The 57432-nt window shown below is 72.1% G+C and carries 47 protein-coding genes and 1 pseudogene (1 of these 48 only partly in view); 26 read left to right on the top strand and 22 right to left on the bottom strand.

The genetic code is table 11. The annotated features are described in order from the left end of the window. Positions 1 to 633: 633 nt before the first annotated feature. Complete coding sequence (locus AB0E94_RS38775; RefSeq protein ID WP_360336857.1) at positions 634 to 2262, bottom strand: PLP-dependent aminotransferase family protein; 1629 nt, start codon at positions 2260 to 2262, stop codon at positions 634 to 636. Here AB0E94_RS38775 and AB0E94_RS38780 point away from each other — a divergent pair. From AB0E94_RS38780 to AB0E94_RS38810, 7 genes are all read left to right on the top strand, one after another. Then, entirely contained in the window at positions 2261 to 3337 is a 1077-nt protein-coding gene (locus tag AB0E94_RS38780; protein WP_360336859.1) for a DMT family transporter, read from the top strand. The two genes, AB0E94_RS38775 and AB0E94_RS38780, sit on opposite strands and share 2 nt — an antisense overlap. Before the next feature lie 30 nt (positions 3338 to 3367). Next, positions 3368 to 3541 (top strand): hypothetical protein, encoded by a 174-nt coding sequence (locus AB0E94_RS38785; protein WP_360336861.1) that lies wholly within the window; start codon positions 3368 to 3370, stop codon positions 3539 to 3541. A gap of 76 nt (positions 3542 to 3617) precedes the next feature. Beyond that, positions 3618 to 5321 carry a TM0106 family RecB-like putative nuclease gene (locus AB0E94_RS38790; protein ID WP_360336863.1) on the top strand — a complete coding sequence of 568 codons (1704 nt, stop codon included), beginning with the start codon at positions 3618 to 3620 and terminating at the stop codon, positions 5319 to 5321. Between the two features lie 174 nt (positions 5322 to 5495). After that, the gene (locus AB0E94_RS38795; protein ID WP_360336865.1) at positions 5496 to 6668 is read left to right on the top strand and encodes an MFS transporter; all 1173 of its coding nucleotides are present in this window, start codon (positions 5496 to 5498) and stop codon (positions 6666 to 6668) included. A gap of 160 nt (positions 6669 to 6828) precedes the next feature. Beyond that, a complete protein-coding gene (locus AB0E94_RS38800) occupies positions 6829 to 7482 on the top strand; it encodes a VTT domain-containing protein (protein ID WP_360336867.1) in 654 nt (217 codons plus the stop codon). Between the two features lie 35 nt (positions 7483 to 7517). After that, positions 7518 to 8558 carry an aldo/keto reductase gene (locus tag AB0E94_RS38805; RefSeq protein ID WP_360336869.1) on the top strand — a complete coding sequence of 347 codons (1041 nt, stop codon included), beginning with the start codon at positions 7518 to 7520 and terminating at the stop codon, positions 8556 to 8558. Between the two features lie 41 nt (positions 8559 to 8599). Next, entirely contained in the window at positions 8600 to 10201 is a 1602-nt protein-coding gene (locus tag AB0E94_RS38810; protein WP_360336871.1) for a methyl-accepting chemotaxis protein, read from the top strand. Here the strand turns inward: AB0E94_RS38810 and AB0E94_RS38815 are convergent. Then, a complete protein-coding gene (locus AB0E94_RS38815) occupies positions 10191 to 12410 on the bottom strand; it encodes a bifunctional diguanylate cyclase/phosphodiesterase (RefSeq protein ID WP_360336873.1) in 2220 nt (739 codons plus the stop codon). The genes AB0E94_RS38810 and AB0E94_RS38815 overlap by 11 nt on opposite strands. 175 nt (positions 12411 to 12585) lie before the next feature. Here AB0E94_RS38815 and AB0E94_RS38820 point away from each other — a divergent pair, with 175 nt between their 5' ends. Genes AB0E94_RS38820 through AB0E94_RS38840 form a run of 5 tightly spaced genes read left to right on the top strand, consistent with a single transcriptional unit; the run spans position 12586 to position 17662 of the window. Then, positions 12586 to 14220 (top strand): ABC transporter substrate-binding protein, encoded by a 1635-nt coding sequence (locus AB0E94_RS38820; protein WP_360336875.1) that lies wholly within the window; start codon positions 12586 to 12588, stop codon positions 14218 to 14220. Next, positions 14217 to 15161: an ABC transporter permease gene (locus AB0E94_RS38825; RefSeq protein ID WP_360336877.1), complete on the top strand. Its 945-nt coding sequence runs from the start codon at positions 14217 to 14219 to the stop codon at positions 15159 to 15161. The genes AB0E94_RS38820 and AB0E94_RS38825 overlap by 4 nt, the downstream gene beginning before the upstream one ends. Beyond that, on the top strand, positions 15158 to 15985 hold the full coding sequence (locus AB0E94_RS38830) for an ABC transporter permease (RefSeq protein WP_360336879.1): 828 nt from the start codon (positions 15158 to 15160) through the stop codon (positions 15983 to 15985). Before AB0E94_RS38825 ends, AB0E94_RS38830 begins: the two co-directional genes overlap by 4 nt. 31 nt (positions 15986 to 16016) lie before the next feature. Then, positions 16017 to 16949: an ABC transporter ATP-binding protein gene (locus tag AB0E94_RS38835; RefSeq protein ID WP_360336881.1), complete on the top strand. Its 933-nt coding sequence runs from the start codon at positions 16017 to 16019 to the stop codon at positions 16947 to 16949. Then, entirely contained in the window at positions 16949 to 17662 is a 714-nt protein-coding gene (locus AB0E94_RS38840) for an ATP-binding cassette domain-containing protein (RefSeq protein WP_360336883.1), read from the top strand. The genes AB0E94_RS38835 and AB0E94_RS38840 overlap by 1 nt, the downstream gene beginning before the upstream one ends. Here the strand turns inward: AB0E94_RS38840 and AB0E94_RS38845 are convergent. Further along, positions 17649 to 18236 (bottom strand): TetR family transcriptional regulator, encoded by a 588-nt coding sequence (locus tag AB0E94_RS38845; RefSeq protein WP_360336885.1) that lies wholly within the window; start codon positions 18234 to 18236, stop codon positions 17649 to 17651. The two genes, AB0E94_RS38840 and AB0E94_RS38845, sit on opposite strands and share 14 nt — an antisense overlap. Positions 18237 to 18316: 80 nt before the next feature. Between AB0E94_RS38845 and AB0E94_RS38850 the strand changes: the two genes are divergently transcribed. From AB0E94_RS38850 to AB0E94_RS38860, 3 genes are read left to right on the top strand one after another with little or no spacing between them, the layout of a single operon-like run. Then, positions 18317 to 18769 carry a DUF3237 domain-containing protein gene (locus AB0E94_RS38850; RefSeq protein ID WP_360336887.1) on the top strand — a complete coding sequence of 151 codons (453 nt, stop codon included), beginning with the start codon at positions 18317 to 18319 and terminating at the stop codon, positions 18767 to 18769. After that, positions 18769 to 20433, top strand: a complete 1665-nt coding sequence (locus tag AB0E94_RS38855) for a CocE/NonD family hydrolase (protein WP_360336890.1) — start codon at positions 18769 to 18771, stop codon at positions 20431 to 20433. The genes AB0E94_RS38850 and AB0E94_RS38855 overlap by 1 nt, the downstream gene beginning before the upstream one ends. A gap of 9 nt (positions 20434 to 20442) precedes the next feature. Continuing rightward, positions 20443 to 21849, top strand: coding sequence for an amidase family protein (locus AB0E94_RS38860; RefSeq protein WP_360336892.1), 1407 nt, complete (start codon positions 20443 to 20445; stop codon positions 21847 to 21849). Between the two features lie 262 nt (positions 21850 to 22111). On the opposite strand, the gene AB0E94_RS38865 is transcribed toward AB0E94_RS38860, so the two are convergent. Then, positions 22112 to 22522 carry a MarR family transcriptional regulator gene (locus AB0E94_RS38865; RefSeq protein WP_360336894.1) on the bottom strand — a complete coding sequence of 137 codons (411 nt, stop codon included), beginning with the start codon at positions 22520 to 22522 and terminating at the stop codon, positions 22112 to 22114. Between the two features lie 107 nt (positions 22523 to 22629). Here AB0E94_RS38865 and AB0E94_RS38870 point away from each other — a divergent pair, with 107 nt between their 5' ends. Genes AB0E94_RS38870 through AB0E94_RS38885 form a run of 4 tightly spaced genes read left to right on the top strand, consistent with a single transcriptional unit; the run spans position 22630 to position 26337 of the window. Then, positions 22630 to 23511 (top strand): SDR family NAD(P)-dependent oxidoreductase, encoded by an 882-nt coding sequence (locus AB0E94_RS38870; protein WP_360336896.1) that lies wholly within the window; start codon positions 22630 to 22632, stop codon positions 23509 to 23511. Further along, positions 23508 to 24398: an amidohydrolase family protein gene (locus AB0E94_RS38875; protein ID WP_360336898.1), complete on the top strand. Its 891-nt coding sequence runs from the start codon at positions 23508 to 23510 to the stop codon at positions 24396 to 24398. Before AB0E94_RS38870 ends, AB0E94_RS38875 begins: the two co-directional genes overlap by 4 nt. Further along, positions 24395 to 24853: a MaoC family dehydratase gene (locus tag AB0E94_RS38880; RefSeq protein WP_360336900.1), complete on the top strand. Its 459-nt coding sequence runs from the start codon at positions 24395 to 24397 to the stop codon at positions 24851 to 24853. Before AB0E94_RS38875 ends, AB0E94_RS38880 begins: the two co-directional genes overlap by 4 nt. Further along, on the top strand, positions 24853 to 26337 hold the full coding sequence (locus AB0E94_RS38885) for a long-chain fatty acid--CoA ligase (protein WP_360336902.1): 1485 nt from the start codon (positions 24853 to 24855) through the stop codon (positions 26335 to 26337). The genes AB0E94_RS38880 and AB0E94_RS38885 overlap by 1 nt, the downstream gene beginning before the upstream one ends. Here the strand turns inward: AB0E94_RS38885 and AB0E94_RS38890 are convergent. Beyond that, on the bottom strand, positions 26315 to 27067 hold the full coding sequence (locus AB0E94_RS38890; RefSeq protein WP_360336904.1) for an NAD-dependent deacylase: 753 nt from the start codon (positions 27065 to 27067) through the stop codon (positions 26315 to 26317). The genes AB0E94_RS38885 and AB0E94_RS38890 overlap by 23 nt on opposite strands. Positions 27068 to 27147: 80 nt before the next feature. Here AB0E94_RS38890 and AB0E94_RS38895 point away from each other — a divergent pair, with 80 nt between their 5' ends. Beyond that, on the top strand, positions 27148 to 27363 hold the full coding sequence (locus AB0E94_RS38895; RefSeq protein WP_360336906.1) for a hypothetical protein: 216 nt from the start codon (positions 27148 to 27150) through the stop codon (positions 27361 to 27363). Between the two features lie 672 nt (positions 27364 to 28035). On the opposite strand, the gene AB0E94_RS38900 is transcribed toward AB0E94_RS38895, so the two are convergent. Further along, entirely contained in the window at positions 28036 to 28809 is a 774-nt protein-coding gene (locus AB0E94_RS38900) for an alpha/beta fold hydrolase (RefSeq protein ID WP_360336908.1), read from the bottom strand. 88 nt (positions 28810 to 28897) lie between these two features. Here AB0E94_RS38900 and AB0E94_RS38905 point away from each other — a divergent pair, with 88 nt between their 5' ends. Further along, entirely contained in the window at positions 28898 to 30550 is a 1653-nt protein-coding gene (locus AB0E94_RS38905; RefSeq protein ID WP_360336910.1) for a GMC family oxidoreductase, read from the top strand. Beyond that, positions 30547 to 31977 (top strand): NAD(P)/FAD-dependent oxidoreductase, encoded by a 1431-nt coding sequence (locus tag AB0E94_RS38910; protein ID WP_360336912.1) that lies wholly within the window; start codon positions 30547 to 30549, stop codon positions 31975 to 31977. The genes AB0E94_RS38905 and AB0E94_RS38910 overlap by 4 nt, the downstream gene beginning before the upstream one ends. Here AB0E94_RS38910 and AB0E94_RS38915 read toward each other — a convergent pair. The 15 genes from AB0E94_RS38915 to AB0E94_RS38985 form a co-directional block, all read right to left on the bottom strand. Then, positions 31966 to 32574, bottom strand: coding sequence for a DUF6346 domain-containing protein (locus AB0E94_RS38915; RefSeq protein ID WP_360336914.1), 609 nt, complete (start codon positions 32572 to 32574; stop codon positions 31966 to 31968). The genes AB0E94_RS38910 and AB0E94_RS38915 overlap by 12 nt on opposite strands. Before the next feature lie 11 nt (positions 32575 to 32585). Next, positions 32586 to 33575 carry a hypothetical protein gene (locus AB0E94_RS38920; RefSeq protein ID WP_360336916.1) on the bottom strand — a complete coding sequence of 330 codons (990 nt, stop codon included), beginning with the start codon at positions 33573 to 33575 and terminating at the stop codon, positions 32586 to 32588. Continuing rightward, entirely contained in the window at positions 33572 to 33892 is a 321-nt protein-coding gene (locus tag AB0E94_RS38925; RefSeq protein ID WP_360336918.1) for a hypothetical protein, read from the bottom strand. The genes AB0E94_RS38920 and AB0E94_RS38925 overlap by 4 nt, the downstream gene beginning before the upstream one ends. Beyond that, on the bottom strand, positions 33892 to 34281 hold the full coding sequence (locus AB0E94_RS38930) for a YbaB/EbfC family nucleoid-associated protein (protein ID WP_360336920.1): 390 nt from the start codon (positions 34279 to 34281) through the stop codon (positions 33892 to 33894). The genes AB0E94_RS38925 and AB0E94_RS38930 overlap by 1 nt, the downstream gene beginning before the upstream one ends. 186 nt (positions 34282 to 34467) lie before the next feature. After that, entirely contained in the window at positions 34468 to 36153 is a 1686-nt protein-coding gene (locus AB0E94_RS38935) for a bifunctional diguanylate cyclase/phosphodiesterase (protein ID WP_360336922.1), read from the bottom strand. After that, a complete protein-coding gene (locus tag AB0E94_RS38940) occupies positions 36150 to 37574 on the bottom strand; it encodes a PAS domain-containing protein (RefSeq protein WP_360336924.1) in 1425 nt (474 codons plus the stop codon). The genes AB0E94_RS38935 and AB0E94_RS38940 overlap by 4 nt, the downstream gene beginning before the upstream one ends. 88 nt (positions 37575 to 37662) lie before the next feature. Continuing rightward, on the bottom strand, positions 37663 to 38877 hold the full coding sequence (locus AB0E94_RS38945) for a globin domain-containing protein (RefSeq protein ID WP_360336926.1): 1215 nt from the start codon (positions 38875 to 38877) through the stop codon (positions 37663 to 37665). A 79-nt stretch (positions 38878 to 38956) separates the two neighbouring features. Then, positions 38957 to 39394 carry an Rrf2 family transcriptional regulator gene (locus tag AB0E94_RS38950; RefSeq protein WP_360336928.1) on the bottom strand — a complete coding sequence of 146 codons (438 nt, stop codon included), beginning with the start codon at positions 39392 to 39394 and terminating at the stop codon, positions 38957 to 38959. 110 nt (positions 39395 to 39504) lie between these two features. After that, positions 39505 to 40899 carry a glycoside hydrolase family 43 protein gene (locus AB0E94_RS38955; RefSeq protein WP_360336930.1) on the bottom strand — a complete coding sequence of 465 codons (1395 nt, stop codon included), beginning with the start codon at positions 40897 to 40899 and terminating at the stop codon, positions 39505 to 39507. An 11-nt stretch (positions 40900 to 40910) separates the two neighbouring features. After that, on the bottom strand, positions 40911 to 43394 hold the full coding sequence (locus tag AB0E94_RS38960; protein WP_360336932.1) for an alpha-L-arabinofuranosidase C-terminal domain-containing protein: 2484 nt from the start codon (positions 43392 to 43394) through the stop codon (positions 40911 to 40913). 149 nt (positions 43395 to 43543) lie between these two features. Next, entirely contained in the window at positions 43544 to 46294 is a 2751-nt protein-coding gene (locus AB0E94_RS38965) for a BTAD domain-containing putative transcriptional regulator (protein WP_360336934.1), read from the bottom strand. Beyond that, a complete protein-coding gene (locus tag AB0E94_RS38970) occupies positions 46291 to 48090 on the bottom strand; it encodes a BTAD domain-containing putative transcriptional regulator (protein WP_360336936.1) in 1800 nt (599 codons plus the stop codon). Before AB0E94_RS38970 ends, AB0E94_RS38965 begins: the two co-directional genes overlap by 4 nt. 394 nt (positions 48091 to 48484) lie before the next feature. Then, positions 48485 to 49225, bottom strand: a complete 741-nt coding sequence (locus AB0E94_RS38975) for an AfsR/SARP family transcriptional regulator (protein WP_360336938.1) — start codon at positions 49223 to 49225, stop codon at positions 48485 to 48487. After that, positions 49222 to 49881, bottom strand: a complete 660-nt coding sequence (locus tag AB0E94_RS38980; RefSeq protein ID WP_360336940.1) for a hemerythrin domain-containing protein — start codon at positions 49879 to 49881, stop codon at positions 49222 to 49224. The genes AB0E94_RS38975 and AB0E94_RS38980 overlap by 4 nt, the downstream gene beginning before the upstream one ends. Before the next feature lie 152 nt (positions 49882 to 50033). Further along, positions 50034 to 51422: a cytochrome P450 gene (locus AB0E94_RS38985; RefSeq protein ID WP_360336942.1), complete on the bottom strand. Its 1389-nt coding sequence runs from the start codon at positions 51420 to 51422 to the stop codon at positions 50034 to 50036. A gap of 166 nt (positions 51423 to 51588) precedes the next feature. Between AB0E94_RS38985 and AB0E94_RS38990 the strand changes: the two genes are divergently transcribed. The 3 genes from AB0E94_RS38990 to AB0E94_RS39000 all read left to right on the top strand — a co-directional run bounded on the left by AB0E94_RS38990 (position 51589) and on the right by AB0E94_RS39000 (position 56537). Beyond that, on the top strand, positions 51589 to 53700 hold the full coding sequence (locus AB0E94_RS38990) for a PhoX family phosphatase (protein WP_360336944.1): 2112 nt from the start codon (positions 51589 to 51591) through the stop codon (positions 53698 to 53700). A 220-nt stretch (positions 53701 to 53920) separates the two neighbouring features. Beyond that, the gene (locus AB0E94_RS38995) at positions 53921 to 55462 is read left to right on the top strand and encodes a glycosyltransferase family 39 protein (protein WP_360336946.1); all 1542 of its coding nucleotides are present in this window, start codon (positions 53921 to 53923) and stop codon (positions 55460 to 55462) included. A 133-nt stretch (positions 55463 to 55595) separates the two neighbouring features. Further along, the gene (locus AB0E94_RS39000) at positions 55596 to 56537 is read left to right on the top strand and encodes a phosphoglycerate dehydrogenase (RefSeq protein ID WP_360336948.1); all 942 of its coding nucleotides are present in this window, start codon (positions 55596 to 55598) and stop codon (positions 56535 to 56537) included. A 48-nt stretch (positions 56538 to 56585) separates the two neighbouring features. Here AB0E94_RS39000 and AB0E94_RS39005 read toward each other — a convergent pair. Further along, positions 56586 to 56690: pseudogene (locus AB0E94_RS39005) on the bottom strand (XRE family transcriptional regulator); the annotation flags it as partial. 52 nt (positions 56691 to 56742) lie between these two features. Between AB0E94_RS39005 and AB0E94_RS39010 the strand changes: the two are divergent. After that, positions 56743 to 57432: the start of a bifunctional NAD(P)/FAD-dependent oxidoreductase/class I SAM-dependent methyltransferase gene (locus AB0E94_RS39010; protein WP_360336950.1), read on the top strand. It continues 888 nt past the right edge of the window; 690 of the gene's 1578 nt are visible here — the first part of the coding sequence; it begins with the start codon at positions 56743 to 56745; the stop codon falls past the right edge of the window.

Below are 57432 nucleotides of genomic sequence, written 5' to 3' on the forward strand. Positions count from 1 at the left end.
ACCCACGCCCTCATCGCCCTCGCCAAACTCCACCTCGGCGGCTACAACATCGACCTACCAGGCCGCACCTAACCCACACATCCACCCGGAGAGCCATTTTTCCGCGTCCCGGCGGGAAGAAAGTTGCAAGGTCTCTCCGGCGTAGTGGACCTTGCACGACAAAACATGCCCAGACGTGAAGAAACATGCAAGATCGCTACCAACGTGGAGAACCGTGCAAGATCGCTGCCAACGTGGACTCGACTTTCGCACTTTTAGAGCCGAGTCCTCGCTGGTAGGGCCCGCCCTAGCGATGGATCTTGCGTTTGTCCAGGTCAGCGCGGAGTCGAAATATTTCCGGCGTTGAAGTCCGCGACCGGCGCCACCTGCGGAGACTCCGGGGGCGGGGTCAGGCAGCGGCTTCACAAAAAGTGCGAAAGTCGAGCGTGGAGAACCGTGCAAGATCCCGAAAGGCCGCGAAGGGAAAGCCTGGAGTTCACGAACCACCTGCACTCCAAACGCCAACATTTCCTGCCTGATCTGGTGCGCCCTCGCAGCCGCCGCTCGACGTCGGGCCCACTGTTCGGGGGTTGGTCGCGGTCACTCCGCTGTGCGAAGTGGCCCTAATCGGGAGGAAGTGGGTCTACTTCCCAGTCAGGAGACGGCGGTGGCCAGGCGGCGGATGGCCTCGTCCATGGCGGATGGGGGTGCGGCGGCGTAGGTCAGGCGCAGGTGTGGGGCCGGGGGTTCGGCGGCGTGCCAAGGGCGGCCTGGGAAGACCGTCACGCCGGCGGTGGCTGCGGCCTTGGCCACGGCTACGTCGTCGGAGCCCGGGGGTAGCGGGGACCACAGGTGCAGGCCGCCGGTGGGGATGGCCGGCGGGAGCAGGGCGGGCAGGTGGCGGGACAGGGCGGTCAGCAGGGCCTCGCGGCGGGTGCGCAGTTCGGTGCGCAGGCGGCGGCGGTGGCGGGACCAGGCCGGGCTCGTCACGAACTCGATCGTTGCCTGCTGCAAAGGGCCCGCTACGTAGAAGTCGTCGAGCAGGCGGGCGGCTCGGAGGCGGGCGCCGGCCGGGCCCCGGGCGCCCAGGGCGGCCACTCGAAGGCCGGGGGCCGCCGACTTCGTCAAGGAACGCAGGTAGACGACGTGACCGTCGGGATCGGTGGCGGCCAGCGGGGGCGGGGGATCGCCGTCGATCGTCAGGTCCCGGGCGTAGTCGTCCTCGATCAGGAACGCGCCCGCTTCGCTCACCGCGGCCAGGACGGCGGGGCGCCTCGTGGGGGTCAGGGTGGCGCCTGTCGGGTTCGCGTGCAGTGGCTGGCAGTAGAAGAGCCGTGCGCCGGTTCGGGTGAACGCCGCCGCCAGTTGGTCGGGCAGCACGCCGTCCCGGTCGGCGGGGACCGGGACCACACGCAGGCCGGCGGCGTGGGCCGCGGCCAGGGCGCCGAGATACGTGGGCGACTCGACGAGCAGGGTGTCGCCGGGTTCGGTGAAAGCGCGCAATGCGGACGACAGCGCTGCCTGGCCACCGGAGCACATCACCATGTCCGAGGCTCGGAGCCCGCCGTCGAACGGCAGCCCGAGCCGGCCCCCGGCGGCGGAAGCAGAGGCGGCGGAAGCAGAGGCGGTGGAGGCGGTGGAGGTGGAGGCGGTGTAGGTGGAAGCGGCGGAAGAGGGGACGGCGGAAGCAGAGGCGGTGGAGGCGGCGGAAACAGAGGCGGCGGAAACAGAGGCGGCGGAAGAGGGGGCGGCGGAAGAGGCGGAGCCGGGGGCGGGCGCGGCGGGGGCGCGGGTGGGTGGGCTGCTTGTCTCGCGGGCGAACCACGCTCGCAGGTCTTCGCGGCCCTCGACTGGGCCGCGCTGCCAAGCCGCCGGCTGGCGGGCCGCCCGGGCCAGTGCCGCGCCCAGGGCGGCGGCCGGCTGGAGATCCGCGTCGAGGTAACCGCCGGTCAAGGGAATCGAGCCGGAAGGCGGTAACGCGAGTAACGCCTGCATCTCCTCCTCGCCGAACCGGCGTGGCCCGAGCGCGACCGTCTGCCACGACAGATCAGGCGGCGACAGCGGTGCCTCCGGACGGGAGGCTACGAAGGTACCCCGCCCAGATCTGGTCTCTACCAGGCCTTCCGCGACCAGTTGCCGGATCGCGGCGGCCACCGTGACCGGTGACGCCTGATGCCGATCGGTCAGTTCCCGCACCGAGGGCAGGCGGGTTCCGGCTGCCGCCGCGACGGCTAGGCCGCGCAACTCTTGGACCACCCGGTCGGCTGCGTTACTGTTGAACATGAGAGACAAGAGTAGCGCTACTGCGGCCGGAGCGATAACACTCGGCGCGCTGGGTGTCCTCGCCTTCAGCATGTCGCTGCCCGCCACCCGGGTTGCCGTGCAGCAGCTCGATCCGTGGTTCGTCGCGTTCGGTCGGGCGGTCGGGGCCGCCGTTCTCGCGGCGGCCTATCTGCGGTTCAGCAGGGCGCCCCGGCCCACCCGGGTGCAGTGGCGCCGGCTGACGATTGTGGCGCTCGGGGTGGTGGCCGGGTTCCCGCTGTTCACCTCGCTCGCGCTGACCAGCCAGACCTCGGCGCACGGGGCGGTCGTCATCGCGCTGCTGCCGGCCACCACCGCGGTGCTCGCCGTGCTGCGGGCCGGGGAACGGCCGCCGCCGCTCTTCTGGATCGCCAGTGGCAGTGGGCTGGTCGCGGTGCTGACGTTCCTGGTGGTCAGCGGGACTGTGCGTGGCGGTGTGACGGTCACCGACCTCTATCTGCTCACGGCTGTCGGCCTGTGTGGACTGGGCTACGCCGAGGGTGGCGTCCTGGCTCGGGAACTGGGCGGTGCCCGTACCATCTGCTGGGCTTTGATCGTGGCCCTGCCGGTGACCGTGCCGCTGACGCTGGCCGCCGCCGTCGCCGAACGGCCGCAGGCCGGACCGGGCGGGTGGGCGGCGTTCGGATATCTCACCGTCGTGTCGATGTTTTTGGGGTTCTTCGCCTGGTATGCCGGGCTCGCCCGCGGCGGGATCGCCCGGGTCGGGCAGATCCAGCTCGTCCAGCCGGTGCTCACGCTGCTCTGGTCGGCGCTGCTCCTGGGCGAGAACGTCGGCCTGGCGTCGGTCGGTGCGGCCCTGATCGTGCTCGTGTTCGTGGTGCTGACACAGCGCTCGCGCGCCAACCCACGCGAAGCGCTGCCGCAGGGGCCGGGAACTCCCCCGCGCCAAGCGCCGCCGCGGCAGCCGCGCGTCACCCCACGCGAGGCGCCGCCGCGGCAGTCGCGCGTCAACCAGCGCGAAGTGCCGGCCCGGCGGTCGGGTGCCGGCGCGCCGGAGGAGTCGTCCGTTGACACCGTCAGGGCTGAGAGTCGTTAGGTCACCGGTCAACCTGTAGGGTCTGGGCTCGTGACTGGGCCGTCCTCGAGCAGGTTGATCTTCGCCGCCGAGGTGGCGCGCCCGGCCGGCGTCACCCGCGCGGCGTTCCGGGCCCTCGGCGAGATCGAGGCACTGTTTTGCGAACGGCAGATGCTCGTCGCCCACGCCCGCGACGGGCTCACCTCCGGCACCCCGCGCCCCTGACTTGCGGCCGATCCTGCTCAGTGGCTACGCCGCCAAGTCCTGCGCGCGGGCCGTCCACAACGCCTACGATCCGACCGTGCCCCGCATCGAGGCGCCGGTCACACCGGAGATGCAGGCGCTGTTCGACACCGGCGTCGACTTCGAGACCGAGGTCCTGGACGCCTGGGCGGCGCTGAGGCTGCCCGGATACGTCGACCTGCGCGACCTCGACGGTGACAAGCATGTCCACATCGGCGCGACGATCGGCGCCATGCGGGCCGGGGCGGCGATCATCGTCGGCGGCCGCCTGCCCGACGACCACGACGGCGCCCGAACCGGCAAACCAGACATTTTGCTACGGGATAGCGACCGGGGCAGCATTCGGGGCGGCGACCGAGACAGCGGCCGGGGCGGCGACCGGGACGGCGATCGAGACAGCGGCCGGGGCGGCGACCGGGACGGCGATCGAGACAGCGACCGGGGCGGCGACCGGGACAGTGGCCGAGGGGGCAACCCGGGCGGCGTCCACGGATACCACCCGGCCGACATCAAGGCCCACCACGTCCTCGACCGGAAACGCGACAACGCCCCGGCCAGCGCCCTCAAGGCTCCGGCCTGGCGCGACGCGGCGCCGCTGCCCGACGGCGGCGCCCGGCACCGCGAGGAGGACCTGCTCCAGCTGGCCCACTACTGGCGGATGCTCGAAGCCTGTGGCCATGCCGCGGCGAACCCCCGCGGCGCGATCTGCGGCACGGACCGGCCCGGCGATCCGATTCTGATCTGGTACGACCTGAGCACCCCCGCCTTCCGCACCTTCTCCCGGACGAGCGGGGTGGCCACCCGCAGCGCCCTGGAACGGTACGACCACGAGCACGGGTTCCGCCGCCGGATCGCGGGGGTGGCCCGGCAGCGGCGCGGCGCCCCCGACGACCCGGAGCCCCTGGTCGAGCCGATCGGCCAGGAGGAGTGCACGGGCTGCCGCTGGGCGCCGGTCTGTGTGGACACGCTGCCCGCCGGGGACCTCAGTGCCGAACTACGGGGCGCCCTCGGCGTACGTGAATATCTCGCCCTCCGCGCCGCCGGCGTCCACACCGTCGACGACCTCGCCGCCGAGGATCCGGCCGTGCTGCTGGCCGGGCTCTACGACGGCGAGGTCGGGCACCTGCGGACCCGCGCGTTCCGGCTGCGCAAAGCCGTCACCGCGGCTCGGCTGGCCCGGGACGGACTGATCGTGCGCCGCCGTGACGGCCACGACGTGCCGCACGCCGACGTCGAGGTCGACGTCGACGTCGAATGGGGCGCCGACGACGTCGTCTACCTGTGGGGGCTGCTGGTCACCGAGGAGGGCGTCTCCACGTACACCCCATTTGTTGATTTTGCCGGGACCGACGAGGAACGTCTGGCGCGCGCCTGCCTGGACCACCTGGCCTCCGTCGCGGCCGGCGCCGCCGCCCGCGGGCGCAGCCTGCTCGTCTTCCACTACGCGTCGCCGGAGCCGCGGCACGCCCGCCGTTTCCCGCCGCTGCCCGGCGGCCCCGCCCATCCGGACGCCTGGATCGACATGTTGCCGCTGGTCCGGGCCGCCGTCGAATCCCGCGCCGGGCACGGTCTCAAGACCATCGCCCGGCACGGCGCCGGGCACATCTGGCGCGACGCCGACCCCGGCGGGCTGCAATCCCAGACCTGGCATGCGGCGGCCCGCGAGGGCGATCCGGTCGCCGCCCGGCGGCTGCTCGACTACAACGAGGATGACGTACGGGCGACGCGCGCCGTCCGCGAATGGCTTAGGGTGCGGGAGTGAACCCGGTCCAGGCCATCGCCGCCGCCTACGCGCAGTGGATGACGCCTGACCTGCCGCTCTACGGCAACGACCACGACCGGGCCGACTTCGCCCCCTGACATCCGGCGCACCACCCGCCGCGGCTCGCCTCCCGGCCGCCGCTGTTCGTCCGTTCGGAAGCCGGAGTTGTTCGTCATGTCCTCTCTCAGTGCCGTGCTGCGCGCGAAACACGTGCGTGCCCTGCTCGTCTCCAGCCAGACCGGCCGCCTGCCGATGGCCGCCGCCCCGCTCGCCCTGCTCCTCTACGCCCGCGAAGTGCACGGACTCACCCTCGCCGGGCTGGTCGTCGCCGCGTACACCGCGGGCATGGCGGTCAGCGCACCCCTGCTCGCCCGGATCGTCGACCGCTGGCGGCAGCCACCCGTGCTGTGGGGATCGGCGCTGCTGTCCGGCGCCGGATTCGCGGCTGTCGCCGCCAGCGGCCACCGCATCCCGGTCATGGTCGCCGGGGCGGTCCTCGCCGGATTCGGAACCCCACCACTGGAAGCCTGCCTGCGCGCCCTCTGGCCGGCCCTCGTCCCGGCCGACCGGGTGGCCGCCGCCTACTCGCTGGACCTCGCCGTTCAGGAGGTCATCTACGTGACCGGGCCCCTGGTCACGCTGGCCGCCGCCGGTCTCGCCGGACCCGCTGCCGGCCTCCTCGTGATGGCCGTGCTCCAGCTCGCCGGCGTCGCCGGATTCGCGTTCACCCCGGTCGTGCGGACGTGGCGCGGGGAGGCCGGAACCCGGCACTGGGCCGGGCCGCTGCGGGTACCCAGGTTCGTCGTCATCGTCGCCGGAGTGATCTGCGCCGGCGCCGCCGTCGGCAGCCTGCCCGTCGTCGTCACCGGTTACGCCGAGGCCGCCGGGAACCGTTCCCTCAGCGGCTGGCTCCTCGCCGCCCAGGCCGTCGGCGCGCTCACCGGCGGGCTGCTCTACACCCGCGCCAAACCCGGCGGGCCCGGTCGCCTGCCTCTCGCCGCATGCGCGTTCGCCGTCGGCTACCTGCCGTTGCTGCTGGTCCCCGGCCCGGCGCCGATGGCGGTGCTGCTCGCGGTCAGCGGCCTGGCCCTGCCCCCGCTGCTCACCGCGGTCTTCCTCACCGCCGACCGGCTCACCCCACCCGGAACCGCCGTCGAGGCCTTCGCCTGGATCATCACCGCCTTCACCGTCGGCAGTGCGGCGGGTGCGGCCGTCACCGGCCCGCTGGTCTCCGAGAGCATCCGGTACGCCTTCACGTTCGCCCCGCTGGCCGGCGCAGTCGCGGTGATCGCGATGACCGCCGCCTCTCTGCCCCGATCCCGCCCGGCCCCCGTCCACCACGGGTAACCCCGCCCCCACCGGGCTCCGCGTCGTGTGGTGATGTGTGGTCCGGATCGGACCGCAGGCCGGCGCGCGGTTTGAACATGAGGGCTACTTGTGGCGTCTTCGTGGACGTCACGCCTGCGCCGTCCGGGGGTGCGACCGTCGGCGGGCGGGGGAGGTGCCGATGCCGCACGTCGATCTTCCGGTCCTGGGCGGCTGGGTGCTGGTGGCCGTGTTCACGTTCGTGGTGCTCGATGCGCTGCTGCCGTTCATGCCGGGTGAGACCGCTGTCGTGGCCAGTGGTGTCGCGGTCGCCGAGCACGGCCGTGGGCCGCTGACGGTTCTGGCGGTGCTGGCCGCCGCTACTGCTGGAGTGCTCGGGGGCGACCTTCTCGCGTACCGCATCGGGGGTCGAAGTGGACCTGCGGTGACCCGCCGCCTGCGGCGAGGGGACCGCGGCGCCGCGCTGTACGGCCAGGTGGTCTCGGTGATGCGGCGGCACGGTCCGTTTCTGCTGGTCTTCGGCCGATATCTGCCGGGGGTGCGGTCGGTGACCGCCTACACGGCCGGGATGGTCACGTTCCCGGTGCCGAGGTTCGTGACGTTCACGCTGATCGGCGGGCTGTTGTGGACCGGGCAGGCGCTGCTGCTCGGATATCTGGGCGGGGTCGCGTTCGCGGGGCGGCCGCTGGCGGGCCTCTGCGCGGGCTGGCTCGGCGCGGCGCTGCTCAGCGGGGCCGCCGTGCTGGCGCGGCGCCTGATGTCCCGGCCCCGGAAGAGAACGTCCCAGACCCGGAAGAGAACGCCCCGGAAGAGAGTCGCGGCCGGCCGGGTTTGACCTGGAGCGCGCTCCAGGAAATAGCGTCGATGGACATGAGCACGATGGACATGAGCACGGGGCGTATCGGAACCATCGAACTGGGACGGACCGGCGAGCAGGTCAGCAGCCTCGCGCTGGGGGCGATGCAGATGGGCAGCGCCACCGCCGAGCCGGAGGCGGTCCGGATTCTGGACCGCTACCGGGAGCTGGGCGGCTCGTTCGTCGACACCGCGGACTGTTACGAGTGGTGGTCGCGGCCGGGCAGCCGGGGCGGCGAGAGCGAGGAACTGCTCGGCCGCTGGATGCGGGAGCGCGGCAACCGGGACGAGATCTTCCTGGCCACGAAGGGCACGGCGCTGCCGGAGTATGCGCCGGAGCTGTGGGCGGCCGACGGCACTCCGGACTGGGAGCTGGCCCGCCGGACGTTCGCGGGGGCGGGCGCGGACACGCTGCGGCACGCGCTGGACGGCAGCCTGCGGCGTCTCGGTGTCGACCACATCGACCTCTACTACGTGCACGTCGACGACCGGGCCACCCCGCTGGAGGAGACCCTGGAGGCGCTGGCCGGGCTGGTGTCGGCCGGCAAGGTCCGCCATCTGGGCTGGTCGAACGTGCGAACCTGGCGGCTGGAACGGATCCGGCAGCTGTGCGACAGGCACGGCTGGCCGGCCCCGGTCGCGGTGCAGCAGCAGCATTCGTACCTGCGCCGGCGGGCCGGGCTGAGCAACGCGTCGATCGTCGACGACGAGCAGATGGACTACCTGACCGAGCACCGGGATCTGACGCTCGTCGCCTACTCGCCGATCGTGAAGGGCGTCTACGACGATCCGGCACGGCGGGCCGAGCACTGGATGATGGGCTCGTACGCCGGACCGGACGCCGACGCCCGCCTGGACGCGGTGACCGGGCTGGCCGCCGAGCTGGGCGTCACCCCGAACCAGCTGGTCCTGGCGTGGCTGCTGCACCAGTCGGAGCCACCGGTGCTGCCGCTGATCGGGCCGCGTACCCCGGAGCAGTTCGAGAATCTGGCGCCCGCGCTCTCGGTCAAGCTCGACGCCGCCCAGTTGGCGCATCTGGATTCGGCGGGAGCATGAAATTACCGGTTTAAACCTCGAAACCGGTATTAGCTAGACGCATGGCGCGCAAGGGTGGCTGGGCCGACCTGCCGGTCCTGATGAAGGTGTTGTGCACGGTGCTGGTCGCGGCGTTGGCCGCGGCCATCGCCGGCACGGTCGGTGTGGTGAAGCTGGGCGAGGTCGACGACGCAGGCGGCGGCATCTTCGAGCGCAACCTGATCCCGACGGTACGGCTGGCCGACGTCGACGGGCTCGCCAACGAGGTCCGCGCGTCCATCCTGCGTCATGTGATCGCGACCGACGCCGCCGAGATGAGCGCCCGGGAGCAGGAGATCACCCAGTTCCGCGACGAATTGGCGGCGGCCTGGGCGGAGTACCTGAAGACCCCGGAGGCGGACGGCGAGGCCGCGGTGCGGGAGCAGTTCGAGTCCGCGCTCGCCGCGATGTACGCCGCCGCCGACGAGAAGGTGCTGCCCCTGAGCCGGCAGTTGAAGACCGAGCAGGCGTCGAAGGCCGAGAAGGACTCCTTCGACCCGGCCTTCGACGAGGTCAGCGAGGCGCTCAGCGGCCTGGGGGAGATCCAGCAGCGGGAGGGGGTGGCCGGCGCCGCCGAGGCACAGGACGCGTACCTGTCGGCGCGGACCCAGCTGATCGTCATCCTGGTCGTCGGCATACTGCTGGCGCTGGGGGTGGGCGTCTTCGTGGCCCGGTCGGTGAGCGGCGGGCTGGCCCGGGTGGTCGCGGCGCTGCGCCGGGTGGAGCAGGGCGACCTGACGGCGACCGCCGACGTGCGGGGCGGGGACGAGGTGGGCCAGCTGGCCTCGGCACTGAACGCGACGACGGCCCGGCTGCGCTCGGTGATCGGCGGCGACATGTCACGGACCGCGGTGAGCCTGGCGGCGGCGGCCGAGGAGCTGGCCGCGGTGGCCGCGCAGTTGCAGTCCGGCGCGGGTGACGCGGCGACCAAGGCGACCACCGCGTCCCGCGCCTCGGAGGAGGTCAACGCCGGGGTGCAGTCGATCGCCGCCGGCGCGGACGAGATGAGCGCCTCGATCACCGAGATCGCCTCGAACGCCGGGCAGGCCGCGCAGGTGGCCACGAAGGCGATGTCGGTCGCCGAGCGGACCAACGCGCAGGTCGCCGAGCTGGGTGAGGCGAGCGCCGAGATCGGCGAGGTGGTCAAGCTGATCACCAGCATTGCCGAGCAGACCAACCTGCTGGCCCTGAACGCGACGATCGAGGCGGCCCGCGCCGGTGAGCTCGGCAAGGGCTTCGCGGTGGTGGCCGGCGAGGTGAAGGAGCTGGCCCAGCAGACCGCGAAGGCGACCGAGGAGATCACCGCCCGGATCGCCGCGATCCAGTCGTCGAGCACCGCGGCGGCCTCGGCGATCGCGGAGATCACCGAGGTGATCGGGCTGATCGGGGACTACACGACGACCATCGCGTCGGCGGTCGAGGAGCAGACCGCGACGACCGCCGAGATGAGCCGGTCGGTGGCCGAGGCGGCCGGGAACAGCGGCGACGTGGCGGCCACCATCGGCGGGGTGGCCGACGTGGCGGCGGCCACCGCGGACGGGGCCCGGACCACTCAGCAGGCGGCGGACGAGCTGACCCGGCTGGCGTCCGACCTGACCGCGATCGTCGGCGGTTTCAGGCACTGATCCCGGCGACTTCGGCCGGCGCGGTCAGGATCTCCAGGATCCCGGTGGCGTCGACCGGGTGGGACAGCAGGTAGCCCTGGGCGTACTCGCAGCCGAGCTCGGCGAGGACGGCCAGGTCGGCGTCGTCGTCGACACCCTCGGCCAGCGACGACATGCCGAGCGCGTGGGCCATTCCGATCATGGCGTCGGCCAGCGCGCGCCGGGCCGGGTCGGCGGCGATCCCGTTGACGAACGTGTGGTCGATCTTGACGGTGTCCCAGGCGTGGTCGGCGACGCGGGCCATCGACGAGTAGCCGGTGCCGAAGTCGTCGACGGCGATCTGCACGCCGGCCCGGCGCAGCGGGCCGAGCGCGGCCTCGACGATCTCCGGCGTGGCCAGGCCCAGCTCGGTGAGTTCCAGGGTGAGCGCGGTCGCCGGGGTGCCGGACCGGTCGAGGGCGGCCAGGACCGTCTCGGCGGTGCCGGCCTCGAGCTGGCGCGGCGACAGGTTGACCGCGATCGGCACCCAGCGGCCGGTCCGGTTGTACCAGGTCCGCTGCTCGTGCAGGGACTCCTCGAGGACGACCGCGAACAGCTGGCCGACGGTGCCGGTGGCCTCGGCGACCCCGACGAACGCGGCCGGCGGCAGGACGCCCTCGGCCGGGTGCTGCCAGCGGGCCAGCGCCTCGACCGAGCTCAGGCTGCCGTCGTCGACCCGGAACACCGGCTGGTAGACGCAGAACAGCTCACCCGGGTGGGTGAGCGCGCGGCGGAAGTCGGCGTCCCGGCGCAGCCGCTGGGTCGCGTCGGTCCGGCTCTGCACGTCGAACCGGACCATCCGGCCCCGCCCGGCCGCCTTGGCCTGATACATCGCGGTGTCGGCGTCCTGCAGCAGGCTCTCCGGGTCGGCGTTGAGCTGGTCGGTGGTGCGCAGCCCGATGGAGAGGGAGGCGAAGAACTCGCTGCCGTCGGTGAGGCGCATCGGCCGGGCCAGTTCGGCGGCGACCCGGTCGGCGACCGCGGCGGCCTCGTCCTCGCCGACCGACGGCATCAGGATGACGAACTCGTCGCCGCCGAGCCGGCAGGCCACGTCACCGGGGCGGACCGCGCCGTGCAGCCGGTTGGCGATCGCGACGAGCAGCTGGTCGCCGGCGTCGTGGCCGAGGCTGTCGTTGACGTTCTTGAAGTGGTCGAGGTCGCAGAAGAGCAGCCCGACCCGGGCCGTGCCGTCCGGCGGCAGCGAGGCCAGGGCGAGCGCCAGCCGGTCCATCAGCAGGGCCCGGTTGGCCAGGCCGGTGAGCGCGTCGTGGCCGACCCGGCGGGCCAGGTCGTGGATCGGCGCGATCAGCCGCAGCGCGACCAGGGCGACCGACATCCAGGTGCCGACCACGAGCGCGGTGTCCGAGCCGGGTTCCCAGAACACGTGCAGGCTGGGCAGCATCAGGGCGGCGCCGAAGAGGGTGAGCGCCCGGGTCACGGTCAGGGTGCTGACGGTCGAGCGGCGCGGTTTGGTGTAGACCATCGACGGGTGCAGGCCGGCCGTGGCGATCAGGATCGGCATGGCCATCCAGCCCAGGTCGATCAGTTTGCCCTCGACGTACGTGCCGGTCAGCACCTGATGGGTGTAGAGGGCGTCCGAGACGAACCAGGCGATCAGCCCGCCGACCAGCCAGCGGACCCCCGGGGCGCGCAGTTCGACGCCGAGGGCCAGGGCGAGCGCGCAGTAGAGCACGACCAGCGTGCTGGCCGGGGCGGAGACGGCGACGAACCGGGCCAGCGCGGTGCCGCCCTCGGTGACCAGCGGGTTCACCACGAGCAGCCAGGCGATGCTGGTGAACGGGGCGAGGATGACCGCCGAGTCGAGGAACGCGGTCCGGCCGGAGCGGGCCGCCAGCATCGCCGCGCCGGCCGCGATGGCCAGGTGGGCGACCAGGTAGGCGGCGTCGGCGACGGACGGGAACGGCGGGTTCGTGCCGTCCAGCGAGTACAGGGCGAAGATCAGGTCGCCGATGCCGGAGAGCGCCAGCCCGAGCACGATGACCTGCCAGCCGCCCCGCCGTTGCGGCGCGTTGCGCTGGAGCCCGATCCAGGTGGCGATCGGCGCGGTGCAGTTGACCAGCACGTACACCCAGCGTGAGGCGGCGTTGAACGGCGTCAGCACGTACGCCGTCGCTGCTGTCGAGGCGAGCACCAGGTAGATCCACCACAGGTGGCGGAGGAACCCGCTCATACGCATGCCGGACCAATCGGCCGTCGGGGGGCCGAGACGAGGAGAACCGGGGTTCTTCGTCAGCACGATACCCCGCCGACGAGCGCAATTAATAGTTGATTTCCAGGATTGACAATCTACTGCTCGGCGCGGAAACCTGAGGCGGACACCACACCGCCCGTTCAGGGGGAACCCCGTGAAGCTCATATCTGGAACGGCCCCGGCGCTGCTGCTCGGCCTCGCCCTGACCGCCTGCTCGGGTGGCCAGGGCGCTGCGCCGGCCGCCGCGCCGGCGATCACGCTCGTCGAGACCACGCCGGCCGCCACCGGCGACGTGGCGAAGGTGACCTGGGCGCTGCCGGCCGGCGAGCCCGCCTCACTCGACCCGGCCCGCACCGGCGACTACTCGGCCAACACCGTCGGCACCAACCTCTGCGAGAGCCTGCTGCGCCTGGAGCCCGACTGGTCCACCAGCCCCGGCCTGGCCAGCGGCATCGTCCAGAAGGACCCGCTGACCGTGGTGATCACCGTGCGCGACGGCGTCACCTTCTGGGACGGCAGCCCGCTCACCGCCGGCGACGTCGTCTACAGCCTCAGCCGCAACATGGACCCGAAACTCGCCTCCTACGCCGCGCACGTCTACGCCAACGTCGCCGCCATCGAGGCCACCGGCGACCTCGAGGTCACCGTCCGGTTCAAGACCCCCGACATGCAGTTCGTCCCGGACATGGCCGGCGTCCCCGGCGCCATCGTGCAGAAGGCCTTCACCTCAAAAGCCGGACCCGCATTCGGTACGGCCACCGGCGGCCTGATGTGCACCGGCCCGTTCGAGCTCGCCGGCTGGCAGAGCGGCCAGAAGATCACGCTGGAACGCAACGACACCTACTGGGACGCCACCCGGAAGGCGAAGGCCGGGGCGTTCGACTTCGTCTTCCTGACCGACAGCAGCACCCTGACCAGCGCGCTGCTCTCCGGTGAGGTCGACGGCGTCTACGGCGCGCCGGTCGGCAGCATCGCCGCGCTCCAGCGCTCCGGCACGGGCTCGCTGTACTTCGGCCCGAGCACCGAGACGGTCAGCCTCGGCGCGGTCGCCGCCGACGGCCCGGCCGCCGACCCGAGGATCCGGCAGGCCCTCGACCTGGCGATCGACAAGACCGCGTTCGTGACCAGCGTGCTCAAGGGCGCCGGGGCGCCACTGAAGACCTTCACCCCGCCGCTGTCCTGGCAGGGCAGCCCGGCCAAGAACGTCTACGACGCCGGATACGCCGCCCTCCCGGACACCTCGAAAGCCGACCTGGAGGCCGCGAAGAAGCTGGTCACCGAGGCCGCCCCGAGCCGTACCGGCCTGGTCATCGCCATCCCGGCCGGCGAACAGTCGCTGTTGCAGACCGCCACCATCGCGCAGGCCGCCGCCCAGCAGATCGGCCTGACCATGACCGTGCGGCAGTTGCAGCCGGCCGAGTTCGCCGGGCTCTTCTACGACCCCGGGCTGCGGCAGGGCATCGACTTCATCGCCACCACCGGATACCTCGAAGTACCAGGCGCCCTCTACTACGCCCCCGGTTTCGTGCTCAAGGGCGCCCCGTTCAACTGGACCGGCTACGACGACCCGGGCGTCACCGCGAACATCGCCGGCGCCGTCGCCGAGACCGACCCGGCGAAGTCGGCGGAGAAGTTCGTCGCCGCGCAGGCGGTCTTCGGCCCGGCCAAGCTCCAGATCACGCTGGCCGGGACCCACAACAGGCTGTTCCTGAACAAGCGCATCACCGGAGCGCCGGCCTCCTTCTCCTACATCAGCTCCGCGTGGGCCGCGCTGGTCGGCGCCCCGTGACCGGGTTCGTCGTCCGCAAGCTGGCCGGGATGCTGGCGACCGTCGCGGTGGCCAGTGTGGTGATCTTCGGGGCGTTGTACCTGGCCCCCGGGGACCCGGCGAGCCTGCTGGCCGGGGGCAACCAGCCCAGCCCGGCCGCGCTGGCCGAGATCCGCGCCCGTTACCACCTCGACGAGCCGTTCCTGGAGCAGTACCGGCACTGGCTGTCCGGGCTGCTCAGTGGCGACCCGGGCACCTCGATGGTGCTGAAGGAGCCGGTCACGGCACTGATCGGGGCGCGTCTCGGCACCACGGTGCTGCTGGTCGCGTACGCCGCACTCCTGATCTTGATCTTCGGGGTGGCCTCCGGGGTGTTCGCGGCGGTCGGCGGCAAGCGGGTCGACCAGGCGCTCACGGTGACCACCACGGTGCTGATGGCGGCGCCCGCGTTCGTCGCCGCCATCCTGCTGATCTGGCTGTTCGCGACCACGCTGTCCTGGTTCCCGGTCTACGGGTCGGGCACCGGGTTCACCGGCCGGGTGTACCACCTGACGCTCCCGGCGCTGGCCCTGACCGGCGGATATCTCGCCTACGTCAGCCGGATCACCCGGGCCGGGGTCCGCGCCGAGCTCGCCTCCGACCACGTCGCCGCCGCCCGGGTCCGCGGGCTGCCGCGCTGGACCGTGCTGCGCCGGCACGTGCTGCGCAACGCGGCCCCGCCGATCGTCGCGGTGTCCGGTGTGACGGTGGCCGGCCTGTTCGCCGCGACCGCGGTGGCCGAGCAGGCGTTCGGGGTGGCCGGGCTGGGTTCGCTGCTGGTGCAGAGCGCCGCCCGCCAGGACCTGGTCGTCGTGCAGGCGCTGTCGCTGCTGCTGGTCACCGTGTTCGTGGTGGTGAACATGCTGGTCGACATCGTCAACGCGGCCCTTGACCCGCGGCTGGCCCGGGAGGGCGCGGTATGACCGCCCTGTCGATACCCGTGGTCCGCCGGGCCGTTCCGTTCGCCGCCGTCGTCTGCGCGCTCGTCGTGCTCACGGCGATCCTCGCGCCGTGGATCGCGCCCTACGACCCGAACGCGCTCGATCCGCTCAACGCGTACGCGCCGTTCTCCCCGGCGCATCCGCTCGGCACCGACGACCTCGGCCGTGACCTGCTGTCCCGGCTGATCCACGGCTCGCGGACCAGCCTGGCCGGCCCGCTGATCGTGGTCCTGGCCGCCGGCACGATCGGCGCGACCGTCGCGATCGCCGCGGCCTGGTTCGGCGGCTGGTTCGACGCGCTGCTGTCCCGGGCGCTGGACGTGCTGTTCGCCTTCCCCGGCCTGGTCCTCGCGATCACCGTGGCCGCCCTGTTCGGCAGCGGTTTCATCACCCCGGTGGTGGCGCTGTCGCTGGCGTTCGTGCCGGTCATCGCCCGGGTGATGCGGGCCGCGGCGCTGCGCGAACGCAACCTGCCCTACATCGAGGCGCTGCGCGTGCAGGGCTTCGGCGCCTGGCGCATCTGCCTGCGCCACCTGGTGCCGAACCTCGCCCCGCTGCTGATGGTGCAGGCCGCGATCGGCTTCGGCTACGCCATGATCGACCTGGCGTCGATCTCGTTCCTCGGCCTGGGCCTGCAACCCCCGGCCGCCGACTGGGGCCTGATGATCGCGAACGGCCAGCCGTCCATCCTCGCGGGCTTCCCGCAGCAGTCCATCGCGGCCGCGGTCGCGGTGGTGATCACCGTGGTCGCCTTCACCGCCGTGGCGGAACGGCTGGCCACACGTTTCGGAGGCGATGTCCGGTGAGACCGGCTGCCTTTCCCGGAGGTGACGTCCGTTGACACTGCTCCAGCTCGACCGGATAACCGTCGCCATCAACGGCCAGCCGGTCCTCAGACAGGTTTCGCTCGAGGTCGCCGCTGGTGAGGCGGTCGGCCTGGTCGGCGAGTCCGGCTCGGGCAAGTCGATGACCGTCAAGTCGGTGGTGCGGCTGCTGCCACCGGGCGCCACGGCCGGCGGGACGGTCCGCTTCGACGGCGCCGACGTCGGCGCGCTGAGCCCGGCCGCGCTGCGGCGGATGCGGTCCCGGGACGTCGCCATGGTCTTCCAGGACCCCCGCGCCGCGGTCAACCCGGTGCGCACGGTCGGCGACTTTCTCACCGAAGTGCTGCGTGACCAGGGCGTCAGCCGGGCGATCGCGACGGAGAAGGCCGTCCGGTCACTGTCCGAGGTCGGCGTCGGCGATGCGACGCGACGGCTCAATCAGCGGCCGTACGAGCTGAGCGGCGGCCTGCTTCAGCGGGTGGTGATCGCGGCCGCCCTGCTGACCGGGCCGCGCCTGATCCTGGCCGACGAACCGACCACCGCCCTCGACGTGACCACCCAGGAGGAGGTGGTGGCGATCCTCGACGAGCAGCGCCGCCTCCGTGCGGCCGCGCTCATGTTCATCACCCACGACCTGGAACTGGCCGCGGCCGTCTGTGACCGGATCGCCGTCATGTACGCCGGTGAGATCGTCGAGATCCTGCCCGCCGCCCGGCTGCACGACGATGCCCGGCACCCGTACACGCGGGCGCTGCTGGCGTCCCGGCCCGGCGCGGTGGCGCCGGGGGAGCGGCTGGTGACCGTACCCGGCATCCCGCAGTCGGCGCTGACCGCCCCGGCCGGCTGTGTCTTCGCCGACCGCTGCCCGCACGCCGAGGCCCGCTGCCACGACGAGCGGCCGGTCTTCACCGGCTCGGCCGCCTGCCACCTGCTGGAGGTGCTGTGATGCTCGAAGTGCGTGACCTGCGCAAAGAGTTCAAGGGTGTGACCGCGGTCGACGGGGTCAGCTTCACGGTGCCGGCCGGTGGCTCGCTGGCCGTGGTCGGCGAGTCCGGCTCCGGCAAGACCACCTGCGCGCGGATCGTCACCGGGCTGGAGAAGGCCACCTCCGGCACGGTCACCCGGCACGGCTCGGTCCAGATGGTGTTCCAGGACCCGTACCAGAGCCTCGATCGTCGCCAGACGGTCCGCAGCTGCCTCGCCGAGGTCCTGGCCCACCATCGCCGCGACCGCTCCCGGATCGGTGAGCTGCTCGACCTGGTCGGCCTCGACCGGCGGCTCGGTGACGCGCTGCCCCGGCACCTGTCCGGCGGGCAGCGGCAGCGGGTGGCGATCGCCCGCGCGCTGGCCGCCGAACCGCGGCTGCTCGTGCTCGACGAGGCGGTCGCCGCGCTGGACGTGTCGATCCAGGCGCAGATCCTGAACCTGCTGGTCGACGCGCGGGCCGCGACCGGGGTGGCCTACCTGTTCATCACCCATGACCTGTCGGTGGTGCGGCACGTCTGCGAGGACGTGGTGGTGATGTCGCGGGGGCGGGTCGTCGAGTCCGGGCCGGTCGAGCGGGTGCTGAGCCGGCCGGAGCACGAGTACACCCGCCGGCTGGTGGCCTCGGTGCCCCGGCCCGGCTGGGTCCCGAGGCGGGCGGTCAGTCGTGACTGAGTCGTTCCAGCAGCTGCTCGGCCGCGGTCCGGATCAGGCCGCCGGACGCCACCGGCAACTGGAGCTCGGCCATCGTCGAGTTGCCCAGAGCCAGGCACCACAGGCCGTACGCCACCGAGCGCCGTGCGCCGGGCGAGGCCTTCGGGTACTCCGCGGCCAGCGCCTGCTCGACCGCCTGCACCGCCTGGAGGTAGCGCTCCTGGAGGGTGGCGCGGATGCTGTCGTCGGTGATCCCGGCCGTGATCAGCTCGCGGATCACCGTGTCGTCGTCGCCGATCGGCAGGAACCCGCTGCTGAACAGGTAGTCCATCGCGATCGGCAGCTTCTCCCGGCCCGGCGCGGCGGCGATCTTACCGGTGAACTCGGCCTCGTATCCGGTGTAGAGCCAGTTCGCGAAGGCGCGCAGCAGGTCGTCACGGTTGCCGACGTAGTGCCGGACGTGGCTGCGGCTCAGCCCCGACTCCTCGGAGACCCGCTCCAGAGTCGTCCCGGCCAGACCGTGTTTCTGCAGGCAGCGAGCCGTCGCCTGCATGATCTGCTCGGTCCGCTCGGTGGCCATGCTCGGACGTCCCACGTCGCCTCCCCCGTCCCGGTCAGTGTGCCCGCCGTACAGCCTAATTGATTGTCATTATGGAAAAGAAAATGAGGTCGTTGATGTTGGAGCTGCCTGATCCCCGTCTGGTGTTCGCCTTCGAGGCGCGGGTCGACGTCGCCGGGACCCTGCCCATCGGGGACGGCCGGGACTTCACCCCGATCACCGGGGGCACGGTCCACGGCCCCCGCCTGTCCGGGACGGTGCTCGCCGGCGGCGGCGACTGGTCCGTCACCCGTGACGGGGTCGTCGAACTCGACGCGCGCTACCTGCTCCGCGCCGGCGACGGAGCGGTCATCGACATCCACAACCGCGGCTTCTGGCGGGCCACGCCGGAGGTCGACGCCCGGGTCGAGGCGGGGGAGGACCTGCCCGAGACCGAGTACTACTACCGGACCAGCCCGGTCTTCCGCACCGGCGCGCCGGCCCACCGCTGGCTCGCCGAATCCGTCTTCGTGGGGCTGGCCCGGGGCGAGCGCGGCCAGGTCTGCATCCGCTTCTTCGAGGTGCTCTAATGACGATCTCCGTGCAGCGGACCGGGCCGGGGCCGCTCTCCCCGGACGCCACCCAGTACATGGTGCGGATGCGTGACGGCGTCCACCTCGCCACCGACGTCTACCTGCCACCGTCCGGCGAGCCCGGCCCGACCGTGCTGACCCGGCTGCCGTACGACAAGTGCGGCGAGTACACGTTCATGCCGCGGATCGCCGCGTACTTCACCGCCCGCGGCTACCGGATGGTCGTCCAGGACGTGCGCGGGAAGTTCCGCTCCGAGGGTGAGACGCTGCTCTTCGTCAACGAGGCCTACGACGGGTACGACACCCTGGACTGGGTGATCAACCAGCCGTGGTCGGACGGGACCGTCGGGATGTGGGGCGACTCGTACTACGGCTACACCCAGTGGGCGGCCGCGTCGACCGGGCACCCGGCGCTCAAGGCGATGGTGCCCCGGGTCACCGGCACCCGCCTCGGTGAGCTGCCGGTTCCCGTTCCGGGGCAGCGCACCCACGACGTGGAGATGTCGGTGCACCGGTTCTATCCGCTGTCGATGTTCCACGACCGGGACATCCTGGACTGGGCTCTCGACTGGACCCGGCGGCCGCTCGCCGCGCAGGTCGAGGAGTTCTTCACCGCGGTCGGCAGCCGGTCCGCGTCGTACGACCTGTGGTTCCCGCACCCGGTCCGCCTGCGCCGGTTCCCGGCCGGCAGCCCGTTCGACGCGCCCGCCGTGCCGGTGCTGATGACCATCGGGTGGTGGGACAACTGCGCCCCCTGGCAGTGGTCCGACCACCGGGAGCTCCAGCGGCGGCCGGCCTGGGCCCGCAACGAGTACCTGCTGCTCGAAGCCATCGACCACGAGAACACCAGCCACTTCGAACCCGGGGCGCCGGCGTCGGTGGACCGGATGGCGGCGCGCTATCTGGACCCGGCGATCGAGTTCTTCGACGTGTTCCTGCGCGGGATCGACGCCGACATCCCCCGGGTGCGGTGGCAGCTGGCCAACACCGGTGACCCGGCACTTCGCTCCTCACCCGGGTGGCCGCCGGTTTCGGCGTACCCCCGGAGGTGGCAGTTGGCCGACGCCGGGAACACGGCGAGCGGACCGGCCGGTGGAACCCTCGAACCGATGCCCGCTCTCCCGCCGGACACTGTTCCGGCTGCCGGGGGTGTCTCGGTCTGGACCCACGACGCCGCCGACCCGGTGCCCTCGCCGGTGACCGACCCCTTCGCCTTCCTGCGCGAATTCCCGGACGAGCGGCATCTCGCCGAACGGGCCGACGTGCTCGCCTTCACCGCGGCGCCGGTGGCCGAGCCGCTCGACCTGGCCGGGCCGATCCGCCTCGACGCGGTGATCGGCTCGGACGGACCCGAGATGGACCTGTTCGTGCGGCTCACCGACGTGGCCCCGGACGGCGCCGCCCGGCTGATCGCCCGCGGCCAGCAGACCGTCCTGGAACCCGGCGACGCCTTCGCCGTGACGATCGATCTCGGTCACACCGGCTACCGCCTGCCCGCCGGTCACGCCCTGCGGCTCACCCTGGCCAGCTCGGACGCGCCCGAGTTCGTGCCCGCTCCGGGCACCGGCGAGCACCGCTGGACGGCCGCCGAGACCACCCCCAACCAGCAGCGCCTGCACCTCGCCGGCACCCGCCTGACCTGCACCGTCCTGCCTCGCTAAGGAACCGACATGGATATCACCGCCCGCACCGCCACCGAGATCGCCGCCGGCGTGCGCGACGGCCGCCTCACCGCGACCGCCGTCGTGGAGGCCTGCCTGGCCCGCATCGAGGAGGTGAACCCGCAGGTCAACGCGGTCACCGTGGTTCTCGCCGACCGGGCCCGGGAGGCGGCGGCCGGCCTCGACGCCCGGATCGCCGGCGGGCAGGAGCCCGGCCCGCTGGCCGGGGTGCCGATCACCGTGAAGGAGAACATCGACCTGACCTGGTCGGCGACCACCTCCGGGCTGCCGTTCGCGGCGGGCAACGTCCCGGCGGCCAACGCGACCTTCGTCGACCGGCTGCTGGCGGCCGGGGCGATCCCGGTCGGGCGCGGGAACATGCCGGACATCGGCCTGCGCTGGGACACCGACAACGACCTGTTCGGGCGCACGCTCAACCCGTGGGATCCGGCCCGGGTGCCGGGCGGCTCCAGCGGTGGTGACGCGGTCGCGGTCGCCACCGGGATGGCCGCCGCCGGGCTGGGCAACGACTACGGCGGCTCGCTGCGGCTGCCCGCCCACGCGGCCGGGATCACCGCGCTGCGGCCCTCCGCCGGGCGGGTCACCGGGCCGGGGCGCGGGGCCGAGCCGCTGCCGCTGTCCATTCAGCACATGGCGGTGAACGGCCCGCTGGCCCGCTCGGTCGCCGACCTCGACCTGATCTTCGGGCTGATGCACGGCGCCGACGACTTCGACCCGCTGTCGGTCACCGTCGAGCACCCGTCCGGGTACGACGGCCCGCGCCGCGTCGCGGTCACGGTCGACCCGGCCGGGTGGGGTGAGGTCGACGCCGAGGTGATCGCCGCGATCCGGTCGGCCGCCGGGGTGCTGGCCGCCGCCGGCTGGGAGGTCGAGGAGGTGGAGCCGCCCGCCGTGGACCGGTGCGCCACCCTGTGGCGGCAGCTGTCGTCGACCGAGAACGCGCCGATGCTGCTCACCCCCGGCGTCTTCCCGGGGCCGCTGTCCGAGGGCACGGTCCGCTACTTCCGGGACAACATCGCCGAGGTGCAGCTGCTCGACACGTCGGCCGCCTACCAGGGGGCGTGGGCGGAACGGTTCGTGCATGCGGCGGCGTGGCGGGCGTTCCACGCGCGGTACCCGGTGGTGCTCGGGCCGGTCACCACCCGCCCGATGCCGGAGATCGGTTACGACCTGAGCGGCCCGGCGGCGGCCACCGCCCTGTGGCGGGCCCACCGCCTGCTGGTCACCGCCAACTTCCTGGGGCTGCCCGCGGTGGCCGTGCCGGCCGGGCTGTCCGGCCGGCGGCCGCTCGGCGTGCAGGTGATCGCCCGCCGGCACGGCGAGCACATCGCGCTGGCCGCGGCCCGCGACATCGAGGCGGCCTTCCCGGCGATCACCCCGATCCGCCCGGCCTGACCGCGAGCCGTCGCTCACAGGGCTTTCGAGCCCCTGAATACCGCGGTGAACGACGGCTGGCGGTCTTTCGGGCTGCGAGCGGACCGTCAGCCGTCGTTCACGCGGCTTTCGGGCCTCTGATGACCGCGGTGAGCGACGGCTGGCGGTTTCGGTGACCGTCGCACCAGCCCGGCGTCGCGCTTCGGCCGGGAGGATCGCCTGCGTCGTGGGGGACGGACGGGGCGGGTACGTGCGGTGGTAGCGGGTGTGGCGCGTACCAGATTCAGGCCATTGACTGCCAGGCGGTGATCAGGGACTGGCGGAAGCCGGCCGCTTGGTCGCCGGTCAGTTTGGTGATCATCCGGGTTTCCAGGTCACGGACCGGGGCGTCGACCGCCGCGAGCAGTGCCCGCCCCTCGCCGGTGAGGTGGATGAGCAGCTCGCGGCGGTTGGCCGGGTTGCGTTCGCGGCGGATCAGGCCGCGTGACTCCAGGGCCCGCACCAGGTCGGCGGTGGACTGGGCGGTGACGAACGAGTCGCGGGCGAGCTGGGCCGCGGACAGGCCGTCGTGGCGTTCCAGGACGGTGAGCGCGGTGTACTGGAGTGGGGTGATGCCATGCCCGCGGACCACCTCGTCGAGACGGGCGCGCACCGCGAGTTCGAGCTGTTTGACCAGGTAGAGCAGTGATGGCATGGGCGGCAGATTACACCATTGACAGGAAACCTGATCGTCCTCCAGGATCAGATCAACAGGATTCCTGTTGATTGAGGAACCGAAAAATCCGTGAGAGGTTGATGAGCATGGATCTGACCGGCAGGGTGGCCATCGTGACCGGCAGCGGTCGCGGGCTCGGTCTGGCCTACGCCGAGGCGCTCGCCGCGGCCGGCGCGTCAGTCGTCGTCAACGACGTCGACCAGTCCGTGGTCGACGAGGCGACCGCCCGGATCGGCGGCAACACGGTGGGCGTCGCCGCGGCGGTCGGCGACACCGAGAGCGCCGAGAAGCTGGTGAACGCGGCGGTGGAGGCGTTCGGCCGGCTGGATGTGCTGATCACCAACGCCGGCATCCTCCGCGACCGGGTGCTCTGGAAGATGACCGACGACGACTTCGACGCGGTCGTCAAGGTGCACCTGCGCGGCACGTTCACCTGCGCCCGCGCCGCCGCGATCCGGATGCGCGAGCAGGCCACCGGCGGCCGGATCATCCTGATCGGCTCCCCGGCCGGGCAGCGCGGCAACTTCGGGCAGACCAACTACGCCGCCGCCAAGGCCGGCATCGCCGCGATGGCCCGCACCTGGGCGCTCGAGCTGGCCCGCAACGAGATCACCGTGAACGCCGTGATCCCGATCGCCGCCACCGAGATGACCAAGACGATCCCGGCGTTCGGGCCGGTCATCGAGGAGGCCGAGCGCACCGGCACGCCCTACCCGGCCTGGCTGCGCCACGACGAGGGCCTCGGCACCGTGGAGGACGTCACCGGGCTGATCACGTTCCTCGCCTCGGACGCCTCGAAGGGCATCACCGGGCAGGCGATCGGCGTCGGCGGTGACAAGCTGGCGCTGTGGTCGCACCCGGCGGAGAAGTCGGTCGCCTACACCGAGGGCGGCTGGAGCGCCGACGCGATCGAAGCAGCCTGGGACTTCGAGCAGGAGACCTACGGCATCCCGGCGCCGAAGAAATGAACGGCGCCGAAGAAATGAACGTCGGCGAACTGGTCGCCATCGACGTGCACACGCACGCCGAGGTCAGCCGCGACGGCCACAGCTCACTCAGCCCCGAGTTGCTCGGCGCGTCCGCCGACTACTTCCAGGCGCACGGCCACCGCCAGCCGTCCATCGACGAGATGGCCGCGTACTACCGGGAGCGGAAGATGGCCGCGGTCGTCTTCACCGTCGACGCCGAGCACGCCACCGGCCACCCACGGATCGCCAACGAGGAGATCGCCGAGGACTGCGCCAAGCACCCGGACACGCTGATCCCGTTCGCCAGCATCGACCCGCACAAAGGCCGGGCCGGGGTACGGGAGGCCCGCCGCCTGGTCGAGCGGTACGGCGTACGGGGCTTCAAGTTCCACCCCAGCATCCAGGGATTCGCCCCCGACGACCGGCTCGCCTACCCGCTCTACGAGGCGATCGAGGAGCTCGGCGCGGTCGCCCTGTTCCACACCGGCCAGACCGGCATAGGCGCCCGGGTCCGCGGCGGCGGCGGGATCCGCCTCAAATACTCGAACCCGATGCTGATCGACGACGTGGCGGTCGACTTCCCGGACCTGCGGATCATCCTGGCCCACCCGTCGTTCCCGTGGCAGGACGAGGCGCTGGCCGTCGCCACCCACAAGGAACACGTGCACATCGACCTGTCCGGCTGGTCACCGAAGTACTTCCCGCCGCAACTGGTCCGGTACGCGAACAGCCTGCTCCAGGACAAGGTGCTGTTCGGCTCGGACTATCCGGTGATCACCCCGGACCGCTGGCTCGCCGACTTCGAGAGACTCGACGTCAAGGACACCGTCCGCCCCAAGATCCTCAAAGAGAACGCCCTCCGCCTACTTTTCCGGGAGACCAGATGACCACCACCGTGAACGGCCTCGACGGACTCAAGAGCCTCGCCGGCAAGGACCTCGGCCACAGCGACTGGCTGGAGATCACCCAGGAGCGGGTGAACACGTTCGCCGACGCGACAGGTGACCACCAGTGGATCCACGTCGACGTCGAGCGGGCCAGGACCGGGCCGTTCGGCGCCCCGATCGCGCACGGCTACCTCACGCTGTCGCTGGTCATCCCGCTCTTCACCCAGCTGCTGCAGGTCGAGGGCATCTCGATGGGCGTCAACTACGGCCTGGAGAAGGTGCGGTTCCCCAGCCCGGTGAAGGTCGGCGCGCGGATCCGGCTGGCCGCGTCGGTGGTCAGCGTCGAGGACGTGGCCGGCCCCGGCGTGCAGAGCACGTTCGACTTCACCGTCGAGGTCGAGGGCTCGGCCAAGCCCGCGTGCGTGGCCCGCCCGGTCTACCGCCACTACGCCTGATGCGTAACGCCGGCCTCGGATCATGGCCGGCGCGCCGGGCGGCGATGTCACCGGGCGCGACCGCTCTGATCTTCGGAGAGCGGCGTACGACGTACGCCGAACTGTTTGAACGCATCTCGCGCCTGGCCGCGGCCTTGCGTGCCGCCGGGGTCGGCCCGGGTGACCGGGTCGCCTACCTCGGCCCCAACCATCCGTCGTTCGTCGAGACGATGTTCGCGACCTGGATGCTCGGCGCGATCTTCGTGCCGCTGAACTTCCGGCTCACCCCGCCGGAGATCGACTACCAGCTGCGGCACAGCGGCGCGGCGGCGCTGATCTCGGCGACCCCGGTCGATTTCGAGGTCGGCATCCGGATCACCGTGGATGATCTCGACGGGTTCGCAGCCGCGGGCGGAGACGTCGAAGAGCCCGAGACATCGCTGGACGACGTCGCCTGCATCCTCTACACCTCGGGGACCACCGGGCACCCGAAGGGCGCGATGCTCACCCACGGCAACATCATCTGGAACTGCTACAACCTGCTGGTCTGCGTGGACGTCGCCAGCGACGAGATCACCCTGGTCAGCGCGCCGCTCTTCCACGTGGCCGCGCTCAACCAGTGCCTGCTGCCGACGTTCCTCAAGGGCGGCACCTCGGTGATCATGCCGGGCTGGGACGTCGACGGCTGCTTCGACGCCATCGCCGAACACCGGATCACCTGGATGTTCGGCGTCTCCCAGATGTTCGCCGGCCTCAGCCAGTCACCGCGCTGGCACAACGCCGACCTGACCTCGGTGCGCAGTCTGATGACCGGCGGCGCGCCCGTGCCGGACGGGCTGATCCGTGCCTACCAGGAGCGCGGGCTGGCGTTCTGCCAGGGTTACGGCATGACCGAGACCGCGCCCGGCGCGACGTTTCTGGAGGCCCGGGAGAGCCGGGCACATATCGGTTCGGCGGGGCTTCCGGTCTTCTTCGCTGAGGTTCGGGTGACCCGCCCCGATCTCACGCCTGTCGATCCCGGCGAACCGGGGGAGGTGCTGGTCCGCGGCCCGAACGTGACTCCGGGGTACTGGAACGACCCGGCGGCCACCGCGGCGGCGCTGACCGACGGCTGGTTCCACTCGGGTGACCTGGCCGTCGTCGACGAGGCCGGCCACCACCGGATCGTCGACCGCACCAAGGACATGTACATCTCCGGTGGCGAGAACGTGTACCCGGCCGAGGTGGAGGCGGCCATCTTCGAGCACCCGGCGGTCGCCGAAGCGGCGGTGGTCGGCGTGCCGGACGAAAAATGGGGCGAGGTCGGCCGGGCCTTCGTGGTGCCGATGCCCGGCGCGTCGCTGACCCCGGCCGACGTCCCGGCGTTCCTGTCCGGGCGGCTCGCCAGGTACAAGATCCCGGTCTACGTCGACGTGGTCGACGACCTGCCGCGCACCGGCTCCAACAAGGTTCGCAAGGGCCCGCTGCGCGACGTCCCGCTGCCTACTCCGGCCAGGCCGTGCTGACCAGTTCGGGCAGCACGGTCGCCGCGGTGCCGTACAGGTTGATCGTGGCGACCGTGTCCAGCGGCGTCGGCTGCGGGTTGACCTGGATCACCGTGCCGCCGAACATCGACGCCACCTTCGGGATCTCGGCCGCCGGGTAGACCACTCCCGAGGTGCCGACGGTCAGCAGCACGTCGCACTCGGTCGCCGCCTGAACCGCCTCCTCCAGGGCCTCCTCGGGCAGCGCCTCGCCGAACCAGACGACACCGGGCCGGATCGCCCCGCCGCACCCGCAGCGCGGCGGGGCCAGCCGGCGTCCCTCCTCCGGCTCGTCGCCCGGACCCGGCTCGGCGGGCCGCGAGCAGGCCGCGCAACGTGGCGTGAACAGGCTGCCGTGCAGGTGGATCGGCGCCCGCGAACCAGCGCGTTCATGCAGGTCGTCGACGTTCTGCGTGACGACGACGGTCTTCGGGGCGCGGACCTCGATGGCGGCGACCGCCTCGTGCCCCGGGTTCGGCCGGACCCGCTGGATCAGGCTGCGGCGCCACTCGTACCAGCCCCACACCAGATCCGGGTCGTCCTCGAACGCCCGCGGGGTGGCCAGTGCCTGCGCGTCGTACCGCTCCCAGAGACCGGTCAACGCGTCCCGGAAGGTGGGCACGCCGCTCTCCGCCGAGATCCCGGCGCCGGTGAACACCACCACCCGCCGCGCCCCGGCCAGTGCCTTCGCCGCCTCGCGCACGTCAACCATCGTCGCCCCCCAGCCGTATCCACCAGCACGAAAGAGTGTCCCAGAGTCCAATCCGCCGCTGGTTCGTTGATCGGTCGAGTATGGAGGTGCTGTTGCCGTCGTCCAACCGGGATAACGCCCGACGCCGCCTGCGCCACGCCGGCGACCGCCTGCTGACCGTGGTCGGCGACTGGACCGCGCCCGGAGAACGGCCGGCCCTCTCCGACACCAGCATGAGCACCCTGGTCCGAACGGTCACCCTGGCCGCAGCCGCCGTCTTCCTGATAGCCATGCTGATCATCTGGCTGATCCGCTGATCCGCTGATCCGCTGATCCGCTGATCCGCTGGTCCGCTGGTCCGCTGACCCGCTGACCCGCCCGCGCCCCAGCCTCGCCCGCGCGGTCGGCGGCGCTCGGCCCGGCCTGGTCGCCAGCGCGCGGCCGCCAGACGCGGTCGCCGATGTCCGGCCGGCCTGGTCACCGGCGCGCGACGACCAGCGCACACAATGCGGCAATGTGCGATTCCATCCTCGCCGGGACGACGACGGGCGCACACGGACGGCACAACGTGTGCGCCTGTCCCCGTCGGAGCGAAGCAGGCGCACACGATCGGCGAACGTGTGCGCTGACCATCGCTGCGCCCAGGCGAACGTGTGCGCAGACCATCGCTGCGACCGGCGGACCCGCCCTCGGCGGTCCGCTCCCGGCATCACCCCTGGGCGGCCCCGGTCCGTGGTCATGAGACCTCGCGATGATCTTGCGGAGTTCGGTGGGGATGACGCTGACCAGGACGAACGCAAGATTCACTTCGGCCTCGGCTGCGGCCCTGACCTGCAATGTCGCTGCCCAAAATGGCGAAAGTCGAGGGGTGAACATTCGTGCAAGATCCGCGAGCGACGAGCGACGAGCGACGAGCGACGAGCGCCGGGTGCCGGGTGCCGGGCGCCGGGTGCTGGGCGCCGAGTGCCGGGTGCTGGGCGTTGGCAGGGCTAGGTCAGCAGGGCCGTGCAGGCTGCAGGGTCGTCGGCGAACGGTAGGTGGCCGCAACCCGGAAGGGTGACGTGGCGGGCGTTCGGGAGCAGGGTCCGGGCGCGGCGTGACTGGGGGAACGGGAGCACGGCGTCACGTGTGCCCCAGGCGATCGTGATCGGGGTGGTCGTCTGCTCGTACTGCCAAGGGGGTAGATCGCCGAAGGCGTCGCGGGCCGCGGCGAAGCCGGGCGCGGCAGCCAGGGCGCGTGCTGCGGACACCGCGCCGGCCGGGTCGAGGCGGCGCGGGCGGGCGTAGAAGAGCGAGCAGAACGCGGCCCGCCCGGCCGGTGACGCCATGATCGCGGGCAGGCGGGCGTCGAGGCGCCCGGCGGCGGCGCGGGCTGCGGTGACGACGGCCTGGCACCAGCGGCGGCCGGCGCCGGACCAGAAACCGATCGGGGCGAACGCGGTGACGGCGGTGGCCCGGCCCCGGCGGCCGAGTTCCAGGGCGATGCCGCCGCCCAGTGAGCTGCCGGCCACCTCGAAGCCGGCGATGCCGAGCCGGTCCAGGAAGGACTCGACCTGGTCGGCGAGGTGGGCGACCGAGCCCGCGTGCGGGGCCGGCGGCCAGAGCGGGGATTCGCCGAAGCCGGGCAGGTCGAGGGCGATCACGTCGTGTCGTGCGGCGGCCCCGGCGAGGATCGGCGTCCACACCTGACGGTGACTGCCCAGCCCGTGGATCAGCACCAGTGGTGTGCCGGATCCGCGTCGGTCGTACGCCAGCTCGGTCATCGATCTTTTATGAGCCTGATTCGCGGTTCGCGCAAGACCCGGAAACGCGTTGTTGACATGTTGCCAATAAGGGTGTGATGGTACGGCGATGTCGTACGACTACGACGTCCTCGTCATCGGCTCCGGGTTCGGTGGCAGCGTGACCGCGCTGCGCCTGACCGAGAAGGGCTACCGCGTCGGCGTCCTCGAAGCCGGCCGCCGGTTCACCGACGACCAGTTCGCCCGGACGTCCTGGCGCCTGCGCGACTACATCTGGGCGCCCGCCCTCGGCTGCTACGGCATCCTGCGGCTCACCCTCCTGAAAGACGTCATGATCATGTCCGGGGTGGGGGTCGGCGGCGGCTCGCTCGGCTACGCGTGCACCCTCTACGAGCCGCCCGACGCGTTCTTCGCCGACCCGCAGTGGGCGCACGTCACCGATTGGAAGACCGAGCTCGGCCCCTACTACGACCAGGCCAAACGCATGCTCGGGGTGACCGTCAACCCGGTCCTGACCGCTTCCGACGACGCGCTGCGGGCGGTCGCCGACGAGATGGGGGTGGGGCACACGTTCCGGCCCACCCCGGTCGGGGTGCTGTTCGGCGACGAACCCGGCACCGCCGTGCCCGACCCGTTCTTCGGTGGGGCCGGCCCGGACCGGCGCACCTGCACGATGTGCGGCTCGTGCATGACCGGCTGCCGCACCAACGCCAAGAACACCCTGGTCAAGAACTATCTGTACCTGGCCGAGAAGGCCGGCGCCGAGGTGCACGAACGGACCACGGTCAAGGTCGTGCGGCCGCTGCCGGACGGCGGCTACCAGGTCGACACCAGCCGCCGGCGGTTCACCGCGGAGCAGGTCGTCTTCGCCGGCGGGGCGCTCGGCACCCAGCGGCTGCTGCACCGGATGCGCGACCGGGGGCACCTGCCGCACGTCTCGCCACGGCTGGGCGAGCTCAGCCGTACCAACTCGGAATCCATCCTCGGCGCGCGCACGCGCCGCAGCGACCGTGACTACACGCACGGCGTCGCGATCACCTCGTCGATCCACCCCGACCCGGTCACCCACGTCGAACCTGTCCGGTACGGCCCCGGCAGCAACCTGCTCGCCCTGCTCGCCACCGTGCTCGTCGACGAGGGCCGTCCCCGCCTGTGGCAGGCGATCAAGAAGCTCGCCCGGGCGGGCCGTGACCTGCGGCTCTACGCGTCCCCGCGGAACTGGTCGAAGGAGACCATCGTGCTGCTGGCCATGCAGCCGCTGGACAACTCGATCACCGTGCACACCAGGCGCGGCCTGTTCGGGCGGCGGCTGACCAGCCGGCCCGGCATCGGCGAACCCAACCCGGTCTGGGTGCCGGCCGCCCACGACGTCGCCCGGCGGGTCGCGGCCCAGGTCGACGGGGTGGCCACCGGCGCGTTCACCGAGCTGATCGGCCGGCCGGTCACCGGGCACTTCATCGGCGGCTGCGCGATCGGCGCCACCGCGGAGACCGGGGTCGTCGACCCGTACCACAGGCTCTTCGGCCATCCCGGCCTGCACGTCATCGACGGCTCGACGGTCGCCGCGAATCTCGGCGTCAATCCTTCGTTGACAATCACCGCGTTGGCTGAGCGGGCCGTGGCGCTCTGGCCCAACGCCGGTGACGCCGATCCCCGGCCGCTCGCCGGCTACACCCCCGTCGCGCCGGTCGCGCCCCGGAACCCGATCGTCCCGGCGACCGCGCCCGCGGCCCTGCGACTCACCATCGGAAGGCGGCCATGACCAGGATCGCGATCATCGGCGCCGGCTTCGGCGGGGTGGCCGCCGCCGTCGAGTTGCTCGCGGCCGGGTTCGGCGACATCGTGATCCTGGAGAAAGCGGACCGGGCCGGCGGGGTGTGGCGCGACAACACGTACCCCGGCTGCGCCTGCGACGTGCCGGCGCCGCTGTACTCGTTCTCGTTCGCGCTCAACCCGGACTGGTCCCGGCGCTACCCGCCGCACGACGAGATCCTCGCCTACCTCCAGCGGGTCGCCGACGAGAAAGGCGTCACGCCGCTGATCCGGTTCGGCGCCGAGGTCGCCTCCGCCGGCTGGGACGGCGCCCGCTGGCGGATCACCCTGGCCGGCGGCGACACCGTCGACGCCGACGTGCTGGTCCCGGCCGTCGGCCAGCTGTCCCGCCCGGCGATCCCGGCCCTGCCCGGCGCCGGCACGTTCGAAGGCGTCGCCGTCCACACCGCCCACTGGTCGCCCGATCTCTGCGTCGACGGCCGCCGGGTCGCCGTCGTCGGCACCGGCGCCAGCGCCATCCAGCTGGTCCCGGCGATCGCCGGGAAGGCCGCCCACATCACCGTCTTCCAGCGCACCGCACCCTGGACCGTGCCCAAACCCGACCGCCGCTACGGCCGGATCCGCCGCGCCCTGTCCCGCCGCGTGCCCGCCGTCATGCGACTGTCCCGGGGCGCGACGTGGCTGCTCACCCTCGTTCCGGGCGCCGCGCTGCACGGCAACCGGGTGGTCAACGCCGGAGTCCGCGGCTACGCCTGGATCCAGCGCCGCTGGCAGGTCCGCGACCCTTCGCTGCTGGCCAAGGTCACCCCCGACGAGCCGATCGGCTGCAAACGGCTCCTCTTCACCAACGCCTGGCTGCCCACCCTGGCCCGCCCCGACGTCGACCTGGTCACCGAGAAGATCGTCACGATCACCCCGGCCGGCGTACGCACCGCCGACGGCGCCGACCACCCGTGCGACGTCCTCGTCTACGGCACGGGTTTCGCCGCCACCGAGTTCCTCGTCCCGATCCGCGTCATCGGCCGCGACGGCCGCCTGCTGTCCGACGAGTGGAACGGGGGCGCGCACGCCTACCTGGGCCTGGCGGTGCCCGGTTTCCCCAACATGTTCCTGGTCTACGGCCCGAACACCAACACCGGCAACACCTCGGTGATCTACTTCCACGAGGCCCAGGCCCGATGGATCGCGCAGGCGGTGCGGTCGGTCGCCGCAGGCGACGCTTTGGAGGTACGGCCAGAGGTCGCCACCACCTACGACACCGAGATCCAGTCCCGCCTGTCGACGAGCGTCTGGACGGCGTGCCAGTCCTGGTACCGAACCACCACCGGCCGGATCGTGACGAACTGGCCGGGCAAGGCCAAGGAATACAGCCGCCGAACCAGATCCCTGAACCGCGCCGACTTCCTACCCCGCTGACCGCCGCCCGCGAAGCGCAGCGCGCACGTAGGCGTGCAGCATCATGACGGCGAGGATGCCCGGCACTGCCGCGATCAGACCGGCCAGGACGCCGACCCAGGTGAACCACGGCCGGTAGGGGGTGTCCTCCCGGGCCAGCTCCAGGGCGTACTTGCGGGTGCCCAGATAGCCGACACGGACCTCGTGCGCGATGTCCGCCGATCTGAAGGTGCCATCGTCCACCAGCCGGGTGGCCGTCCCGTCGTCCCAGCGGATCGTGACCGCGCAACGCTCATGGAAGCCGAAGCCGCGGTTGGTCACCGGACCTCGCCTCTCACAGGAGGTGACGGTGGCCGAGCCGGTTCGTCGGGCGTCCCCGATGTCGTGCCCCGCCATGCCGGTGAGCGTCATCGAGACGCCGACGAGCAACAGGCTCAGCGTGAGGACGCCCACGAGGAACCCGAGGTCGCGTAGCCGTCTGGACCCGCGCTCACCGGCGGCTGTCGCTTCGGCCCCCGAGTCGACGGCCTCCTGCTCGGCCTTCTCGCGCTGGAGTTCGGCTTCGGCGGCCTCGAGCTCGGCGCGGTACCTGGCGATCCGGTCGTCTTGAGAGCCCACTGTGTCCTGCCTCAGGAGGGAGGGTCGATTGGAGTCGGGTCCGAGTTCTTCTTCGGTATGTTGTCGATCGTCGAGCCGCCGTTCTGCGCGGTGTTCGACTCGGCTGCGGCTCGGCCGGTGTTGATGAGAATCTGGTGCGGAGCGCCGTAGACCCGGAAATCGCCGAGGAAGAGATTACCGAGACCCTTCGCCGGGCCCAGCCAGCCCTCACGCATGGATTCGGCCGCCGCGGATCGATGCGAGACCAGACGCAGGACATCCTTGTTGGCCTGGCCGATCCGGCCGAGCAGGAATTTCATCATACTGACGGCTTTTCCCGCCTCGCTGATCTTCGTGAATAGGTTCTTCAGGAGTCCGAGGATCTTGCGGCTGGTGTCGAACGCCAGGTTTGCGACCTTGACCAGCGCGCTCGGTATCAGGACGCCGGTGGTCGCCTGCAAGCCGATGGAGATGAGCGAGCCGGCGAATTGGGCGAGAATGTCGCGGATCGTATTTCGGACCACGCCCACCAGGGCACCCAGACCGTAGGTGAGCAGGCTCATGCTGTCAGCGATCTTGCCTATCGCCTGGAGATTCAGGGCGTGATCGTGAGCCCGCCGCTGATAGGCGTCAGCCGACGCGGCGGTCCATGCGGCTGTCGTGCTCCTGGCCTCGGCCAGGTAACGGTCCGCGGTCTCATAGATGCGCGTCTCGATCCGCTTCCAGCTCTCCGCCTGCCCCTCGATGGCCTTGGGATTGCCCAACAGCTTGTCGAACGGCTCGCGGATGAAGTCCACATGTTCGATGAGCCAGCCCACGCCAGCCGAGAACACGGTCTGCAAGGGGTCGGTGATCGCGCCGAGAGCCCCCAGCCCGGTCGCGACCAGGTTGCCGCCGGCGCCGCCGAAGTCCTGGTTGGCGATTCCCTCGGCCAGCCCGCTGACCGACTCGAAGATCCCGGCGCCCTCGTACGACTTCCGGTCCGCGTCCGGAGCGATCAATCCGTTGTAGACGTCACTCATCGGCCCGGGCTCCGGAAACTGAGGGCGTGGGCGGCCTCGGCATCGGTGAGGCCGATGTCCACGGTGAGCGCGCGGAGCAGGTCGGCGAGGTGGGATGTCGCGTCCGTTCCGGTGCGCATCTCATGGACGGCATGTTCCTGGGCGTCGTTGAGGAAGGGCAGGATCAGCCGGCTGGGCCATTCACCGTAGATGTCGTCCTGCTGATCGAGGTGCGTCACCGCGGCCGCCACCTCGGACAGGCTTTCCGCTATGCCATCCACCTCATCGGCATGACGTGCCACCGCATCCGTATCGAGGCGCACTTCGGGCTCGGCCATCACCGGTCACGTCCCTGGCGGTCGTCGTCGGGGCGGGACGAGAACTGCTTGGTGTAGGTGTCGGCGATGAAGGCCGTGGTGGCCGAGTCCCCGCCGTAGAGGCTCTGGACCAGGTCGGACATGTTCTCGGCCAGCCGGGACTGGGCCTGCCGGGTGGTGGCGAGGATGAGGTTCGCCAGGTCGTCGGGATGCCGCCGCATCGCCTCCGGCGTCAGAGCCAGCGCGGTCAGGCCTCCGGAATGGTCGACGGTCACCGTCACGTCGCGGTCGGCGGACTGGGCGGTGGCCTCGACCTGTTCCATTCGCCGGCTCAGTTCCAGGGTGGCCTCGGTCTGCTGCTGGACACGCCACTGCCAGTCGGCGAACAGGTCTTCCGGATCCTGTGGCATGACCCCTCCCCGCGGGGTGCGTACCGGCCGCGAGCCGGTGCCGGCTCCGGGGACGCGAGTGGCGTCCACATCGGTACACCCCGGCGGGGCGGGGCGGGTTCAGGATGGGCGGGTGTCGTACCGCTGACATGCCGAAGGCCGCGCGGTCCGGGAGCGGACCGCGCGGCCGGGGACGACGCTGGTTGTTCAGGCGGGCACCAGTGGGGTGGCGGGCAGGCCGGGGAGGGTGGGGATGACGTCGGGGGGCTGGGGGCGGTTCAGGCCGAAGCCCTGCAGGAGGTCCACGCCGGCGGTGGTCAGGTCGCGGGCGGTGGGCTCGTCCTCGACTCCCTCGGCGACCACGGTCAGGCCCAGGGCCTTCGCGATGGCGATCACCGAGTCGATGATCGTGGCGTGGGCGGGGGAGTCGTGCATGCGGATGACGAAGCTCCGGTCGATCTTCAGTTCGTCGATCGGGAGTTTCGGGAGCAGGCCGAGGGACGTGTAGCCGGTGCCGAAGTCGTCGATGGCCACCCGGATGCCCCGGGCCCGCAGCTGGGCCAGCTGGGCGGCGACCTGTTCCTGGTTGGTGAGGACCGCGGTCTCGGTGATCTCGACGGTGAGCATGGTGGCCGGCACCTGCTCCAGGTCGAGCAGGGTGAGGATGGTGTCGACGGCCCGGTCCTGGGCCAGGTAGGCCGGCGGCAGGTTCACCGACACCGGCAGATGGTGGCCCAGCGCGTGCCAGGCGGCGGCCTGGCGCAGCGCCTCGGCCAGCACCCAGTCGGTGAGTTCCAGGATCACGTCGGAGCGTTCCGCGTCGGGCAGGAAGACACCCGGCGGCAGCAGGCCGCGCTGCGGGTGCTGCCAGCGGACCAGCGCCTCGGCGCCGTGGATGATCCGGCTGCCGGCGTCGTGCAGCGGCTGGTAGTGCAGGCGCAGGTGGCCGGCCCGCAGACCGGTCCGCAGCTCGGTGAGCTGCCGCAGGTCGACGCGCTGGTTGGTGTCGAGTTTCGGGGTCCACTCGACGACTCCGGTGCGCTCGTGTTTGGCGCGGCGCATGGCGGCGGCCGCCCGGCGCATCAGGACCGTGACGTCGTGGTGGTCGGCGTGGCTGATGCCGATGCTCGCCTCGACGCTGATCGGCAGGCCGTCGACCGGGTGCGGGCCGCGGATGCCGGCGGCCAGGCGGCGGCCGACGCTCTGCACGGTCTGGCCGGCCGGCAGTTCGGAGAGCAGCACCACGAACTGGTCGCCGTCGAGGCGGGCGGCCACGTTGCCGGCGCCACGGGCAGCGCCGAGAGCGGTCGCGACCCGGTGCAGCAGGGTGTCGGCGCCGTGGTGGCCGAGCACGTCGTTGGCGTCCTGGAAACGGTCCAGCCCCAGGTGGATCACGGCGGCCAGGGCGCCGGCGTCGAGGCGGCGCTGCCCCTCGGCCAGGATGGTGGCCCGGTTCGGCAGGCCGGTCAGCGGGTCGGTGCGGGACAGTTTCGCGAACCGGCCGGCCATCGCGGCGAGCAGGTCGACGATCGGCGCGATGCCGTACCGGCCGTCCGGCCAGGAGACCAGGACCGGTTCCTCGCGTTCGGCGGCGGGCCGGGCCAGGGCGGCCTCGGCCGCGGTCTCGATGTCGGTGTCGGCCGGCAACTCCAGTCCGTGGCCGCCGGCCAGGTCACCGGCGGTGCACGGCGCGGTCGCCCGGGCGCGGTCGACCATCGACCGGCTGACCAGCCGGTATCCGTCCTCGGCGGCGACGATCACGCCGGGCACCAGGTGGTCGGCTTCGAGCCCGGCGATGATGTCGCCGATCGGGGTGCCGGCCGGGAGCGGCGTCATCGGGATGCCGATGACCCCGAGTTTGCGGGGCAGGTAGGGGCCGCTGGGCGCGGTCATGCCGCCCCGTCCAGCCGGAAGCAGGAGATGCCGATCTCGTCGGCGCCGCGCGGGCGCAACCGGACCAGCAGCCGGCCCTCGTGGCCGGCCAGGACGCCGTCGACGCGTTCCCGGCGCAGCGCGGTACGCCACATGTCGAACAGCGCCTCCTGATCCTTCTCGGTCACCAGGTGGGTGAGTTCGGCGACCGGCCCGGGACCGGCGGGAACCGTGGCGGAGAGCACGGCGAGCCGGTCGACCAGGTCGGCGAGGTCGCTGCGGACGGCTTCCAGGTCGAGTTCGGTGCTGCGTTCGGCGGTCCGGTCGAGCAGCATGCCGTCCCAGACGACGGCGCCGTCGGCCTTGCGGTGCGGCCGGGACATGCCGCACAGCCAGCGCCGGGTCCCGTCGGGCCGGATCACGCTGCCGCGCCAGTCCCACGGTTCCAGGGTCAGCGCCGAGGCGGCGACGCTGGCCGCGAACGCGTCCTTGTCCTCGTCGGCGATCATGTCGAGCACCTGGCCGGCCGAGTCGACGATCTGGTCCGGGTCGAGCTGGAAGATCTCCCGGCAGCCGTCGGAGACGAAGGTGAACGACGCCTCGCCGGTCGGTTCGGCGCGGAACTGGTAGAGCATGCCCGGCGCGTTGTTGACGGTGGTCCAGAACCGCTGCTCACCGGCCGCGATCACGTCGGCGCTGCGCCGCCGCTGGGTGTCGTCGATGGCGATCGTGCAGACCCCGTAGACGGAGCCGTCCGGGTCGGTCAGCGGGACGCGGGTGACCACGTACTGGCGGATCTCGTCACCGAACGGGACCTCCTCCAGCACCGTCTTGGCGGTGCCGGAGGTGATCACCTCGTCGTCGTTGGCGCGGCCGACCGCGGCGACCGAGGCGGACACCAGGTCGGCCTCGGCCCGCCCGACCATGTCGGCCGCGGTGACCTGGAAGATCCGCTCGTACTCGCCGTTGACGAACAGGTAGCGGCCGTCCAGGTCCTTGGCCGAGATCATCGCCGTGGTGTGCTGGAGGATCGCGCTGATCAGCGTGTTGCTGCGCTGGAGCTCCTGCTGGGCGCGGTGCCCGTCGGTCTGGTCCGAGACGAAGGCGGCGAAACCGTCCTCGGCGGCGTCGACGGTCATCGAGATACGCAGCTCGGCGCCGTCGCGGTGCAGCGCCGGCACCTCGATCGGGTGGCCCAGGCCGCCGCTGTCGCCGCCGACCAGCCGGCGGGCGAACCCGGCGCTGTGCGCGGACCGCAGCGCCGGCGGGATGATCGTGTCGGTGAGACGCCGGCCGACGATCTCGTCGCGGGTCCAGCCGAAGAGCTTCTCGGCGGCCGGGTTCCAGTCGCGGATCACCCCGGTCCGGTCGACCTGGAGGTACGCCAGGGCCGAGGCGTCCACGGCACGGTCCCGGAGGCCGGCCGCCGGCGGGGCGGTCATCTGAGGGGCTTCGACGGTGAACACGCCCCGCCCTATCGTCCCGGCGGCGACCGACTTGAGGGACGGGCCGGCTCGAGGGGCGGGCCGGTCAGATCCCGGCCGGGGCGGGAGCGGGCCGCCACTGCTCGGAGCCGAACACCTCGTACCGGATCCGCTCGTCGGGGACGCCGCGCAGGTGCAGCCCGGCCCGGACCGCCTGCATGAACGGCGCCGGCCCGCACAGGTAGACCTCGGCGTCCGGGTGGACCGGGATCAGGTCGGTGTCGATCAGGCCGGGGTACGTGTCCGGCTCACCGGACGGCTGCTCGTACCAGTACAGGCTGCGGAAGGCGCGCAGCCGGGAACCGTTGGCGTTCATGTCGGCGCGCAGCGGGTGCCGGTCGGGGCTGCGGTCGGCGTGCACCGCGGTCACCTCCCGGGTCGGCTGGGTACGCGCCACGTGCTCCAGGATCGACGCCATCGGGGTGACCCCCACCCCGGCGCTGACCAGCAGCAACGGCGAGTTCCCGGGCCGCAGGGTGAGATCGCCGTACGGCCGGCTGATCCGCAGCGTGTCACCGGCCGTGACGTGCTCGTGCAGGTAACCGGAGACCACCCCGTCCGGCGCCCCGCCGGTCCCGCGGACCCGTCGCACGGTGATCCGCAGCGTCCCGCCGGTCGCCGCCTGGGACAGCGAGTACTGCCGCAGCTGCCGGCCGGCGCCGGGCAGGTCGGCGGCGACCGTCACATACTGCCCGGGGTGGAAGCCCGGGGCGGCCCCGCCGTCCGCCGGGACCAGCACGAACGACACCGTGTCGTGGGCCTCGGTGATCCGCTGCGCGACGGTGAACTCCCGCCACGGGTCGGCGCCGTCCACCCCGGCCTCGGCGTAGATCCGCGCCTCGCGGCCGATCAGCCGGGCCGCGAACAGCCAGTACACCTCGTCCCAGGCTGCCGCGACGGGTGCGGTGACGGCGTCGCCGAGCACCGTGCCGACCGCGCCGAGCAGGTAGCGGCCGACCATCGTGTACTGCTCGGGGCGGATGCCGAGGGCACAGTGCCGCTGCGCGATCCGCTCGACGATGTGCTCGAAAGCCGGCCCGTCCGGGCCCGCGCCGATCAGATGCATGGCGTACGCCGCGACCGCCCCGGACAGTGCGCTGCGCTGCTCGCCGGTGGCCTGTGCGCTGCGGCTGAACAGGTCCAGCAGTTCCGGGTTCTCGCCGATCATCGTCCGGTAGAAGACGTCGGAGATCTCCTCCAGATGCTCGCCGACGACGGGCAGGGTGGCCTCGATGACCGGGGCGCTGGATGCGGACAGCATGAGGGATCTCCTCTTCAACGGGACAGGGTTGATCGGCCCGGCGCTTGATGGGGCCGGGAGGAGCGGTCGGGCGTGCGGCTCACATGGGCGAGCGGCCGAGAGTGAGCAGGACCTGCCGGACCGGTGGGGCCGCCAGGTCGTCGACGGTGATCGGGTCGAGAGAGGCGTAGAAGGCCTCCTGTGCGACGCGCAGCGCCCCGCGCAGCCGGCAGCCGCCACGTAGCGGGCACCCGGGCTCGCCGTCGCAGTCGACGACCTCAGACGAACCCTCCAGGTCGCGGACCATGGCGCCGATGGACGCCGACGCCGCGCCGGCCGCGAGCCGGACGCCGCCGGCACGGCCGCGCATCGTGTCCAGCAGGCCCAGGTGTTGCAGCCGCTGGACGACCTTGGCGAGGTGGCTGCGGGGGACCGCCACCGCCTCGGCCAGCCCGTCGATGGTGAGCAGCTCACCCTCGCGGGCGGCGGCGAGCATCAGGATCCGGAGACCGATGTCGGTGGAGCGGTTCAGTCGCACAAGTCGACCTTACTGAAAGGGGACTATCAAAGTCCTCTTTTGAAGGGGAGATCAGTCCCACAAAAAAGACGGGGCACGCCGGAAGGCGTGCCCCGTCTGATCGGGAACGGTCAGCTGAGCTTGAACACCGTCGCCCGGTCGGCGACGATCAGCGAGCCGTTGCGGTGCTGGAGGAACCGGCCCGGCGCGACCCGGATGGTCACGCCGCCCCGGACCGCGATCCGGGTCACCGGTGTGCCGGCCGTCCCGAGGGTCACCGTCGTGCCGCTGACCACCAGCGACTTCGTGGGCTGGTCGACCGATTGGACGGTCTCCGTGCCGTCGGCCGCCGCCACGAACCGGAACTGGGTCATCTCCAGCTCCCGCGGCGCGTGGTCGACCTGGACCGCGTCACCCACGTGCTTGACGAACGAGCGCGGCCGGTCCGACGGGGACAGGCGCACGATCGGCCCGCCCGAGCCGACCGGGATGCCGAACAGCGGCGTCCCGTCCTCGTGCCAGTACAGCTTCTGCACGCGGGTGTGACGGTTGGGGTCGTACAGCGGGTCGCCGGTGATCTGCTTGTAGTCCCGGGCGTGGTAGACCAGCACGTCGGTGCCGTCCGGGGCCACCGTGAACGAGTTGTGCCCCGGCCCGAAACGGGCGGTCGCGTCGTTGGTGGTGAAGATCGGGTCCGGGCTCTTCGTCCAGCTGGAGCGTTCCAGCAGATCCGCGTTCGCCGGCGCGGTCAGCAGGCCCATGCAGTAGTTGGAGTCGGTGGCGCTGGCCGAGAAGGTGATGAACACCCTTCCGTTACGGATCAGGACGGCCGGGCCCTCGTTCACCCGGTAGCCGATGATCTCCCAGCTCCGGGTGGGTGTGGCGATCCGGGTGGGCTTGCTCTTCAGCGTCCACGGGTTCGCCATCTCGGCGATGTAGAGGCTGGTGTTGACGGCGATCTCCGGCTCGCTCTGCGCCCACACCAGGTACTGCCTCCCGCGGTGGGTGAAGCTGGTGGCGTCGAGCGTGAAACCGTCCCACTCGGTGGCGAGCTGGCCCTTCAGCACCCAGCCGGCCGGGTCGCGCGGGTCGTCGAGCGCCGACTCCATCACGTAGGTGCGGATCCGGAAGACCTCACCGGCGTCGCCGGCGGCGAAGTAGATGTACCACTTCCCGCCGATCCGGTGCAGCTCCGGCGCCCAGATGTGGCCGCCCATCTTCCCGCTGGCCGGACGGCGCCAGATGACCGTCTCCTCGGCGGTGGCCAGGCCCTCGATGGTCGGGGCGCCGCGCACGACCAGGCGGTCGTACTCGGGCACCGAGCCGGTGAAGTAGTAGGTGCCGTCGACCGGCTTGGTGATCCAGGGGTCGGCCCGCTGGCTGATCAGGGGGTCGACGGTCGGCACACCGTAGATCTCAGCATCACCGGGCAGGGCGGCCGACTGCGGGGCGCCCTCGGCGCCCACGGGCAGGACGACGGCCATGGCGCCCACGGCGCCGCCCGCGAGAAGGGTTCGTCGGTTCATGAGCGGGCTCCTCATCGGGTCCGGATGCGCAGGAAGGTGACCGAGTTGGCCGGGAACTCCCGGGTGAAGACCGGCGAGATGCCGTGCACGGTCGAGGTGACCGGCAGGATCGGCTCGGCCGAGCGGGTGTTCAGCTCGCCCGGGTCACCGGTGATCACGGTCTGCTTCGCGGTACGCGCCACCTTGCGCCCACCCAGGTCGATCTTCGTGACCGCCGGGGTGTCCTGCGCGTTGACCACCTTGACGATGATCTCGCCACGCTCGGTGTCCTCGGTGACGACCTGTGCGAACGGCTCGGTGACCGCGTTGTCGTCGAACGAGCCCCACTCCACGCCGTCCAGGATCAGGGTGACCTTCGTACCCCGTACCTGAATCTTGAGGTCGTAGGTCTTTCCGGTCGTGACGGTGTTGGGTTTGGTGAGGATCTGCTCCTTGGCGGACGTGATCCCCTTCTCGATGGCGCCCTGCGTGTTGTTCCAGCCGCCCAGGTTCCACCAGTAGAACTGGCCGGTCTGCTGGATGCCGAAGGCGACCAGGAAGCCCTCGGCGCCGGCCGTCTTGGTGGCCTTCAGCGTGTAGTCGTAATCGGTCTCGCTGATGGTGGCCGCCTTGACCATGGTGTCCTCGGTGTCCGTGGTCGTCTGGGTGTAGGCGCCGTTGGTCACCGCCCAGTTGCCACGGTTGGTCACCGAGGTCCAGCCGTCGGCGTTGCCGTCGTTGAAGTCGTCGCTGTAGAGCACGGTGCCGTCCGGCCGGGTGACCTTGACGTCGTCGTAGACCGCGGCGGTACGCCAGGTGGAGAGCCCGACCGCGCCGGTGATCGGCTTGGGCTGGAGCACGTTGCCGGTGGCCGACGAGGGCAGGACCCGGTCGCCGACGTTGTTCATGAACAGCTTCTGCACCTGGTAGCTGGTGGAGCCCCACGACTCGTCGTTGTCGAACCAGATCATGTCCGGCTTCCACTGCACGTTGTCGATGTTGGCGAGCAGCGGCGCGTAGGACGCCATCTTCACCACGTCGGCGTTGCGCTCCAGGCCGGTCATGTAGGCGGCCTCGGCGAGGGAGTTGTACAGCTTGTTGTCCAGCGACGCGTACTCGCCGAGGAAGACCTTGGGGCCGTTCCGGTCGTACGAGTCATAGCGCTTGTTGTTCTGCAGGAACCAGGCCGGGCTGTTGTAGTAGTGCTCGTCCACCATGTCCGAGCCGTGCGCCCGGTTCTTGGCCCACAGGTTCTCGAAGGTGCTGCCCTGGTCGTCCGGGCCGGAGTTGCTGACCACGGTGATGTCCGGGTACTTCGCCTTGATCGCCGACTCGAATTTGAGGAAGTTCGCCCAGTACTCGTTGGGCAGGTTCTCCTCGTTGCCGACCGCGACGGTGGTCAGGCCGAACGGCTTCGGGTGCCCGGAGTCGGCCCGCAGCTTGCCCCAGGTGCTGGTGACCGGCCCGTTGGCGTACTCGATGAGGTCGAGCGCGTCCTGGATGTGCCGCTGCAGCAGCGCCTCGTCCACGGTGGCCCGGTTCTGGCCGCAACCGGTCACCAGGGCCGGCAGCACGGGCAGCGGCATGGCGCCGATGTCCTCGGAGAACTGGAAGTACTCGTAGTAGCCGAGGCCGTAGGTCTGGTTGTAGCCCCAGAAGTTCTTGTTGGTGGCGCGCGTCTCGACCGGGCCGACGGTGTCCTTCCACTGGTAGGACCGGGCGCGCGGGTAGTTGCTCGCGGCGTCGTAGCCGTACATGCTGCCGGTGTTGACCAGGCAGCCGCCGGGGAAGCGGACGAAGCCGGGCTTGAGGTCCTCGACCTTCTCGGCGAGATCCTTGCGCAGGCCGTTGGCGCGTCCCTTGTAGGTGTCGCGCGGGAACAGCGAGACCTCGTCCAGGCGCACATCGCCGGAGGTCTTGACGTTCAGCCGGGCGACGTCGCTGGTCGCGGTGGCCCGCAGCACCCCGGTGTATTTCGTCCAGGTGTCGCCTGCGACCGCGATGGTGACCGGGGCCGAGAGCGCGGTGCCGTCTGCCGTGGTGACCGCGACCTCGATCGATGCTGAGCCCCGAGCCCAGACCGAGAAGTCGTACTTGCCGGATTTCTGGACGGCGAGCCCGGTGTTGTAACCCGAGTTGGTCAGGCTCGCCGCGCCGGTGACCGAGAGGTAGTTGCGGTTGCGGTCGTTGAGCCGCTGGTCGTTGTTGGTCACCACGGCCGAGCCGCTGACCGTCCACCCGGTCAGTCCGTTGTAGCCGGACGCGTCGGTGGCGTTGAACTCGAACGAGCGGTTGCGGACCAGTTCGGCGTAGAGCCCGCCGTCGGCCGCGTAGTTGATGTCCTCGAAGAAGACGCCGTACATGGACTCGGGGATGGCGGCGCCGGTCGACGACGGGTCGACCGTGATCGTGTAGTCCGGCTCGACCGCGTGCGCGGCGACCGGCGGGGCGACCGCGAGCGGGAGCGAGACCAGAACAGCGGCCGCGCCCGCGAGACGGTAGGGGATTTTGCGCATGAGGGGTCCTCCGGTGCGGATCGCAACGGTTTCAGAAGTGTTTCCGGTGGACTAGCTCAGCAATGTGTACGCAAACATCGACACCCCTGTCAAGAGTTCCGGCTCGATGTTTGCAGCGCTGAAAGCCCAGGAGTGCCAATTTGTTAACGTTAACCAGCGAGAACCGCGCGCACACGTTCTACGTCGTAGTAGCGGGCTTTCCCGGTCAGCGCCCGCGCCTCGGCGCCCACCCGCTCGGCCTCCGCCGCGGCGCCGGAGTCCCGTAACGCCGCATAGAGGCCTATCATCGCCTCGATCTGTAGTTCCGGCATGCCGGACAACAACTCGACCGCCTCCCGGAACGCCGCGACCGCCGCGGCCGGGTCGCCCGCGGCGGTCCGCAACCGGCCGATGTTCAGCAGCACATCCGCGGCGTTCTCGAGGTGACCCCACCTCCGGTGGATCGCCAGCGCCTCGCCGAGCAGCCGCAACGCCCCGGCCTCGCCGCCCGGCCGGTAGAAGTGGCACCAGGCGAGCGGAGTCAGCACCCGCGCCCTGTCCTGCTCGCCGAACTCGTGCCGCTGATGCACCCGCATCGCCTCCCGGAGGTACGGGTAGGCCGCGACCGTCTGCTCCCGGGTCGGCGTGTTGTTGTTGCCCATCAGCACGACCGCCATGCCGGCCAGCCCGTTGCCGAGCCGCACCGGGTCGTCGATGGCCCGGCCCACCTCGATCGTCCGCTCCAGATACGGCCGGGCCTGTTCCAGCTGCTCCAGCCGCAGATGCCCGCGCCCGATCATGTAGTTGAGGAACCCGGACCACCACAGGTCCCCGGTCACCGTCAGCGCCCGCGAGCACAACTCGAACGAGTCCTGCACGGTGAACCGGGTGTCCTGCTGGTACGGCGCGAGAGCCCAGGCCAGCGGCCCCAGATACCGGCGCCCCCACGGCTCGTCGCAGAGGCCGGCCAGCGCCATCACGTTGTCGTACTCGGCGTGCAGCCAGGCCAGTGCCCTCCGCTCGGACGCGAACCGCTCCGGTGACACATCCGCCGGCGCCGGGCCCACCCGGTCGGGGCGCTTGTACGGGCAGTACCGGTGCACGGCCGCGTTCGCCGAGTGCAGGTGATGCTCGACCAGCCGGCGCAGCACGTCCGCCCGGTCCACCCGGGACAGACCGGCGGCATAACTGCGGATCAGATCGTGGTACGAGTACCGCCCCGGCCGCCGTTCGACGAGCAGGTGCGCGTCGGCCAGCCGCCCCAGCAGCGCCCGGGTCTCGGCCCGCCCGCGCCCGCCGGCGCTCACCGCGGCGCCCAGCGACAGGTCCGGGCCGGGGTGCAGGGCCAGCTGCCGGAACAGGGTCGCCGCGTCTTCCGGCAGCCGCCGGTACGACCAGGAGAACACCGCCCGCAGGTCGTAGCCGGGCCCGGCGAACGCGTCCAGCCCCTCCTCCTCGGCCAGTTCCTCGGCCACCACCGGCAGCGGGAACCCGGCCGCCCGCGCGCACACCACGGCCAGCGCCAGCGGCAGCCCGCCGCACCTGGCGATCACCGCGTCCCGGGCCTCCGGCGCCGCGTCCACCAGGGCCGCGCCGAGCCGTTCCCGCAGATAGGCGGCCGCCTCCCCGGCGTCGAACACGTCCAGCTCACACGTCCGCGCGCCGAGCCCGGTCAGCCGGTCCCGGCTGGTCACCACGACCGTGCAGCCCGGACCGCCGGGCAGCAGCGGCCGCACCTGGCCGGCGTCGTGCGCGTTGTCCAGCACCAGCAGCATCCGCCGGCCGTCCAGCAGCCCGCGGAACAGCGCCGACCGCTCCGCCGTGCCGGGCGGGATCCGCTGGTCGGCCACCCCCAGCGCGACCAGGAACGCGGCCAGCACGTCACCCGGGTCGGCGGGGGTCTCCTCCGGCCCGAACCCGCGCAGGTCGGCGTAGAGCTGACCGTCCGGGTGCCGCCCGGCGGCCAGGTGCGCCCACCGGACCGCGAGCGTCGTCTTGCCGACCCCGCCCGGCCCGGTGATCACCGTGACGGCGGCGTCCGCCCCGGCCAGCCCGGCCAGCTCGGCCTCCCGCGCCGCGAACGTGGCCGCCGTCCGCGGCAGCTGCGCCGGCCGCACGTTGAACTCCTCGGAGTACTCCGCCCCGAAGTCGAGCAGCCGCTCCCGTACCTCGGCACGATCCTGGCGGATCGCCTGCTCCAGCTCGGCCAGGTTCGGTTCCGGGTCGAGGCCCAGCTCCTCGGCGAGCCGCGTCCGATGCCGGTCCAGCACCGCCAGCGCGTCGGCGTCCCGGCCGGCCGCCCACAGCCCCAGCGCGTGCAGCCACCAGGACAGCGCCCGCAGCGGGTGCTCCCCGGCCAGCTCCCCGGCGGCGGCGACCGCGTCCTCGGCCCGGCCCATCTTGAGCAGGCACGCGATCGACCGTTCCCGGCCGACCAGGCGCACCTCCCGCAGCCGGGTGATCTCCGCCTGCGCCCACGGCGCCGCCGCGAACTCCGGATACGGCTCACCCCACCGGTCCAGGGCGGTCCGCAGGATCGCCAGCGCCTGCTCCGCGTTCAGCCCGCGGGCCCGCTGGACACTGTGCACCTCACGTTCCAGGCGCCACGCGTCGACGGCCTCCGCGGGCAGCGTCAGCGCATACCCCACCGGATCGCTGACCAGGACGGTGGTCGCGGCCCGCGGCGCGCGCCGCGGTTCCAGCAGCCTGCGCAACCTCGAGATGTACGCCTGAAGCGTCGCGACCGCGGTCGAGGGCGGGTGCTCGCCCCAGAGCTCGTCGACGATCCGGTCCACCGGGACGGTCCGGCCGTGCGCCGCCACCAGCATCGCCAGCACCGCCCGCGGCCGTGGCCCGCCCAGCGCCACCGGCTCACCGCCGACCAGCACCTGGAACGGGCCGAGCACCCGCACCTCGATCACGACCGGACCGCGCGCAGCCGGCCGAGCACGTCGTCACGTACCTCGGCGGTGTCCTCCCGCAGGGCCGCCCGCTCGGCGTACGTGCGCAGCAGATCGTGGTAGACGAACCGGCCCGGCCGTCGCTCGTCGAGCAGGTGCGCGTCGGTCAGCCGGCGCAGCAGCGCCCGGGTGGCCGGCCGGCCCGCGCCGGAGACGCCGACCGCCGCCGCCAGCGTCACCTCCGGCCCGGGGTGCAGCGCGAGCCGCCGGAACAGCTCAGCCGCCTCGGCCGGCAGTTGACGGTACGACCAGGAGAACACCGTCCACAGATCGGGCAGGGCGCCGTGCTCCAGATCGGCGGCCACCGCGGCCAGCGGGAACCCGCCGGCCCGTGCGCAGACCACGGCCAGCGCCAGCGGCAGCCCGCCACACCGCGCCACGATCGTGTCCCGCGCCGCCGGGTCGCCGTCCACCAGGCCGGCGCCGAGCCGGTCCCGCAGGTAGGCACGGGACTCGCCGTCGTCGAACACGTCCAGCGGCACGATCCGTGCGCCGTCCGACACGACCAGCCCGCTCATCCGGTTCCGGCTGGTCACCACGACCGTGCAGGCACCCGAGCCGGGCAGCAGCGGGCGGACCTGCTCGGCGTCGTGCGCGTTGTCCAGCACCAGCAGCACCCGCCGGCCGGCCAGCACACTGCGCAGCAGCGCGGTCCGCTCCGCCTCGCCGGTCGGGATCCGCTGGTCCGGCACCCCGAGCGCGATCAGAAACCCGCCCAGCACCGCACTCGGCGTCACCGGGGAGCCCTCCGGGCCGTACCCGCGCAGGTCGGCGTAGAGCCGCCCGTCCGGATAACAACCGGCGACCTGATGCGCCCAGCGGACGGCCAGAGCGGTCTTGCCGGCCCCGCCGATGCCGGTGATCACCAGCAGGCCGTCGGTGTGCCGGCTCAGCTCGGCCAGCTCCGCCGCGCGCCCCGCGAACCCGGGCAGCGCCCGCGGCAGCTGGGCGGGCAGCACCGTCCGGTCGGCGGGCGCCGCGCCGATCATCTCGTGCAGCACCGACTGCCGCTGCTCGAGGATCGCCCGCTCCAGCTCGCCGATCGACGGATCGGGGGAGAGGCCGAGCTCGGCAGTGAGCAGCCGCCGGTGCCGGCGCAGCGCGTCCAGGGCCTCGGCCGACCGGTGCGCGGCCCACAGCGCCAGCGCGTACAGCCACCAGGACCGGCCCCGCAGCGGCTCCGGCTCGGCCAGCTCCTGCGCGGCCAGCACCGCGTCGCCGGCATGCCCGAGCCGCAGCTTCGCCACCACCGCACGCTCGCGGGCCAGCCGGTGCACCCCGGTGAGCCGGGTGATCTCGGCCCGCGCCCACGGCTCGCCGGCGAACTGCGCGAACGGCGTGCCCCGCCAGCGGGCCAGCGCCGCCCGCAGCAGACCGGCCGCCTCCTCGGCGTCCTCCGGCGCCTCCGGCACGGCGTCCACGTCCCGGGCGAAACCCCAGGCGTCCACCGCGTCCTCAGGCAGCCGCAGCGCATAGCCATGACCATCGCTGACCAGGATCCGGGCCGGCGTCCGCGGCGCGCGATCCGGTTCCAGGGCGCGGCGCAACCTCGAGATGTACGCCTGGAGCGACGCCAGCGGCTGCGGAGGCGGATCACCGGCCCACACCTGTGCCACGAGCCGGTCCACCGGCACCACCCGGCCCCGGGCCGCCACCAGCATGGCCAGCACCGCCTGCTGCCGACGGCCGCCGAGCGCGACCGGACGCCCGCCCACCAGCACCTCGAGCGGGCCGAGCACACGTATCCCGGTCTGCATCCGCCCTCCTCCGCCGCCTCGCCGAACCTGACGCAGAGTGACCGCGGGCTGGTTCGTCGGGAGATCTTAGGCGTACTTCGGAGTCGTTCTCGTTTCTGGAACAGACAGCGTCGGGAACGCGACACCTTCCCCGTCCCGGGGTTATGCCGTTGTCAATCGCATGTCGACGGTCCGGTACGGCAATGGAGGGCGGGTCCGTCGTACACCGGCCGGGCGGGCCCCGACAGCCACCGGCCGGGGGAATCAGGAGTCACGCAGCGTCGACCTGAACATGGGCCCGGCCGGCTGAGCGGGATGGCCGGGCACTGACGCCCGCCCGGATTCGTGGGGAATCCAGCGGGCCCGAAACGGGCGGCCGGGTTCGTGGGGAACCCGGCCGCCCGCCGCCCTGACGTCAGCCGACGCCCTGAAGGATGCGCTGGTGCAGGGCCTGTAGTTCGGGGGTCGGCTCCACGCCCAGCTCGTCGGCGAGGGTCCGGCGGACCAGGCGGTAGTGGGCCAGCGCGTCGGCCTGCCGCCCGCCCCGGTAGAGGGCGGTCATCAGCAGGGCGTGGCAGCGTTCGCGCAGCGGGTCCTCGGCGACCATGGCCCGCAGGTCGGCGATCGCCTCGGCGTGACCGCCGGTCTCCACGGTCAGCGCCACCAGGTCGAGGGCCGCGCCCCGGCACAGTTCGGTGAGCCGGGCCCGCTGCCCCTCCACGTAGCCGCCCGCGGCGCCGGCCAGCGGCGTGCCCCGGTGCAGGGCGACCGCGGCCCGCAGGTGCGTGATCGCCGCCCGCAGGTCGCCGGCGGCCATCGCCCCGGCGGCGCGGGTGGTGTGCTGCCGGAACACGTCGACGTCCAGCGAGCCGGCCGGGGCGGTCAGCACGTAGCCGCCGCCGATCCAGTCGATGCGCACCCCGGAGGCGACCGGGAAGAGGCGGCGCAGCCGGGACAGGTAGGTGCGGACCGTGGCCACCGCGGCGACCGGTGGGTCCTCCGGCCAGATCGCGTCGACCAGCTCGTCCATCGTGGTCAGCAGGCCCTCGCGGAGCAGCAGCACGGCCAGCGTGGTGCGCTGCTGCGGTGAGCCGAGCAGCAGCTCGGCCCCGTCCCGCCAGGCCCGGACCGGGCCCAGCAGGGAGAACGAGATCACTGGAGGCCGCCGCGCAGGGCGGCCATCTGGCGGCGGTACTGCCGCTGCCCGACCAGCTTCCACAGCACCCGCCCGGCGGCCGGCACCTTGGCCATGAAGAACGCCCGCTCCTCGTCGGTGGCCTCCTCCAGGATCGCCCCGAGCGCCAGGAACACCTTCTCCTTCGGCAGGTTCTCCAGGCCGGCTTTGCCGACCTTCTCCCACTCGTCCGGCTCCAGGTACTCCTCGACCAGCGGCATCACCAGCTCCTCCTCGTCGTGGAGGTGCTCCAGCAGGACCCGCTGGTGGTCGGCGACGCTCGCGGCCAGCAGCTCGCGCTCGGTCTCGCCGGCCGACTGCTCCCAGGCCGCGAGCCGCTCGGTGATCTCGTTCAGAGTGGCGTCGAGCGCGTGGTGCTGCATCTCCATCCGGTCGACGAGCTCGTGGTGCAGCATCACCCGCTCGTGCAGCAGCGGCCAGATCAGGGCGTCCTCGGTGGCGTGGTGGTGGTGCAGGCCGCCGATGTACTCGCGGGTCCACTGGCCCAGCTGACGGGCGCGGCCGACGTCCCCGGTCGCGGTGGCGCTGACGAAGCGCAGCAGCTGGGCGGCCTCGCGACGGAACACCCGATGGATCAGAACCATCTCCTGGGTGTACGGCGTGGTCGTGACGGGCACGGCAGAACTCCTCGGTGGATCGTCGCGGAGAACCCCGGCCGGTCGTGACCGCTGCCCCGAACGGGGGGTCAGGACAGCGGCCACGACCGGCCGGGGGTTCGTGTCGCGGCCAGTCTCACCGGGGCCACTTGACGGCCACTTGCAAAACCGGTTCAGCGACGGGTCAGGCGCACCCGCAGCCCGGCCGGAGAGACGGTGAACGCCACCCGCTCGCGGGGCCGGCTCGCCGGGTCCGGGGCCAGGTCGAAGTCCCGCACGATCAGGGCGACCAGCAGCGTCGCCTCCAGCATGGCCAGGCCACGGCCGGGGCAGGCACGCGGGCCGGCGCCGAACGGCAGGTGCCGAAGATCACCCTGCCGCACGGTGACCGGGTCGAGCCAGCGGTCCGGCCGGAAGCGGCCCGGATCGGGGAACCGCCGGGAGTCCCGCCGCGAGCCGTAGGTCATCAGCGTCCAGATCGGGGTGCCCGGCCCGACCCGCAACGGCGGTCCGTCGCCGCCGGGCAGCTCGGTCTCCTCGGCCGCCTCCACCACGGTCAGCGACGCGACCGGGTGCAGCCGCAGGGCCTCCCGTACGGCTGCTCCGGCGAGCGCGAGTCCCCGTACCTCAGCGGCTCTGATCGGCGAACCGTCGCCGAGGGCGACCACCGCTTCGGCCCGGACCCGTCGCTGCGCCGGGAGATCGGCCGCCAGATGATGCAGCGCCCAGGCGACCGCGGACGCCGTGGTGTCCTCACCGGCCAGCAACATGGTCAGCACGTTGCCGAACAGCTCCGCCTGGGTGAACGGCTCCTCGCCGTCGGGTGTCGCGACCAGTGACTCCAGCACGGTCGCCGGCGTCGCTCCGGCGGCCACCCGCTCCCGCGCCGATACCGTGCGTATCCGGATCAGGCTGTCCAATTCGCTCAGCATCGTGGCGAGCCGGCGGTCGGCGGGCAGCCGCACCCACCGCCAGTACGGCACCGGCACGCTCATCCGCCTGTTGATCGCCGGCAGCAGCATCGGCAGCAGGGTGGCGAGCCGGCCCTTCGGCTGTTCGAGGGAGTTCAGGTCGTGGCCGGTGGCCAGCGCGAACGTCACGTCCAGGGTGTAGCGCCGCAGGTCCGGCAGGACGGCCACGCTGCCGCCGGGCGCCCACCGGCGGGCCAGCCGCTGCGCCCCGGTGACCAGCGCCGGGAAGTAGCCGGCCAGGTGCGCCGGGTTCAGGCCCTGGCTGGTTATCCGCCGCGCCCGCCGCCACCTGTCGCCCTCGGCGGTGAACACGCCGTGCACGCCCACCTCCTCGATGATCCGGGTGATCTGCTGGTCACGCCGGAACAGGCGGGGGCGTTCACGCATGATGTGGTCCACCAGCAGCGGGTCCGCCGTCACCACGGCGGGACCGGCCGGAGTGGTGATCTGGTACGTGAGGCCGTACCTGTCGCACCAGTCCTCCAGCCTGCGGTGCGGGCGGCCGTCGCGGAGCAGGTCCGGCAGGTTGCCGAGGGCGGGCAGCGGCGGCGGGCCGGGCAGGCCACGGACAGTCACGGCAGGGCTGGTCACCGGCGCATCGTCCGATTCGCGAGTGGACGCCCGATAAACAGGACGGAGGTTCACGCCTCGTTCACCTCCGCTCCACCCGGGCTGGGTGGTCGCCGTACACCTGGGCTTTTTAGCGTCCGCTCAGCCCGTCATCGCAAGGTGACGAGAGACCGAGGAGAACGAACCGATGCCGGACTTCAACCGCCGACTGCTGCCGCTGCTGGGACACAGTGGCGGTAGCCGCGACGCGATGACCTGTCTGTACCGCTGTGGCAACGCCTGTGACCACCCCGCCCCGAACGAGTCGGGCAACCCGTACCTGGGTGACGTCGTCAACGCCGAGATGACCCGCCGCGGTGTGGTCCGGGCCGGCGCCGTGGGCGCCATGGTGCTCGGTTTCGGCGGCTCGGCGCTCGCCGCCGCCTCGCCCGCGATGGCCGCCCCGGCTCTCGGCGGCGCCCTGGAGCACGGCTCGCGCCACCACCACAAGGCCGGCAAGCTCACCTTCGACACGGTCGCCCCGAACACCCTGGACCAGGTCACCATCCCGGCCGGGTACCGCTCGTCCGTGGTGATCCGCTGGGGCGACCCGGTGGTGCCCGGCGCGCCCGCGTTCGACATCGACAACCAGACCGCGGCGGCCCAGGCCAAGCAGTTCGGGTACAACAACGACTTCGTCGGGGTCATCCCGATCCCCGGCTGCGGCGGCGACCGGGCCCTGCTCGTGGTCAACCACGAGTACACCAACGAGAACCTGATGTTCCGTGGGTTCACCACCCTCGACGCCCTCAGCGTCGAGCAGTTGAAGATCGCGATCGCGGCGCACGGCCTCTCCGTGGTCGAGATCGAGCGCGTCGGGCGTACCGGTGAATGGAAGCCGGTCAAGAGCCGCAAGCTGCGCTACAACCGCCGGATCACGGCGCTGGCGACCGAGTTCAAGCTGACCGGCCCGGTCGCCGGCTCGGCCGTCGTGCAGACCGCCGCCGACCCGTCCGGCAAGATCGTCATCGGCACGCTGAACAACTGCGCCGGTGGCGTCACCCCGTGGGGCACCGTGCTCTCCGGCGAGGAGAACTTCAACCAGTACTTCGTCGGTGGTGACGCCGTCGCGGCCGACGTCAAGCCGAAGCTGAACCGCTACGGCATCTCCACCACGGCCCGCTACCCCAGCGACAGCCGCAAGTGGGACCGGGCCCAGGAACGCTTCGACCTGGCCAAGAACCCGAACGAGGCCAACCGGTTCGGCTGGATCGTCGAGGTCGACCCGTTCGACCCGGAGGGCCGCCCGCGCAAGCACACCGCGATGGGCCGGTTCAAGCACGAGGGCGCCAACGTCATCGTCGCCAAGAACGGCAAGGTCGTCGCGTACATGGGCGACGACGAGCGCTTCGACTACCTGTACAAGTTCGTGTCGGACAAGAAGTACATCGACAGCGACGCGCCGTGGGCCCGCAAGCACAACCTGACCCTGCTGGAGTCGGGCACCCTCTACGTCGCCAAGGTCACCGGCGACAGCGACCCGGCCGAGATCGACGGCACCGGCAAGCTGCCCGCCGACGGCAGGTTCGACGGCAAGGGCCAGTGGATCAAGCTGGTCTCCGGCAACACCTCGTTCGTGCCCGGCATGACGGCGGTCGACGTGCTCACCTTCACCCGGCTCGCCGGTGACGCGGTCGGCGCCACCAAGATGGACCGTCCCGAGGACGTCCAGCCGAGCCTGCGCACCGGCAAGATCTACGCGGCGATGACCAACAACACCAACCGTGGTGTCGGCACCAACGCCAAGCCGGACGAGGCCAACCCGCGCAACGCCAACAAGCACGGCCACATCTTCGAGATCACCGAGGACCGCGGCGACCACACCGGGCTCACCTTCACCTGGCAGCTCCCGATCGTCTGCGGTGACCCGGCCGCCGCCGACACCTACTTCGGCGGCTACGACAAGACCGCGGTCTCGCCGATCTCCTGCCCGGACAACGTCGCCTTCGACAGCGCCGGCAACCTGTGGATCTCCACCGACGGCAACGCGCTGGGCAGCAACGACGGCCTGTTCGCGACGCCGATCGAGGGTAAGGAGCGCGGCCACCTGCGCCAGTTCCTGACCGTGCCCAAGGGCGCCGAGACCTGCGGCCCGTTCATCACCGAGGACGACAAGTCGGTCTTCGTCGCGGTCCAGCACCCCGGCGAGATCACCGGCGCCTCGGTCGACAAGCCGGCCTCGGTCTGGCCCGACGGCGGCTTCGCCAAGCCCGGCGTCGTCGTCACGTGGCGCAAGGACGGCGGCCCGATCGGCAGCTGACCGGACACGCCCGGGAGCGGCCCGATCCGGGGCCGCTCCCGGTTCGCCCGGCGGGTTCCGGGCCGGGTGGGACCGCCTCATCGGTGCCTGAGCGCGCGTCGTCCGTACCATAAAAAGGTTTTTGTCGGTTTTGTTGCATCGTGCGGCGACCTCATGTGTTCGTGCCATTCACACTGTTCGGGGGTTGGCGGGCCGGAACCACCGGGCCAGGGTGGGTCGGATGGAAGCGCCGACCACCGCGGGGGTGACGGTCGTGAGCGAGTCGCGTACCAGCACGACCAGGACTGCACCAGCACCCAGGAAACCCGTCGACGGGCCACCGGTCGCCGCGCCGCCCGTGCGCAGCCCGCCGCGCGGCGCCGGCCGGTTCGTCGCCGTGCTGCCCGGCCTGCTCATGCTCGCCATCGCCCTGATCGGCGCCGGCCGGCCGGTCCTCAGCTGGGACGAGGTCACCTCGGCCGAGGTCGCCTCCCGGTCGGTGCCGCAGATCCTCGACCTGATCCCCAACCTGGACGCCGTCTTCGGGCCGTACTACCTGTTCCTGCACTTCTGGACCGCCGTCGCGGGCACCGGCGAGATCATCCTGCGACTGCCGTCGATCATCGCGATGGCCGGCGCCGTCGCGATCGCCGCGGAACTCGGGCGACGACTGTACGACCCGGCGGTCGGCCTGGTCGCCGGGCTGCTGCTGTGCTTCGTGCCGAACACCTCCCGGTATGCGGCCGAGGCACGCCCGTACGCGTTCGCCTGCTTCTTCGCGGCGCTCGCGTTCCTCCTGCTCATCGAGGCGGCCCGGCAGGGCGGGCGACGGCGATGGATCTGGTACGGGCTGAGCGTCCTGTTCCTCGGCCTGTCCCATCTGATCGCTCTGACCACCCTCGCCGCGCACCTCGCGCATCTCCTGACCAACGCCCGGCATCGGGTACGGCCCTGGGCCGCCGCCGTCGGTCTGGCGATCCTGCCGGTACTGCCGATCGCCTACCTCGGGACCACCCAGGAGGACACCCAGCTGCACTGGGTCGCGCCGATCACCACCGGCCGGATCCGGGACATGGCCGGCGAGATCACCGGATCCCGGGAGGTGGCGTGGCTGCTGATCGGGCTCGCGGTGCTCGCCGTCTGGCGGCCCGGACGGCGGCTCGTCCCGATCGCCGTCTACGCGATCGCGCCACCGGCCGTCGTCGCCCTCGTGTCCGCGCTGGTCTCGCCGATGTGGGTGGCCCGGTACCTGCTCGTCGTCCTCGCCCCGCTGGCCCTGCTCGCCGCGGTGGCGCTACTCGACGGACGGACCCGGTACACGATCGCCCGGACCGTCGCGGTGCTGCTGATGGTCGCGTTCGTGGCGATCCCCGGTGAACGGGCCGTCCGCGGGGCCACCGCCAAGAACGGGCCCGACTACCGCACCATCGCTCAGATCATCGGGGCCGGCGCCCGGCCCGGTGACGTCGTCGTCTACCCCGACCGGAACCGGGCCATCCGCGCCGGGACGAGCTACTACCTGCGCCGTCAGCCGGTCGCGCCGGCCGACGTGCTCGTCGAGGTGCCGTCCGCGGAGACCGGGTGGCTGATCGCCCACGAACACCCGGACGCCGTCGCCCGGGTCACCGGAACGCCCCGCATCTGGCTGGCCGTCGCCGACCGCCGCGACGACCCGCTCACCGCCCGGCCCGACCTGCGCCCGCTGATCACGTCCGGCTACCACCGGATCGGTTTCTGGCAGCCGAAGAGCGCAACCGTAGCCCTGTACGAAAAGAACCCATGAAGACGTGTGGCGCGTTTCGGGCCGTAGGTCGCCACGGTGCGGGTCGGCGCGTTGCGCGTGGTGTTGTGTGGCGCGTTTCGGACCGTAGGTGGCCACGGTGCGCGGCCGGGGCCGGGATGGCAGGCTGGCGGCCATGAAGGTTCTGCTGCCCGGTTCCATCACGCTCGATCCGGAACTGCCCGCCGGTGTGCAGGGCGTCGTCTACGACGTGACGGCCCCGATCCCGGACGAGCACGTCGACGCCGAGGTCTTCGTGGCCTGGGGGAACACCGCCGGCAACCTCGCCGACGCGGCCTACCGGCTCAAGGCGGTCCGGTGGGTGCAGACGCTCGCGGCCGGGCCGGACGCGGTGTTGCAGGCCGGGTTCGCGGACGACGTCGTCGTGACCGCCGGCCTCGGGCTGCACGACCGGACCGTCGCCGAACACACCCTCGGGCTGGTGCTGGCCGCGGCCCGGCGGCTGAACCTGCTGGTCCGGGCCCAGATCGGGCGGCGCTGGGCGGCTGAGCTCGGCGGGTTGCAGCCGGTTCGGGAGAGCGGATCCTTCCGGACGCTCGGCGACGCGAACGTGGTCATCTGGGGGTTCGGTGGGATCGCGGGGCGGCTCGCGCCGCTGCTGGCCGCCCTCGGCGCGAACGTCACCGGGGTGGCCCGGCGGGCGGGGGAGCGGCACGGGTTCCCGGTCGTCACCGAGGACGAACTGCCGGGGCTGCTGCCCGGCACCGACCTGCTGATCAACATCCTGCCGGCCACCCCGGACACGGCGGGCATCGTCGGGGCCGCGGTGTTCGAACGGCTGCCCGCCCACGCCTGGGTGGTGAACGTGGGGCGCGGCGCCACCCTCGACGAGGACGCCCTGCTCGCGGCGATCCGGTCCGGGCGGCTGGCGGGGGCGGCGCTCGACGTCTTCGCGGCCGAGCCGCTGCCGGTGGCGTCCGGGCTGTGGGACGAGCCTGACGTGATCATCAGCCCGCATGCCGCCGGTGGACGGCCGGAGGGCGCGTCCGCGCTGCTCACCGAGAACCTCGCCGCCTACCGGGCGGGCCGCCCGCTCCGCAACCTCGTCACCCGCTGACCCCACCTCACGGGTCTTCTGGTCCGGCCCGCACGACGGCGGTCCGGGCGGCAGGATCTGCTTGACGGCCGGTGGCCCGCCCGGCCGGCGGCTGAGCGGGATGAACGTGTGCCCGTCGCGCTGGATGGGCCCGGCCCGGATCCGTGGGCCTCCGGGGCACCGAGATGCCCGTGGTCTCGGCCAGGGCTAGAGAAGGAGCACGCCGGTGGAGAAGCAGACGTACGACGTCGTCGTGATCGGTGGCGGCGCGGCCGGCCTGAGCGGGGCCCTGGCGCTGGCCCGGTCCCGGCGGTCGGTGCTGGTCGTGGACAGCGGGGAGCCGCGCAACGCCCCGGCCGAGCACATGCACAACATCCTGGGCCGGGACGGCACGCCACCGGGGGAGCTGCTGGCCGCGGGCCGGGCCGAGATCATCGGGTACGGCGCCGAGGTGCTGTCCGGGCGGGCCGAAACGGCGGCACGGGACGGCGACGGGTTCCGGGTGACGCTCGACGACGGCCGGGTCGCCCGCGGGCGGCGGCTGCTGGTGGCGACCGGCCTCGTCGACGAGCTGCCGGAGATCCCGGGACTGGCCGAGCGCTGGGGCCGGGACGTGGCGCACTGCCCGTACTGCCACGGCTGGGAACTGCGCGACAAGCGCATCGGCGTGGTCGCGAACGGCCCGCTGAGCGTGATCCAGGCGCAGATGTGGCGGCAGCTCAGCCCGCACGTGCTGATCCTGCTCAACGGCGGCGACACCTTCGCCACCGGGCCGGCCGAAGAACTGGCGGCCCGCGGCATCCCGGTGGTGCCGGGCGCGATCGAGAGCCTCCAGACGGCCGGGGACCGGCTGACCGGGGTACGCCTGACCGGCGGCGACGTCGTCGCGGTGGACGCCGTGGTGGCCGGGCCGAGG

Source organism: Actinoplanes sp. NPDC026670, assembly GCF_040638175.1.
Lineage (GTDB): Bacteria > Actinomycetota > Actinomycetes > Mycobacteriales > Micromonosporaceae > Actinoplanes.

Excerpts from the sequence above, each read along its gene's own strand:
- AB0E94_RS38830 (WP_360336879.1), top strand. The coding sequence starts at position 15,158 with ATGACCGCCCTGTCGATACCCGTGGTCCGCCGGGCCGTTCCGTTCGCC.
- AB0E94_RS38905 (WP_360336910.1), top strand. The coding sequence starts at position 28,898 with ATGTCGTACGACTACGACGTCCTCGTCATCGGCTCCGGGTTCGGTGGC.
- AB0E94_RS38900 (WP_360336908.1), bottom strand. The coding sequence starts at position 28,809 with ATGACCGAGCTGGCGTACGACCGACGCGGATCCGGCACACCACTGGTG.
- AB0E94_RS38795 (WP_360336865.1), top strand. The coding sequence starts at position 5,496 with ATGTCCTCTCTCAGTGCCGTGCTGCGCGCGAAACACGTGCGTGCCCTG.
- AB0E94_RS38875 (WP_360336898.1), top strand. The coding sequence starts at position 23,508 with ATGAACGGCGCCGAAGAAATGAACGTCGGCGAACTGGTCGCCATCGAC.
- AB0E94_RS38970 (WP_360336936.1), bottom strand. The coding sequence starts at position 48,090 with ATGCAGACCGGGATACGTGTGCTCGGCCCGCTCGAGGTGCTGGTGGGC.
- AB0E94_RS38945 (WP_360336926.1), bottom strand. The coding sequence starts at position 38,877 with ATGCTGTCCGCATCCAGCGCCCCGGTCATCGAGGCCACCCTGCCCGTC.
- AB0E94_RS38990 (WP_360336944.1), top strand. The coding sequence starts at position 51,589 with ATGCCGGACTTCAACCGCCGACTGCTGCCGCTGCTGGGACACAGTGGC.
- AB0E94_RS38860 (WP_360336892.1), top strand. The coding sequence starts at position 20,443 with ATGGATATCACCGCCCGCACCGCCACCGAGATCGCCGCCGGCGTGCGC.
- AB0E94_RS38960 (WP_360336932.1), bottom strand. The coding sequence starts at position 43,394 with ATGCGCAAAATCCCCTACCGTCTCGCGGGCGCGGCCGCTGTTCTGGTC.
- AB0E94_RS38930 (WP_360336920.1), bottom strand. The coding sequence starts at position 34,281 with ATGCCACAGGATCCGGAAGACCTGTTCGCCGACTGGCAGTGGCGTGTC.
- AB0E94_RS39000 (WP_360336948.1), top strand. The coding sequence starts at position 55,596 with ATGAAGGTTCTGCTGCCCGGTTCCATCACGCTCGATCCGGAACTGCCC.
- AB0E94_RS38890 (WP_360336904.1), bottom strand. The coding sequence starts at position 27,067 with ATGGTTGACGTGCGCGAGGCGGCGAAGGCACTGGCCGGGGCGCGGCGG.
- AB0E94_RS38995 (WP_360336946.1), top strand. The coding sequence starts at position 53,921 with ATGGAAGCGCCGACCACCGCGGGGGTGACGGTCGTGAGCGAGTCGCGT.
- AB0E94_RS38885 (WP_360336902.1), top strand. The coding sequence starts at position 24,853 with ATGCGTAACGCCGGCCTCGGATCATGGCCGGCGCGCCGGGCGGCGATG.
- AB0E94_RS38855 (WP_360336890.1), top strand. The coding sequence starts at position 18,769 with ATGACGATCTCCGTGCAGCGGACCGGGCCGGGGCCGCTCTCCCCGGAC.
- AB0E94_RS38955 (WP_360336930.1), bottom strand. The coding sequence starts at position 40,899 with ATGAACCGACGAACCCTTCTCGCGGGCGGCGCCGTGGGCGCCATGGCC.
- AB0E94_RS38775 (WP_360336857.1), bottom strand. The coding sequence starts at position 2,262 with ATGTTCAACAGTAACGCAGCCGACCGGGTGGTCCAAGAGTTGCGCGGC.
- AB0E94_RS38910 (WP_360336912.1), top strand. The coding sequence starts at position 30,547 with ATGACCAGGATCGCGATCATCGGCGCCGGCTTCGGCGGGGTGGCCGCC.
- AB0E94_RS38895 (WP_360336906.1), top strand. The coding sequence starts at position 27,148 with ATGGAGGTGCTGTTGCCGTCGTCCAACCGGGATAACGCCCGACGCCGC.
- AB0E94_RS38815 (WP_360336873.1), bottom strand. The coding sequence starts at position 12,410 with ATGAGCGGGTTCCTCCGCCACCTGTGGTGGATCTACCTGGTGCTCGCC.
- AB0E94_RS38925 (WP_360336918.1), bottom strand. The coding sequence starts at position 33,892 with ATGGCCGAGCCCGAAGTGCGCCTCGATACGGATGCGGTGGCACGTCAT.
- AB0E94_RS38920 (WP_360336916.1), bottom strand. The coding sequence starts at position 33,575 with ATGAGTGACGTCTACAACGGATTGATCGCTCCGGACGCGGACCGGAAG.
- AB0E94_RS38805 (WP_360336869.1), top strand. The coding sequence starts at position 7,518 with ATGAGCACGATGGACATGAGCACGGGGCGTATCGGAACCATCGAACTG.
- AB0E94_RS38810 (WP_360336871.1), top strand. The coding sequence starts at position 8,600 with ATGGCGCGCAAGGGTGGCTGGGCCGACCTGCCGGTCCTGATGAAGGTG.
- AB0E94_RS38865 (WP_360336894.1), bottom strand. The coding sequence starts at position 22,522 with ATGCCATCACTGCTCTACCTGGTCAAACAGCTCGAACTCGCGGTGCGC.
- AB0E94_RS38850 (WP_360336887.1), top strand. The coding sequence starts at position 18,317 with ATGTTGGAGCTGCCTGATCCCCGTCTGGTGTTCGCCTTCGAGGCGCGG.
- AB0E94_RS38840 (WP_360336883.1), top strand. The coding sequence starts at position 16,949 with ATGCTCGAAGTGCGTGACCTGCGCAAAGAGTTCAAGGGTGTGACCGCG.
- AB0E94_RS38940 (WP_360336924.1), bottom strand. The coding sequence starts at position 37,574 with ATGACCGCCCCGCCGGCGGCCGGCCTCCGGGACCGTGCCGTGGACGCC.
- AB0E94_RS38780 (WP_360336859.1), top strand. The coding sequence starts at position 2,261 with ATGAGAGACAAGAGTAGCGCTACTGCGGCCGGAGCGATAACACTCGGC.
- AB0E94_RS38935 (WP_360336922.1), bottom strand. The coding sequence starts at position 36,153 with ATGACCGCGCCCAGCGGCCCCTACCTGCCCCGCAAACTCGGGGTCATC.
- AB0E94_RS38800 (WP_360336867.1), top strand. The coding sequence starts at position 6,829 with ATGCCGCACGTCGATCTTCCGGTCCTGGGCGGCTGGGTGCTGGTGGCC.
- AB0E94_RS38870 (WP_360336896.1), top strand. The coding sequence starts at position 22,630 with ATGGATCTGACCGGCAGGGTGGCCATCGTGACCGGCAGCGGTCGCGGG.
- AB0E94_RS38880 (WP_360336900.1), top strand. The coding sequence starts at position 24,395 with ATGACCACCACCGTGAACGGCCTCGACGGACTCAAGAGCCTCGCCGGC.